Source organism: Paenibacillus nicotianae, from assembly GCF_042681745.1.
Classification (GTDB): Bacteria; Bacillota; Bacilli; order Paenibacillales; family Paenibacillaceae; genus Saccharibacillus; species Saccharibacillus nicotianae.
In genome coordinates this window covers 1-56,408 of the sequence record NZ_JBHUGF010000004.1, presented here as the reverse complement: position 1 = coordinate 56,408, position 56,408 = coordinate 1, and the positions used below count along the sequence as shown (strand labels likewise).

At 40.9% G+C, this 56,408-nt stretch carries 69 protein-coding genes and 1 other annotated feature (1 of these 70 running past the window's edge); all 69 genes read left to right on the top strand.

Annotated features, from left to right (window positions below; all coding sequences use genetic code 11):
- Positions 1–397, top strand: the 3' portion of a protein-coding gene (locus tag ACFSGI_RS02335; RefSeq protein WP_204827280.1) for a UvrB/UvrC motif-containing protein. 128 nt of this gene lie to the left of the window's left edge; only the last 397 of its 525 coding nucleotides appear in the window; its start codon lies beyond the left edge, outside the window; the stop codon is at positions 395–397.
- Positions 398–410: 13 nt separating this feature from the next.
- On the top strand, positions 411–1,484 hold the full coding sequence (locus tag ACFSGI_RS02330; RefSeq protein WP_204827245.1) for a protein arginine kinase: 1,074 nt from the start codon (positions 411–413) through the stop codon (positions 1,482–1,484).
- Between the two features lie 20 nt (positions 1,485–1,504).
- Positions 1,505–4,000, top strand: coding sequence for an ATP-dependent protease ATP-binding subunit ClpC (gene clpC, locus ACFSGI_RS02325; RefSeq protein WP_204827246.1), 2,496 nt, complete (start codon positions 1,505–1,507; stop codon positions 3,998–4,000).
- Positions 4,001–4,198: 198 nt separating this feature from the next.
- Positions 4,199–5,566, top strand: coding sequence for a DNA repair protein RadA (gene radA, locus ACFSGI_RS02320; RefSeq protein ID WP_204827247.1), 1,368 nt, complete (start codon positions 4,199–4,201; stop codon positions 5,564–5,566).
- Between the two features lie 12 nt (positions 5,567–5,578).
- Complete coding sequence (gene disA / locus ACFSGI_RS02315; protein WP_204827281.1) at positions 5,579–6,655, top strand: DNA integrity scanning diadenylate cyclase DisA; 1,077 nt, start codon at positions 5,579–5,581, stop codon at positions 6,653–6,655.
- A 55-nt stretch (positions 6,656–6,710) separates the two neighbouring features.
- Positions 6,711–7,421 carry a CDP-diacylglycerol--serine O-phosphatidyltransferase gene (gene pssA, locus ACFSGI_RS02310; protein ID WP_204827248.1) on the top strand — a complete coding sequence of 237 codons (711 nt, stop codon included), beginning with the start codon at positions 6,711–6,713 and terminating at the stop codon, positions 7,419–7,421.
- A 104-nt stretch (positions 7,422–7,525) separates the two neighbouring features.
- The gene (locus tag ACFSGI_RS02305; protein WP_204827249.1) at positions 7,526–8,518 is read left to right on the top strand and encodes a PIN/TRAM domain-containing protein; all 993 of its coding nucleotides are present in this window, start codon (positions 7,526–7,528) and stop codon (positions 8,516–8,518) included.
- Positions 8,519–8,645: 127 nt separating this feature from the next.
- Positions 8,646–9,344, top strand: coding sequence for a 2-C-methyl-D-erythritol 4-phosphate cytidylyltransferase (gene ispD / locus ACFSGI_RS02300; protein ID WP_204827250.1), 699 nt, complete (start codon positions 8,646–8,648; stop codon positions 9,342–9,344).
- A complete protein-coding gene (gene ispF, locus ACFSGI_RS02295) occupies positions 9,341–9,820 on the top strand; it encodes a 2-C-methyl-D-erythritol 2,4-cyclodiphosphate synthase (protein WP_204827251.1) in 480 nt (159 codons plus the stop codon). Before ispD ends, ispF begins: the two co-directional genes overlap by 4 nt.
- Before the next feature lie 39 nt (positions 9,821–9,859).
- Complete coding sequence (gene gltX / locus ACFSGI_RS02290; RefSeq protein ID WP_204827252.1) at positions 9,860–11,320, top strand: glutamate--tRNA ligase; 1,461 nt, start codon at positions 9,860–9,862, stop codon at positions 11,318–11,320.
- A gap of 462 nt (positions 11,321–11,782) precedes the next feature.
- Positions 11,783–12,427 (top strand): serine O-acetyltransferase, encoded by a 645-nt coding sequence (gene cysE / locus ACFSGI_RS02285; RefSeq protein ID WP_204827253.1) that lies wholly within the window; start codon positions 11,783–11,785, stop codon positions 12,425–12,427.
- A 67-nt stretch (positions 12,428–12,494) separates the two neighbouring features.
- A complete protein-coding gene (cysS, locus tag ACFSGI_RS02280) occupies positions 12,495–13,892 on the top strand; it encodes a cysteine--tRNA ligase (RefSeq protein WP_204827254.1) in 1,398 nt (465 codons plus the stop codon).
- On the top strand, positions 13,889–14,344 hold the full coding sequence (locus ACFSGI_RS02275) for a Mini-ribonuclease 3 (protein WP_204827255.1): 456 nt from the start codon (positions 13,889–13,891) through the stop codon (positions 14,342–14,344). Before cysS ends, ACFSGI_RS02275 begins: the two co-directional genes overlap by 4 nt.
- A 32-nt stretch (positions 14,345–14,376) precedes the next feature.
- Positions 14,377–15,129 (top strand): 23S rRNA (guanosine(2251)-2'-O)-methyltransferase RlmB, encoded by a 753-nt coding sequence (gene rlmB / locus ACFSGI_RS02270; RefSeq protein ID WP_204827256.1) that lies wholly within the window; start codon positions 14,377–14,379, stop codon positions 15,127–15,129.
- A 5-nt stretch (positions 15,130–15,134) separates the two neighbouring features.
- Positions 15,135–15,659 carry an NYN domain-containing protein gene (locus ACFSGI_RS02265; protein WP_204827257.1) on the top strand — a complete coding sequence of 175 codons (525 nt, stop codon included), beginning with the start codon at positions 15,135–15,137 and terminating at the stop codon, positions 15,657–15,659.
- Positions 15,660–15,844: 185 nt separating this feature from the next.
- A complete protein-coding gene (gene sigH / locus ACFSGI_RS02260; protein WP_069328338.1) occupies positions 15,845–16,489 on the top strand; it encodes an RNA polymerase sporulation sigma factor SigH in 645 nt (214 codons plus the stop codon).
- Positions 16,490–16,809: 320 nt separating this feature from the next.
- Entirely contained in the window at positions 16,810–17,001 is a 192-nt protein-coding gene (gene secE, locus ACFSGI_RS02255; RefSeq protein ID WP_069328339.1) for a preprotein translocase subunit SecE, read from the top strand.
- 22 nt (positions 17,002–17,023) lie between these two features.
- Positions 17,024–17,557 (top strand): transcription termination/antitermination protein NusG, encoded by a 534-nt coding sequence (gene nusG, locus ACFSGI_RS02250; protein WP_204827258.1) that lies wholly within the window; start codon positions 17,024–17,026, stop codon positions 17,555–17,557.
- A 174-nt stretch (positions 17,558–17,731) separates the two neighbouring features.
- Positions 17,732–18,157 (top strand): 50S ribosomal protein L11, encoded by a 426-nt coding sequence (rplK, locus tag ACFSGI_RS02245; RefSeq protein WP_069328341.1) that lies wholly within the window; start codon positions 17,732–17,734, stop codon positions 18,155–18,157.
- A 97-nt stretch (positions 18,158–18,254) separates the two neighbouring features.
- On the top strand, positions 18,255–18,947 hold the full coding sequence (gene rplA, locus ACFSGI_RS02240; RefSeq protein WP_204827259.1) for a 50S ribosomal protein L1: 693 nt from the start codon (positions 18,255–18,257) through the stop codon (positions 18,945–18,947).
- A 76-nt stretch (positions 18,948–19,023) separates the two neighbouring features.
- Positions 19,024–19,188, top strand: a sequence feature (ribosomal protein L10 leader region).
- Positions 19,189–19,260: 72 nt separating this feature from the next.
- Positions 19,261–19,764 carry a 50S ribosomal protein L10 gene (gene rplJ / locus ACFSGI_RS02235; protein WP_204827260.1) on the top strand — a complete coding sequence of 168 codons (504 nt, stop codon included), beginning with the start codon at positions 19,261–19,263 and terminating at the stop codon, positions 19,762–19,764.
- 102 nt (positions 19,765–19,866) lie between these two features.
- Positions 19,867–20,232, top strand: coding sequence for a 50S ribosomal protein L7/L12 (gene rplL / locus ACFSGI_RS02230; RefSeq protein WP_204827261.1), 366 nt, complete (start codon positions 19,867–19,869; stop codon positions 20,230–20,232).
- 87 nt (positions 20,233–20,319) lie between these two features.
- Entirely contained in the window at positions 20,320–20,916 is a 597-nt protein-coding gene (locus ACFSGI_RS02225) for a class I SAM-dependent methyltransferase (protein ID WP_204827262.1), read from the top strand.
- A gap of 367 nt (positions 20,917–21,283) precedes the next feature.
- On the top strand, positions 21,284–24,832 hold the full coding sequence (rpoB, locus tag ACFSGI_RS02220) for a DNA-directed RNA polymerase subunit beta (RefSeq protein ID WP_204827263.1): 3,549 nt from the start codon (positions 21,284–21,286) through the stop codon (positions 24,830–24,832).
- A gap of 156 nt (positions 24,833–24,988) precedes the next feature.
- Positions 24,989–28,603, top strand: a complete 3,615-nt coding sequence (gene rpoC / locus ACFSGI_RS02215) for a DNA-directed RNA polymerase subunit beta' (protein WP_204827264.1) — start codon at positions 24,989–24,991, stop codon at positions 28,601–28,603.
- 230 nt (positions 28,604–28,833) lie between these two features.
- Positions 28,834–29,082, top strand: a complete 249-nt coding sequence (locus ACFSGI_RS02210; protein WP_204827265.1) for a ribosomal L7Ae/L30e/S12e/Gadd45 family protein — start codon at positions 28,834–28,836, stop codon at positions 29,080–29,082.
- Positions 29,083–29,220: 138 nt separating this feature from the next.
- Positions 29,221–29,640, top strand: a complete 420-nt coding sequence (gene rpsL, locus ACFSGI_RS02205; protein WP_069328349.1) for a 30S ribosomal protein S12 — start codon at positions 29,221–29,223, stop codon at positions 29,638–29,640.
- Between the two features lie 49 nt (positions 29,641–29,689).
- Positions 29,690–30,160, top strand: a complete 471-nt coding sequence (gene rpsG / locus ACFSGI_RS02200; protein ID WP_069328350.1) for a 30S ribosomal protein S7 — start codon at positions 29,690–29,692, stop codon at positions 30,158–30,160.
- 51 nt (positions 30,161–30,211) lie between these two features.
- Positions 30,212–32,287, top strand: a complete 2,076-nt coding sequence (fusA, locus tag ACFSGI_RS02195; protein WP_204827266.1) for an elongation factor G — start codon at positions 30,212–30,214, stop codon at positions 32,285–32,287.
- Between the two features lie 110 nt (positions 32,288–32,397).
- Positions 32,398–33,588, top strand: coding sequence for an elongation factor Tu (gene tuf / locus ACFSGI_RS02190; protein ID WP_204827267.1), 1,191 nt, complete (start codon positions 32,398–32,400; stop codon positions 33,586–33,588).
- 329 nt (positions 33,589–33,917) lie between these two features.
- Positions 33,918–34,226 (top strand): 30S ribosomal protein S10, encoded by a 309-nt coding sequence (gene rpsJ, locus ACFSGI_RS02185; protein ID WP_028609655.1) that lies wholly within the window; start codon positions 33,918–33,920, stop codon positions 34,224–34,226.
- A 44-nt stretch (positions 34,227–34,270) separates the two neighbouring features.
- Positions 34,271–34,894, top strand: coding sequence for a 50S ribosomal protein L3 (gene rplC, locus ACFSGI_RS02180; RefSeq protein WP_069328353.1), 624 nt, complete (start codon positions 34,271–34,273; stop codon positions 34,892–34,894).
- A gap of 25 nt (positions 34,895–34,919) precedes the next feature.
- On the top strand, positions 34,920–35,543 hold the full coding sequence (rplD, locus tag ACFSGI_RS02175) for a 50S ribosomal protein L4 (RefSeq protein WP_069328354.1): 624 nt from the start codon (positions 34,920–34,922) through the stop codon (positions 35,541–35,543).
- Complete coding sequence (gene rplW / locus ACFSGI_RS02170; protein ID WP_069328355.1) at positions 35,543–35,836, top strand: 50S ribosomal protein L23; 294 nt, start codon at positions 35,543–35,545, stop codon at positions 35,834–35,836. Before rplD ends, rplW begins: the two co-directional genes overlap by 1 nt.
- A gap of 13 nt (positions 35,837–35,849) precedes the next feature.
- Entirely contained in the window at positions 35,850–36,680 is an 831-nt protein-coding gene (rplB, locus tag ACFSGI_RS02165) for a 50S ribosomal protein L2 (RefSeq protein ID WP_069328356.1), read from the top strand.
- A gap of 62 nt (positions 36,681–36,742) precedes the next feature.
- The gene (gene rpsS / locus ACFSGI_RS02160; protein ID WP_069328357.1) at positions 36,743–37,021 is read left to right on the top strand and encodes a 30S ribosomal protein S19; all 279 of its coding nucleotides are present in this window, start codon (positions 36,743–36,745) and stop codon (positions 37,019–37,021) included.
- 36 nt (positions 37,022–37,057) lie between these two features.
- Positions 37,058–37,405 carry a 50S ribosomal protein L22 gene (rplV, locus tag ACFSGI_RS02155; RefSeq protein ID WP_069328358.1) on the top strand — a complete coding sequence of 116 codons (348 nt, stop codon included), beginning with the start codon at positions 37,058–37,060 and terminating at the stop codon, positions 37,403–37,405.
- A gap of 20 nt (positions 37,406–37,425) precedes the next feature.
- Complete coding sequence (rpsC, locus tag ACFSGI_RS02150; RefSeq protein WP_069328359.1) at positions 37,426–38,091, top strand: 30S ribosomal protein S3; 666 nt, start codon at positions 37,426–37,428, stop codon at positions 38,089–38,091.
- Positions 38,092–38,093: 2 nt separating this feature from the next.
- Complete coding sequence (gene rplP, locus ACFSGI_RS02145) at positions 38,094–38,528, top strand: 50S ribosomal protein L16 (RefSeq protein ID WP_069328360.1); 435 nt, start codon at positions 38,094–38,096, stop codon at positions 38,526–38,528.
- Positions 38,518–38,718, top strand: coding sequence for a 50S ribosomal protein L29 (gene rpmC / locus ACFSGI_RS02140; protein ID WP_017815370.1), 201 nt, complete (start codon positions 38,518–38,520; stop codon positions 38,716–38,718). The genes rplP and rpmC overlap by 11 nt, the downstream gene beginning before the upstream one ends.
- 48 nt (positions 38,719–38,766) lie before the next feature.
- Positions 38,767–39,030 carry a 30S ribosomal protein S17 gene (rpsQ, locus tag ACFSGI_RS02135; RefSeq protein WP_017815371.1) on the top strand — a complete coding sequence of 88 codons (264 nt, stop codon included), beginning with the start codon at positions 38,767–38,769 and terminating at the stop codon, positions 39,028–39,030.
- A 37-nt stretch (positions 39,031–39,067) separates the two neighbouring features.
- A complete protein-coding gene (rplN, locus tag ACFSGI_RS02130; RefSeq protein WP_069328361.1) occupies positions 39,068–39,436 on the top strand; it encodes a 50S ribosomal protein L14 in 369 nt (122 codons plus the stop codon).
- 56 nt (positions 39,437–39,492) lie between these two features.
- On the top strand, positions 39,493–39,849 hold the full coding sequence (gene rplX, locus ACFSGI_RS02125) for a 50S ribosomal protein L24 (RefSeq protein ID WP_069328362.1): 357 nt from the start codon (positions 39,493–39,495) through the stop codon (positions 39,847–39,849).
- Between the two features lie 33 nt (positions 39,850–39,882).
- Positions 39,883–40,425 (top strand): 50S ribosomal protein L5, encoded by a 543-nt coding sequence (gene rplE, locus ACFSGI_RS02120; protein ID WP_204827268.1) that lies wholly within the window; start codon positions 39,883–39,885, stop codon positions 40,423–40,425.
- A 68-nt stretch (positions 40,426–40,493) separates the two neighbouring features.
- Positions 40,494–40,679, top strand: coding sequence for a type Z 30S ribosomal protein S14 (locus ACFSGI_RS02115; RefSeq protein WP_037291562.1), 186 nt, complete (start codon positions 40,494–40,496; stop codon positions 40,677–40,679).
- A gap of 32 nt (positions 40,680–40,711) precedes the next feature.
- A complete protein-coding gene (gene rpsH / locus ACFSGI_RS02110; RefSeq protein ID WP_069328364.1) occupies positions 40,712–41,110 on the top strand; it encodes a 30S ribosomal protein S8 in 399 nt (132 codons plus the stop codon).
- A gap of 31 nt (positions 41,111–41,141) precedes the next feature.
- On the top strand, positions 41,142–41,684 hold the full coding sequence (rplF, locus tag ACFSGI_RS02105; protein WP_204827269.1) for a 50S ribosomal protein L6: 543 nt from the start codon (positions 41,142–41,144) through the stop codon (positions 41,682–41,684).
- Positions 41,685–41,765: 81 nt separating this feature from the next.
- Positions 41,766–42,131 (top strand): 50S ribosomal protein L18, encoded by a 366-nt coding sequence (rplR, locus tag ACFSGI_RS02100; protein WP_204827270.1) that lies wholly within the window; start codon positions 41,766–41,768, stop codon positions 42,129–42,131.
- A gap of 26 nt (positions 42,132–42,157) precedes the next feature.
- Positions 42,158–42,655 (top strand): 30S ribosomal protein S5, encoded by a 498-nt coding sequence (gene rpsE / locus ACFSGI_RS02095; protein ID WP_069328367.1) that lies wholly within the window; start codon positions 42,158–42,160, stop codon positions 42,653–42,655.
- A gap of 12 nt (positions 42,656–42,667) precedes the next feature.
- Positions 42,668–42,853, top strand: coding sequence for a 50S ribosomal protein L30 (gene rpmD / locus ACFSGI_RS02090; protein ID WP_204827271.1), 186 nt, complete (start codon positions 42,668–42,670; stop codon positions 42,851–42,853).
- 45 nt (positions 42,854–42,898) lie between these two features.
- Positions 42,899–43,339 (top strand): 50S ribosomal protein L15, encoded by a 441-nt coding sequence (gene rplO / locus ACFSGI_RS02085; RefSeq protein WP_069328369.1) that lies wholly within the window; start codon positions 42,899–42,901, stop codon positions 43,337–43,339.
- The gene (secY, locus tag ACFSGI_RS02080) at positions 43,339–44,637 is read left to right on the top strand and encodes a preprotein translocase subunit SecY (protein WP_204827272.1); all 1,299 of its coding nucleotides are present in this window, start codon (positions 43,339–43,341) and stop codon (positions 44,635–44,637) included. The genes rplO and secY overlap by 1 nt, the downstream gene beginning before the upstream one ends.
- Before the next feature lie 94 nt (positions 44,638–44,731).
- On the top strand, positions 44,732–45,379 hold the full coding sequence (locus tag ACFSGI_RS02075) for an adenylate kinase (protein WP_204827273.1): 648 nt from the start codon (positions 44,732–44,734) through the stop codon (positions 45,377–45,379).
- A gap of 5 nt (positions 45,380–45,384) precedes the next feature.
- Positions 45,385–46,134, top strand: coding sequence for a type I methionyl aminopeptidase (gene map, locus ACFSGI_RS02070; protein ID WP_204827274.1), 750 nt, complete (start codon positions 45,385–45,387; stop codon positions 46,132–46,134).
- Positions 46,135–46,163: 29 nt separating this feature from the next.
- A complete protein-coding gene (locus ACFSGI_RS02065) occupies positions 46,164–46,460 on the top strand; it encodes a KOW domain-containing RNA-binding protein (protein WP_204827282.1) in 297 nt (98 codons plus the stop codon).
- Between the two features lie 2 nt (positions 46,461–46,462).
- Positions 46,463–46,678 (top strand): translation initiation factor IF-1, encoded by a 216-nt coding sequence (gene infA / locus ACFSGI_RS02060; RefSeq protein ID WP_017815385.1) that lies wholly within the window; start codon positions 46,463–46,465, stop codon positions 46,676–46,678.
- A 113-nt stretch (positions 46,679–46,791) separates the two neighbouring features.
- Positions 46,792–46,905: a 50S ribosomal protein L36 gene (gene rpmJ, locus ACFSGI_RS02055; protein ID WP_003333770.1), complete on the top strand. Its 114-nt coding sequence runs from the start codon at positions 46,792–46,794 to the stop codon at positions 46,903–46,905.
- Between the two features lie 23 nt (positions 46,906–46,928).
- Positions 46,929–47,294, top strand: coding sequence for a 30S ribosomal protein S13 (gene rpsM / locus ACFSGI_RS02050; protein WP_069328373.1), 366 nt, complete (start codon positions 46,929–46,931; stop codon positions 47,292–47,294).
- A 16-nt stretch (positions 47,295–47,310) separates the two neighbouring features.
- Positions 47,311–47,706 carry a 30S ribosomal protein S11 gene (gene rpsK, locus ACFSGI_RS02045; RefSeq protein ID WP_017815387.1) on the top strand — a complete coding sequence of 132 codons (396 nt, stop codon included), beginning with the start codon at positions 47,311–47,313 and terminating at the stop codon, positions 47,704–47,706.
- A 139-nt stretch (positions 47,707–47,845) separates the two neighbouring features.
- Positions 47,846–48,790, top strand: a complete 945-nt coding sequence (locus tag ACFSGI_RS02040) for a DNA-directed RNA polymerase subunit alpha (RefSeq protein WP_069328374.1) — start codon at positions 47,846–47,848, stop codon at positions 48,788–48,790.
- A 35-nt stretch (positions 48,791–48,825) separates the two neighbouring features.
- Positions 48,826–49,191 (top strand): 50S ribosomal protein L17, encoded by a 366-nt coding sequence (rplQ, locus tag ACFSGI_RS02035; RefSeq protein WP_069328375.1) that lies wholly within the window; start codon positions 48,826–48,828, stop codon positions 49,189–49,191.
- A 144-nt stretch (positions 49,192–49,335) separates the two neighbouring features.
- Positions 49,336–50,115: a tRNA pseudouridine(38-40) synthase TruA gene (gene truA / locus ACFSGI_RS02030; protein ID WP_204827275.1), complete on the top strand. Its 780-nt coding sequence runs from the start codon at positions 49,336–49,338 to the stop codon at positions 50,113–50,115.
- A gap of 268 nt (positions 50,116–50,383) precedes the next feature.
- Complete coding sequence (gene rplM, locus ACFSGI_RS02025; protein ID WP_069328377.1) at positions 50,384–50,821, top strand: 50S ribosomal protein L13; 438 nt, start codon at positions 50,384–50,386, stop codon at positions 50,819–50,821.
- Positions 50,822–50,840: 19 nt separating this feature from the next.
- Positions 50,841–51,233, top strand: coding sequence for a 30S ribosomal protein S9 (rpsI, locus tag ACFSGI_RS02020; protein ID WP_069328378.1), 393 nt, complete (start codon positions 50,841–50,843; stop codon positions 51,231–51,233).
- Positions 51,234–51,595: 362 nt separating this feature from the next.
- On the top strand, positions 51,596–52,288 hold the full coding sequence (locus ACFSGI_RS02015) for a phosphoadenylyl-sulfate reductase (RefSeq protein WP_204827276.1): 693 nt from the start codon (positions 51,596–51,598) through the stop codon (positions 52,286–52,288).
- Between the two features lie 139 nt (positions 52,289–52,427).
- Positions 52,428–53,597, top strand: a complete 1,170-nt coding sequence (sat, locus tag ACFSGI_RS02010) for a sulfate adenylyltransferase (protein WP_204827277.1) — start codon at positions 52,428–52,430, stop codon at positions 53,595–53,597.
- Between the two features lie 256 nt (positions 53,598–53,853).
- The gene (locus ACFSGI_RS02005; protein WP_204827278.1) at positions 53,854–54,963 is read left to right on the top strand and encodes an Mrp/NBP35 family ATP-binding protein; all 1,110 of its coding nucleotides are present in this window, start codon (positions 53,854–53,856) and stop codon (positions 54,961–54,963) included.
- A 114-nt stretch (positions 54,964–55,077) separates the two neighbouring features.
- A complete protein-coding gene (locus ACFSGI_RS02000) occupies positions 55,078–55,704 on the top strand; it encodes a stage II sporulation protein M (protein WP_204827279.1) in 627 nt (208 codons plus the stop codon).
- Positions 55,705–55,873: 169 nt separating this feature from the next.
- Complete coding sequence (locus ACFSGI_RS01995; RefSeq protein WP_069328383.1) at positions 55,874–56,104, top strand: hypothetical protein; 231 nt, start codon at positions 55,874–55,876, stop codon at positions 56,102–56,104.
- Positions 56,105–56,408: the final 304 nt, after the last annotated feature.

The window sequence follows — 56,408 nt, the reverse complement described above, 5'->3', positions numbered from 1 at the left end:
TTCAGGAGGCTTTTCGATTCATAGTCTACTATCAGGGTTGATGGATTTCGATTCGAGTAGTAAAGGGCAACTCGCCGGTCAATGCAGTGAAGATGTCCACTGTGAAGAATGTGGTATGACATATACTCAATTCCGCAAATTAGGAAGATTTGGGTGTAGCTCTTGTTACAAAACGTTTGATAATCAATTAGATCCTCTTTTTAAAAGAGTGCATGGTAGTACTGCTCATGCCGGTAAGCTCCCTAAACGGGGCGGGATCAAAGTGAAAATCCAACGTCAAATGACTGACTTGAAGCAAGAGTTGAAACAGCGTATTGCTGATGAGGAATTTGAAGAAGCCGCACATTTGAGAGATGAAATACGCGAGCTAGAAAAACAAATTTCACAGGAGTCATAAGGAGGAATAACTTATGCCGAATCTCCGTTTTACAGAAAAACCTTTGAGCGATTGGATGCAAAAGGGCGGAGAATATTCGGATGTTGTTATCAGTAGCAGGGTGCGTATAGCCCGTAATCTGATACATCACCCTTTCCCAATTCTGGCAAATATGGAGCAGGCGCAAGAGACACGGAACCAGCTAACAGAAGTGCTTAGTAATGAAGCGCTTCAAGCGCTTGGGCCGTTTGAGCCATTGCTTTTAGATGAATTAGAAGATGTAGATCGACAAGTCTTGATGGAAAAGCACTTGATCAGTCCGAATTTGTTGAATGACTCCAAAAGTGGAGCTGTTCTGTTAACAGATGATGAATCTGTTAGTATTATGGTAAATGAAGAAGATCATTTGCGTATTCAGTGTTTATATCCAGGCTTTCAATTGCAAGAAGCATGGGAACGTGCTACACAGATCGATGATGCTTTTGAAGATGTAGTGGACTTTGCTTTTGATGATCGTAGAGGTTATCTTACCAGTTGTCCAACAAATGTAGGTACAGGGCTTAGAGTGTCTGTTATGCTACATTTACCTGCATTAGCTATTATGAATCAGGTAGGTCGTGTATTGTCTGCTGTATCTCAAGTAGGGCTTGCTGTACGCGGTTTGTATGGAGAAGGCAGTGAAGCGATCGGAAATATTTTTCAAATTTCTAACCAGATTACATTAGGCTTATCCGAAGAAGAGATTATTGATAACTTGCATAGTGTTGTGTTGCAAATGATCGAGTATGAACATCATGCTCGTAGTCGTCTACTCAGTGAATCGAAGTTACGTGTTACAGACCGTATTATGCGCTCCTATGGAATACTATCTTATGCAACAATGATGGATTCCAAAGAAGCATTTCAACGTATTTCAGATGTCCGTCTAGGTGTAGATCTGGGTCTGATCGACAAAGCTTCGGTCACACAAATGAATGAATTAACGATAATGACACAACCGGGTTTTCTTCAGAAAACATTCGGTGTTAAAATGGGGTCAGGAGAAAGCGATATGTACCGCGCGCAATTGATCCGTAATACATTAAGTAAAGTAAACGTACAAGACTAAACCGTGGAGGTGCTTTAGATATGATGTTTGGTAGATTTACGGAACGTGCGCAAAAGGTTCTTGCGTTGGCACAAGAAGAGGCAGTTCGTTTGGGTCACAATAATATTGGTACAGAGCATATTTTGCTTGGTTTGATTCGTGAAGGTGAAGGCATTGCAGCCAAAGCACTTATCGGTCTAGGTCTTGGACTTGAAAAAATTCAAGATGAAGTTGAATCTCTTATCGGTAGAGGTCAAGAACAACCTACCAATATTGCTTATACACCACGTGCTAAAAAAGTCATTGAACTTTCTATGGATGAAGCTCGTAAATTGGGTCATACCTATGTAGGTACAGAACACATTTTATTGGGATTGATTCGTGAAGGTGAAGGCGTAGCAGCTCGTGTGCTTAATAATCTAGGTATTAGCTTAAACAAAGCACGTCAACAAGTATTGCAATTGCTTGGTAGTAACGAGGCTGTATCCAGTCATCATGGTACACCAGCTAACGTGAGTACACCTACTCTAGATAGCCTGGCACGTGATTTGACTGCTATTGCTAAAGATAGCAACTTGGACCCTGTTATTGGGCGTAGCAAAGAAATTGAGCGTGTTATTCAAGTTCTTAGTCGTCGTACCAAAAACAATCCGGTGTTGATCGGTGAACCAGGGGTTGGTAAAACAGCAATCGCTGAAGGATTAGCACAAAAAATTATCAACAATGAAATTCCTGAAACATTGCGCGACAAACGCGTAATGACACTAGATATGGGTTCTGTAGTAGCGGGAACTAAATATCGTGGTGAGTTTGAAGATCGTTTGAAAAAAATTATGGATGAGATTCGTCAAGCAGGAAATATCGTACTGTTTATTGATGAGTTGCATACGTTGATCGGTGCTGGTGGAGCTGAAGGGGCAATTGATGCTTCTAATATTCTGAAACCTGCATTGGCTCGTGGCGAACTACAATGTATCGGTGCAACAACACTTGATGAATATCGTAAATATATCGAAAAAGATGCAGCATTGGAACGTCGTTTCCAACCAATTACTGTAGATCAACCTTCTCCAGAAGAAGCTGTTCAGATCTTAATGGGATTGCGTGATCGTTATGAAGCTCATCACCGTGTAAAAATTACAGATGGAGCTATCGAACAAGCTGTTAAATTGTCTGACCGTTATATCACAGATCGTTTCTTACCGGATAAAGCAATTGATTTGATCGATGAAGCAGGATCTAAAGTAAGATTGAACTCTTATACGATCCCGCCAAATCTTAAACAATTGGAAAGTCGTTTAGAAGATATCCGTAAAGAGAAAGATGCGGCTGTACAAAGTCAAGAATTTGAAAAAGCAGCAGCTTTACGTGATACGGAACAAAAAATTCGTGAAGAATTAGATACAACCAAAAATCAGTGGAAAGAAAAACAAGGTCGTACCGATTCCGAAGTAACTCCAGAAGATATTGCTGATATCGTAGCAAGCTGGACGGGTATTCCGGTAACGAAATTGAAAGAAGAAGAAACAGATCGTCTGTTGAATATGGAAGATCTTTTACATCAACGTGTAATTGGTCAAGATGAAGCTGTTATCGCTGTGAGCCGCGCGATTCGTCGTGCTCGTGCTGGATTGAAAGATCCTAAACGTCCTATGGGTTCCTTTATCTTCTTAGGTCCTACAGGGGTTGGTAAAACAGAACTGGCTCGTGCTTTGGCAGAATCGATGTTTGGCGATGAAAATGCAATTATCCGTATTGATATGTCTGAGTACATGGAGAAACATTCTACTTCACGTCTAGTAGGGGCTCCTCCAGGATATGTAGGATATGAAGAAGGCGGTCAATTGACAGAAAAAGTACGTCGCAAACCGTATTCTGTAGTCTTATTGGATGAGATTGAAAAAGCTCACCCAGAAGTATTTAATATTTTGCTACAAGTACTAGAAGATGGACGTCTTACTGATTCTAAAGGACGTGTTGTCGATTTCCGTAATACGTTGATTATTTTGACTTCTAATGTTGGTGCAGATGCAATTCGTCGTAATTCTACACTTGGATTCACAGCTGCTGTAGATTCTGGTGCGGATTACAAAAACATGAAGGGTAAAGTAACAGATGAATTGAAACGTAGTTTCCGTCCTGAGTTCTTGAACCGGATTGATGATACAATTGTATTCCACTCCTTGGAAGAAAAACATATTGCTGAAATCGTAACATTAATGTCTGAAGAACTTCGCAAACGTCTACGCGAATATGCTGTAGATTTCACTTTGACAGATACAGCTAAAGCATTCTTGGCAAAAGAAGGATTCGATCCTGCTTATGGTGCACGTCCACTGCGTCGTGCTATCCAAAAACATATCGAAGACAAATTGTCTGAAGAATTGTTAACTGGTGGTATTGTTAAAGGTGATAAATTGATTATCGATGAAAAAGACGGTGCTTTGACTGTAGAGAAAGTAGCTAAAACAGAAGAGCCTGTTGAAAATGTTTCTATCGATTCTACAGAGTCAGATGAAGCAAAATCATCGAACTAAGTGTAACTTATTCATTCTAATTTACGTCTAATAAAAGGTTGATCCTCAAGAGCAGAAATTGCTCCGGGATCAACCTTTTTGATGTTATAATAGAGAAGATGTATCGCAAAGATGTAAAGTTTACAATATTGTTTTACGATAAAACGTATAGAATGTTAAGCTTATAATAAGTTGACATCAATATAGAGGGAGTTATCCATGGCTAAAGTCAAAACCAAGTTTTTTTGTACAGAATGTGGATATGAATCTCCAAAATGGTACGGTAAATGCCCGGGATGTCAGTCTTGGAATAGTATGGTGGAAGAAAAAGAAAGCAACGTAAAAACGCAAGGAATGAATTCTTCTTTATTTCAAACTAAGCAGAAACCTCAAGCGATTACTGAAATTGAAAGCGGGAAAGAACCTCGTATTCAGACCGGTATAGGAGAGCTTAACCGCGTGTTAGGTGGCGGTGTAGTTCCAGGTTCGCTAGTATTAGTAGGTGGAGATCCTGGTATTGGTAAGTCTACGTTGTTATTACAAACTTCACATGCACTGACACAAGCAGGACTACGCGTTCTTTACGTATCAGGAGAAGAATCGGTAAGACAGACCAAGTTACGTGCAGAGCGATTAGGAGCATTATCCGATCAGTTATTTGTGCTTTGTGAAAGTAATATGGATTTGATCGAAGAAGCAATAGATCAATTAGATCCTCATTTTCTAGTGATCGATTCGATACAGACTGTGTATCAACCAGAGGTAACAAGTGCACCGGGTAGTGTATCCCAGGTACGCGAATGTACATCACGCTTTATGAGAGTAGCGAAGATTCGTGGTGTCGCTACCGTTCTTGTTGGACATGTAACCAAAGAAGGCGCGATTGCAGGTCCAAGAATGTTAGAGCATATGGTAGACTGTGTTCTTTATTTTGAAGGAGAACGTCATCATACGTATCGGATATTACGAGCTGTCAAAAACCGCTTTGGCTCAACCAATGAAATGGGTATTTTTGAAATGCATGAAGATGGATTGATCGAAGTCTCTAATCCGTCAGAATTATTTATATCAGAACGTTCGATAGGAGTAGCAGGTTCAACAGTTGTGGCTAGCATGGAAGGAACACGACCAATGTTAGTTGAACTCCAAGCGCTTGTTGCTGCTACTCATTTTCCTTCGCCGCGCCGGATGGGGACAGGTGTAGATCATAATCGCTTGAGCTTGATTATTGCCGTATTGGAAAAAAGAATGGGGATGTTTTTACAAAATCAAGATGCTTATCTAAATGTAGCCGGTGGCGTTAAACTGGATGAACCTGCGGTAGATTTAGCGATTGCTGTAAGCTTAGCTTCAAGCTTCAAAGATGCTCCAACCAAACCGGATGATGTGATCTTTGGAGAAATTGGATTGACCGGAGAAGTTCGTGGAGTGTCTCGCGCAGAGCAACGTGTAAAAGAAGCAGCAAAATTAGGCTTTAAACGAGTGATTTTACCAGAAAAAAGTCTGAAAGGATGGAAGCATCCTAAAGGAATTCAATTAATTGGAGTTAATACAGTAGCAGAAGCATTAAAGGCTGCGTTAGATTAGGGGGACAAGATGATGAAAGAACTCGGTCAGCTTGAGAAGATGAATAATTTGTTGAAGATGGTTGCACCTGGCACTGCTTTTCGTGATGGCTTGGAAAATGTATTGCGTGCCAAAACAGGAGCATTGATTGTTGTTGGTTACAGTCCGCAAGTTAGAGAAGTTGTCGATGGAGGATTCTCAATTGACTGTGATTTTTCACCAAACTATTTGTATGAACTTGGTAAAATGGATGGAGCGATCATTCTAAGTGATGATCTCAAACGAATTTTATATGCGAATACACAGTTGATTCCTGACTCTTCGATCTCATCATCAGAAACAGGGATTCGACATCGTACAGCAGAACGTGTAGCGAAGCAAACAGGGGAACTTGTGATTTCAATTTCACAGCGTCGGAATATTATTACGCTATATCAGGGTAATCTTAGATATGCACTAAAAGAAATCGGTGTTATTTTGACAAAAGCTAACCAAGCGATTCAGACGTTAGAACGATACCGGGCTGTATTGAGTCAATCTTTTACCAATTTGACGGCTTCTGAATTTGAACAGTTAGTTACGATTACAGAAGTTGCGGGTGTAGTGCAACGTGTAGAAATGGTATTGCGTATTCAGACAGAGATTCGCCGTTATGTCAACGAATTAGGTGTTGAAGGTCGCTTGATTACGATGCAAATGGAAGAGCTGATCGGAAATACAGAAGAAGAATTTGTATTATTGTTGAAAGATTATGGTCGCGATACAAGTGAAGAACGTCTGAATGAAATTACGAACAGTCTCAAACGAACCACCGAGAATGAATTGTTAGATATTACGCAAATTATTAAGTTGTTGGGGTATCCGACAGCAGCCGCTCAATCCGAAGAAGTGATTGCTTCTAAAGGATATCGAGTTCTTAGTAAGATTCCACGTTTGCCTAATGTAATTATTCATAATTTGGTAGAACGATTTGGAGCATTGCATCATGTGATTGCAGCTAGTATTGATGATCTGGATGAAGTAGAAGGTATCGGTGAAGTACGTGCGCGGACGATTCGGGCAGGTTTGCATCGTATCCAAGATCAAGTATTCATTGACAGACAAATTTAATTTAGCTACAATCGTGAGATGAACTGGTTAATATATCCATCTTTGAGGTGAAAAAATGATAACAAAGTCAATTCCAAACATTTGTACACTATTTAACTTATGTCTTGGAATGGTAGCTATTTTAATGGCACTGAATGATAATTATAGTCTTGCAGCCATTATGATTATAATAGCGATGTTGATGGACGGTCTGGATGGTCGTATGGCACGCGCACTTAATGCGCAAAGTGAGTTTGGAAAAGAATTGGATTCATTGTCTGATCTAGTTTCTTTTGGTGTAGCACCTATCATCATTATGTACGATATAGCATTTAAAGAATTAAATCCGGTATTAGCAATAACGGCTTCTTTAATTTTTCCTATGTGTGGAGCACTTCGTTTGGCAAGATTTAATGTACGTGCTGGAGTTCCTGGCTATTTTACAGGGTTGCCTATTCCAGCAGCCGGTGGTGTTTTAGCTACCTTGTCTTTATTTCACAATGATGTAACTACACCGTATATGATTATCAGTACGATTTTATTGTCTTACTTGATGGTGAGTCGTGTACGCTATCCTAATTTCAAAAAAGCAGGTATTCCACGTAAAGCTTTATGGTTAGCTCCTTGGGTGATTATTGCTGCTGTATTTATTGCAGTGATGTTTCCTAATCAGGTATCTAAATTGATTTTTGTACCGCTGGCTTTATACGCATTGTTAGGTGTGAAGCAAAGTATAGATCGTCTTATACGTCGTCGTTCCAAAAAAGAAAAAGAATCACTTCGATAAACCGTCACAACACATGTTATGCTTAAAAGCATTTATTTCTCTACTTCCCGGGAAATGAATGCTTTTTTTCATGGGAAAAATAGATAATGTAAGGAGATTAAAGCATGTGGCAACAATTAATAGGATTTCCAAAAGGTTGGATTGAAGAGCAAGAAGGTATGAAAGAGTTATGGATTAGTGTTGCTGTTATCGTTGTTATGTTGGCTGTTGCTGTACTCAGTGTACGCAAATTAGTTCAGTTTGTAGAGTGTACCAAAAACCATTTATTAACTGTACCGATCTCGTTAATGATTACAGGAACGAGCGGACTTGCAATAGGGTTACTTCTTGGCTTACTTAGTTCATTTATTATGTTATGGCTAGGCAATATAGGCGAAATTATTCGAGCTATTTTAATGACTATTTTAGGCTATATTGGACTGCGAATAGGTATCACTAAAAGTGAAGATATTCTTTCTTTTTGGAAAAGGGAAGCTCTTGCTGAGAAAGTACCATCTGCAAAGTATAAAATGATCGATAGTAATATAGCGATAGATGGCAGAATTATAGAATTATGTCAGGATGGATTTATCGAAGGTGGATTACTTGTACCTGATTTTATATTACATGAATTGCAACTTCTTGCAGATTCTTCAGATACATTACGTCGTCATCGCGGAAAAAGAGGACTTGAAGTCATCACTCATTTACAACAATTAGAGCAAGTAGAGGTCATTATTCAAAATACAAATTACGAAGAGAATGAGCCTACAGATAACAAGCTACTTCGATTAGCTTTGGATCAATCCGCTACTCTCATTACTAACGATAGCAATCTACAACAACTGTGTCAGCTCCAACATATCCATGTGTTGAATCTCAATAATCTTGCTTCGATTATGAAGCCTATTCTGCGTGCAGGGCAAATTGTAAAAACAGCAATTATTAAATCTGGCAAAGAAGCAGGGCAAGGTATAGCTTATCTAGATGATGGAACCATGATTGTTGTAGAAGATAGCCAATCTTATATAGGACGAGAATGTGAAGTGATCGTGACCAGTGTGCTACAAACAGCCAATGGAAAAATGGTTTTTGCCAAATTACATCGTTCTGAATAAGTTCTGATTCAGAGACAATTCCTTTTAATTGTTGTGCTGTACCTATAGACGGGTATATTATTAAGGAATGGAGTTTGGCACTTTGATAGGACGAAAAGTGCAGGACAGTAGGTTAAGGATGGGGATTATGGAAAATAAAGCGGGTGTTATTGTTGTTGCAGCGGGTAAAGGTTCACGGATGGGCACAACAGAGAGCAAACAATATCTACGACTGCAAAATAAGCCGATCCTTATACATACACTGGAAGTCTTTGAACATTCATCAATTATTGATGAGATTGTTATTGTCACAGGTAAAGACGATGTACAGCGTTGTGAGGATTGGATCAAAGAGTATGAACTGACCAAAGTGAAAAAAGTTGTGGTCGGAGGTTACGATCGCCAGGAATCTGTTGCTAACGGGCTACAGTTTATACACTCTGATTGGATTATGGTGCATGATGGCGTACGACCTTTTATCACAGAAGATCAGATTATGGACTGTTATCATAGTGCAGTGACTTCAGGAGCATCTGTTTTAGCGGTACCAGTCAAAGATACGATCAAACAGGTGGATCAAGCCAAGCATATCATCAATACACCGGATCGTAGTCAGTTATGGGCGATTCAGACACCGCAAACGTTTCGCAGTACTGATCTTCAGCAAGCGCATCAACAAGCACAACATGAAAATTTTCGCGGTACAGACGATTCTATGTTGATCGAGCGAATGGGTGTGACAGTAGCTGTCGTAGCAGGCAGTTATGAAAATATCAAAATCACCACACCAGATGATCTCGATTATGCGTCTTATGTATTGCAACGCAGGGGAGAGAAAAAAGAATGATTCGTATTGGACAAGGATTCGATGTACACCAGCTTGTAGAAGGAAGAGATTGTATTATCGGTGGAGTTACCCTTCCTTATGAAAAGGGATTGTTAGGTCATTCCGATGCAGATGTATTATTACATGCTATCACCGATGCTGTATTAGGTGCTTTGGCGATGGGAGATATCGGTAAGCATTTTCCAGATACTGATCCTGAATTTAAAGATGCCGATAGCTTGAAATTGCTTAACCATGTGTGGGCACTTATTCGTGAACGAGGATATCGTTTGGGCAATATCGATGCAACCATTATTGCTCAAAAACCTAAAATGGCTCCATATATTCCGCAAATGGTAGAAATCATTGCAAAAGCTTTGGAAGCGGAACTTGATCAAGTGAATGTCAAAGCGACAACGACAGAACAACTTGGATTTGCAGGTCGTGGCGAAGGTATTGCTGCACAGGCAGTGGTATGCTTAATTAAAGAATCATAATTGATAGGCAGTGCAATAGATTGAAGGAGGAAATAACAAATGACTAACGAAATTCGAGTACGGTATGCACCAAGTCCAACAGGACATTTACACATCGGAAATGCACGTACAGCATTATTCAACTATTTATTTGCTCGCAGTCAAGGTGGCAAATTTATTATAAGAATTGAAGATACCGATATCAAACGAAATATTGAAGGTGGCGAAGAAAGCCAGCTGACGTATTTGAAATGGTTAGGGATGAACTGGGATGAAAGTATTGATGTAGGCGGCGACTATGGGCCTTATCGTCAAACCGAGCGTCTTGATATCTATCGTGAATACTGGCAAGACCTGCTAGATCGCGGTCTAGCTTATAAATGTTATTGCACCGAGGAAGAATTAGAGCAAGAACGTGAAGAACAGATTGCACGCGGTGAAAATCCTCGCTATTCAGGTAAACACCGTGATCTAACAGATGAGCAACGTGCTGCTTTTGAAGCAGAAGGTAGAGTTGCAAGTATTCGTTTCCGTGTACCGGAAAACAAAACATTTACATTCGACGATATCGTTAAAGGTGAAATTTCATTTACAACAGAAGACACAGGCGATTTCGTTATTGTTAAAAAAGACGGTATTCCTACGTATAACTTTGCTGTAGCGGTAGATGATCATTTGATGAAAATTTCTCATGTTCTACGCGGTGAAGATCATATTTCCAATACACCTCGTCAATTGATGATCTATGAAGCTTTGAATTGGGAAGCTCCTATTTTTGGACATATGACTCTAATCGTAAACGAGAACCACAAAAAATTAAGTAAACGTGATGAGTCTATTATTCAATTTATCGAGCAATATGATAATTTGGGTTATTTGCCAGAAGCGATGTTCAACTTTATTGCTTTGTTAGGTTGGTCTCCAGAAGGCGAAGAAGAAATTTTCTCTCGTGAAGAATTGACCAAAATCTTTGACGCTAAACGTCTATCGAAAAGTCCGGCTGTATTTGATACTCACAAATTATCTCATTTGAACAATTTGTATATCAAAAATGCAGATACAGATCGTATCACAGCACTGGCTATTCCTCATTTACAAAAAGCAGGACGATTGCCAGAAGAATTGAGTACAGAACAACAACAGTGGGCTCATGATCTTGTAGCACTATATCAGGAACAGATGACTTCTGCTTCGGATATCGTAGGGTTATCTGAAGTATTTTTCCGTAGCCATTTGCAAATGGATCACGAAGCGCAATTGATTATTGGTGAAGAGCATGTTAGTACAGTGCTTAGTGCTTTACTTGAAAAAATCAAAGCTTCAGACGAATTCAGTCCTACCCGCGCAGCAGCTTTGATCAAAGAAGTACAAAAAGAAACAGGATTTAAAGGCAAACAACTGTTTATGCCGATTCGCGTAGCATTAACAGGCGAAATGCATGGACGTGATCTTAACCATACGATCTACCTTTTAGGACGTGATCGTGTTATTGAACGTCTAGCTTCTCAAATAAAAGGCTAAATGGTGAACAGACTGTATTGTCTAATCGCATAGAGTTCGTTATAATGATGACCTGAGAATAATTGTTGTATACCTATAAATAGCGATGATCAGGAAAAGTAAAATGAGATTGTAAATCCCAGAGACGATGATCGGGTTAGATACATTATTATCTAATGTTGGCTGGAAATCATCTATTTACAACCATTTGAATATGCACCTGTAAGCTGTATATTTGAACCATATTTGCCATCTTTTATCCGTATTGATGAAAAGGTGGCAAACGATGAAGTAAAGTATACCGGTCGTTCCTCGTTAAGGAACATGATAAGTAGAGTTAGTCTATGTGTGTATTCGTCTTTTTACAAAAGCGGATAAAAGACAAGCTCAAGCAGAGTGGAACCGCGTCAATTCACGCCTCTGCAGCCTCTAAGGGGCTGTGGGGGCGTTTTTTAATGAAGCGCAAGTTAAAGGGGAAACGTAATGCTGAAAAATATGCGATCTGATATACAAGCTGTTTTTGACAATGATCCAGCAGCACGTAGCTGGTTTGAAGTGATTTTTACGTATTCTGGATTACATGCGATTTGGTGGCATCGGATAGCTCATGCTTTTTATCGTCGAGGTTGGTTTACAGTAGCACGCACATTATCACAATGTAGTCGTTTTATGACAGGAATTGAGATTCATCCGGGTGCTACGATCGGCAAAAGATTATTTATCGATCATGGTATGGGTGTGGTCATAGGAGAAACTTGTGAGATTGGTAATGATGTGTTGATCTATCAAGGAGTAACACTAGGCGGTACAGGCAAAGAAAAAGGCAAAAGACATCCTACAATTGGTAATAATGTGGTGATAGGATCAGGCGCTAAGATTTTGGGTTCTTTTAAAGTCGGCGATCAAAGTAATATTGGTTCCAATTCGGTCGTTCTTCGTGAAGTTCCTCCAGATAGTACTGTTGTTGGTATCCCGGGCAAAATTGTTCGCCAAAATGGTAAACCTGCTGATCGGTTAAGACATCAAATGCCCGATCCGATTACAAGTAAACTGAATGAATTACAATCCGAGATTGATCAATTGCGCAAACAATTAGCTAATTGTGAAGCAGAAATCAAAAAAGAATAAGAATCATTTTTACTTTTTCAAAAGATTCGATAAGTACTACAGCACCATATACGAAAGGGATGACAGTATGGCATTGCAAATATATAACACGATGAGCCGTATGAAAGAAGAGTTTGTGAGTATCACACCTGGAGAAATTAAAATGTATGTATGCGGCCCGACCGTATATGACTATATTCATATTGGAAATGCAAGACCAATGATCTTTTTCGATGTTGTACGTAGCTATTTAGAAAATCAACAATACAACGTGAATTATGTTGTTAACTTTACAGATGTAGATGATAAATTAATTCGCAAAGCAGAAGAATTAAACACAACAGTAGCTGATGTAGCAGAACGTTTTATTGCAGCTTACTTTGAAGATTTAGAAGGATTGGGTATTCGTCATGCTACTATGCATCCACGAGTGACCGAGAACATGGATATCATTTTAGAGTTTATTCAGAGCCTTGTGGATAAAGATTATGCTTATGCTAAAGAAGGCGATGTTTATTTCCGTACTCGCAAATTCGCAGACTATGGTAAATTGTCGCATCAGAAGCTAGATGAGTTACAATTCGGGATTCGGGTTGAAGTGGATAAACGCAAAGAAAATCCAGAAGACTTTGTCTTGTGGAAAGCTGCTAAGCCAGGTGAAGTATCCTGGGAAAGTCCTTGGGGAGCAGGTAGACCGGGCTGGCATATTGAGTGCTCTGCAATGGCGCGTCATTATTTGGGAGATACACTGGATATTCATGGTGGTGGACAAGACTTACAGTTCCCGCATCATGAGTGCGAGTGCGCTCAATCCGAAGCCGTTACAGGCAAGCCACTGTCAAATTACTGGATGCACAATGGATTTATTCGTATAGACGATGAGAAAATGTCCAAATCACTAGGTAATGGTATTTTGGTAAAAGATTTGCGTAAAGCACACAAACCAGCAGCGATTCGCTATTTTATGTTATCTACGCATTACCGTAATCCATTGAACTACAATGCAGATACGATCCAACAAGCAGAAAACAGTGTAGATCGTATTGCAAATGCTGTAAATAATGTAAAACATCGCTTGTCTGCTTCGGATCAATCTTCACCTGTAGAAGCAAGTCTAGCTGGACGCCTCACAGAGATTCGCCAGTTGTTCCATGAGAAAATGCAAGATGATTTCAATACACCGGATGCGATCACTGCTATTTTTGAATGGGTCAATGAAGCCAATCTACTATTGCAAAAAGAAGTGGTTGCCAAAGCTTCGCTTGAAGCATTGCTAGATTTGTTTAATGAAATGAATGAAGTGCTACGTATTTTTTGGCAAGAAGAAGAACTGGTAGATGCGGATATCGATCAATTAATTACAGAGCGTGTAGAAGCTCGTCAAAATAAAAATTGGGCACGTGCAGATGAGATTCGTGATCTGTTATCTGCGCAAGGGATCATGTTGGAGGATACTCCACAAGGCATGAGATGGCGCCGCAAATGAGTGAAGAATCTTTGAATCCAGCTCAACCTCAGAAAAGTAATGAAGGATGGTTCAACTTTGACCCTTCCAAACCTATAGAGCAGCTTCCCCCATTGGCACTTGCGTATATGGGGGATGCTATTCACGAAGTAGCTATAAGACAATATCTGTTATCTGGTAAAAACTTGCGTCCACATCATTTACATCGTGCTTCAACAAGCTTTGTCTCGGCAGGCGCGCAAGCCAAAATACTAGCACATCTAGAACCGTCGCTGACTGAAGCTGAAAGCAATGTAGTGCGTCAGGGACGAAATGCCAAATCAGGTACTATTCCTAAAAATGCCAGTGTGATTGATTATCGGTATGCGACAGCATGGGAGTGTCTTTTGGGTTATCTATATTATAAAGGTGAACATGCACGTATGGAGCAATTGATCACTGAAGGAATCCGTCATCTGGAAAAACAGTCCTGATACGGATGTATACAACATTAGGAGGAAATAGTATGGAAGAAGAATACATTGCCGGTAAGCATTCAGTAACAGAAGCTTTACGTGCTGGAAGAAGTATTAATAAAATTTGGATTGCAGAAGGATCTCAAAAAAATCTAACGCAACCTATTCTGACTGAAGCTAAGAAAAAAGGAATAGTCGTGCAGTTAGTAGATAAGCGCAAATTAGACACACTTGTACCTGATGTACAACATCAAGGTGTTATTGCTCAAGCGGCTCCTTATGAATATGCAGAAGTAGAAGATCTTCTTCAAGCAGCAAAAGACAAAAATGAAGCACCATTTTTGATTTTGCTAGATGAAATCGAAGATCCTCATAATCTAGGTTCTATTTTACGTACCGCAGATTGCACAGGTGTACATGGAGTGATTGTACCTAAGCGTCGTTCTGCTTCTATTACGGCAACAGTATCCAAAACATCAGCAGGTGCAGTAGAGTATGTGCCTGTAGCACGTGTTACTAATTTGGGACAAACGATCGATCGTTTGAAAGAACAAGGCGTATGGGTAGTAGGGACAGATGTAGATACAAAGAGTAGTCTGTATGATACAGATGTATTTACAGGGCCTGTCGCTGTTGTTATAGGTAACGAAGGCAAAGGTATGGGAAGATTGATTCGTGAGAAGTGCGACGTGTTGATCAAGCTACCTATGCAAGGTCAAATCAATTCACTGAATGCTTCTGTAGCAGCAGGTGTAGTGATGTATGAAGTGTTGCGTCGCAGACAATCTTTAGGGCAAGGTTAAATGCGATGACCGATTTACGGGATGTGCTTCTAGTAGATGGCTACAACATGATCGGAGCTTGGCCTGAACTGGCTCAGCTTTCCGAAATCGGTTTGGAGGAAGCTCGCGATCATTTATTAAAACGATTAGCTAACTATCAAGCTTTTTCAGATCGAAGAGTGATTGCTGTATTCGATGCGTATCGGGTGATTGGTCTGGGCAAGTCATTTAATCAAGGTAAAGTAGAAGTCTATTTTACCAAAGAAAAAGAAACAGCCGATGAAGCGATCGAACGGTTTGTTCGCGAGCTTGGACGTAAACGTAGACAAATTTATGTAGCAACTAGCGATATGACTGAACAACACGTTATTTTTGGACAAGGTGCACTGAGGGTATCGGCAAGAGAACTATTGATAGAAGTTCAACTGAGCGAACGAGAAGTAAAACAGAAAATTACCGATCATAAGCAAACTGGAGCTCGCAATACACTAGATGGCAAATTAAACTCAAAACAACGTGATCTGTTTGAAAAGTGGCGCAGAGGAGAGTAAGTTGTCAGTCAAATGACAGCTTACTTACGAACCTGCGTTCTATTTATTGTTAAATACGAGTAAATATGCGCAAATAAGCGGTAAATACCACATAAGTTGTTGACGATGTGAGGTTACATAATATATACTTGGGCTATATTTCATAGGGTAACGGAGACCTTGCGTTGCAACCGGAGGGATTGTTTGTGAGTGTCGACCTCAAAGATATGATGGTGTCACCGTACGATTACCAAAGTGATGAAGATCTTGTAGAAGCCGTCCGGCAAGGCGATTCTCAGGCACTGGAGTACTTGATCACCAAGTACAAAAATTTTGTGCGTGCGAAAGCCCGATCTTACTTTTTGATTGGTGCAGATCGCGAGGATATTGTGCAAGAAGGTATGATTGGTCTATACAAGTCGATTCGTGACTTTAAAGGCGATAAACTTTCTTCGTTCAAAGCCTTTGCTGAATTATGCATTACTCGTCAGATTATTACAGCTATTAAGACGGCAACACGGCAAAAGCATATTCCGCTCAATTCGTATGTGTCACTAGACAAACCAATCTATGATGAAGATTCTGATCGTACCCTGCTTGATGTCATTTGCGGTTCTCAGGTATCTGATCCCGAAGAGCTAGTCATTAACAAGGAAGAGTTCGTAGGATTGGAAGACAAGATGTCTGAGATTTTGAGCGATTTAGAACGAAAAGTTCTAATGCTCTATCTGGATGGTCGTTCGTATCAGGAAATTGCTGTTGATCTTTGTCGTCATGTCAAGTCTATTGATAATGCACTACAACGTGTCAAACGTAAACTGGAACGCTATCTCGAAGTACGTGATAATTGAATCCGGAAGCAATCAAGTAAAGACTCTTACTCTGGAGTCTTTTTTATTTTCTAAATGATGTATTGAAATAGTAACCCTATGAATGGAAAATATTTGTTGGTCGTTGTGCTTTATTCGTTGACAGGGTTGGGGCGCTATGATAAAGTGTTTTAGGTAGGCCTAATTTCGCCTGCTTTTAAATGTGTCAATCTTTGCTATCTAGCAAAATTAATACATTTAAAGCAAGTGTAACCACCCTGACCGCATGGGATGCGGAATGTACGAGTTCCAGAACTTGTGATTCTCATCATGTAACCAGATAGTCTTTTGGAGGTGTAGTCGTGGCACGAAGCTTCAAGTCTGTGTTTTCCTTTTTCTCCGAAAGCTGGGCTGAACTTAAAAAGGTTCGCTGGCCTAATCGTAAAGAGCTGACTAACTATACTCTTATCGTTATTGGTACGATTTTGTTTGTCGCCATTTATTTTTGGGTTCTAGACATCGGCATTTCCGCTGTGATCGAAGCGATAATTTAAGAAGGGTTCCAGGTGGCTTGATATGGAAAAAAGATGGTACGTCGTTCATACCTATTCAGGGTATGAGAACAAAGTCAAAGCCAATTTAGAAAAACGCGTTGAGTCTATGGGCATGGAAGACAAAATTTTCCGCGTTCTTGTTCCTATGGAAGAAGAAGTGGTAAACAAAGACGGTAAGAAAAAAACCGTTATGCGTAAAGTTTACCCCGGTTATGTTCTTGTCGAAATGGTTCAAACTGACGATTCTTGGTATGTAGTGCGTAATACTCCTGGTGTAACTGGCTTTGTCGGTTCAACAGGTGCTGGCTCTAAGCCAACTGCATTATTACCAGAAGAAGTAGAACAAATTCTCAAACACATGGGTATGGATGAGCCGAAGGAAACTATTGAATTCGACGTTAAAGAATCTGTACGCATTAAAGTTGGACCGTTTGCGAACTTTGTTGGCTCCGTGGAAGAAATTTTGGTTGAAAAGAGCAAGCTGAGAGTACATGTTAACATGTTCGGACGGGAAACCCCGCTTGAGCTAGATTATACTCAAGTGGAAAAGATATAGTAGGTTTCTAGGATGACACGGGGAATCGTTGTTGATCTTGTATCACAATGGCTCCTGATCAGTGCTTCCAGTTTTACCGCAGTGATATGGAAATTACGATTTTCATATGATGCGGCGTTTTGCGTGGGAGGGCAGCAATGTCCGTCTACCACTATTCGCAAGGAGGTGTTTTACATGGCTAAAAAGGTAATCAAAATGGTGAAACTGCAAATTCCAGCGGGTAAAGCGAATCCGGCTCCTCCAGTAGGTCCGGCATTGGGTCAAGCAGGTGTCAACATCATGGCATTCTGTAAAGAATTCAACGCTCGTACAGCTGATCAAGCAGGTTTGATCATTCCGGTTGAAATCACAGTGTTTGAAGATCGTTCTTTCACTTTCATCACTAAAACTCCACCGGCTGCAGTTCTTTTGAAAGTTGCTGCTAAGATCGAAAAAGGATCTGGCGAACCTAACAAGAAAAAAGTTGCAGTTGTTAAACGTTCCGCAGTTCGTGAAATTGCAGAACAAAAAATGCCTGACTTGAATGCAGCGTCCGTAGAAGCGGCGATGTTGATGGTTGAAGGTACAGCACGTAGCATGGGTATCACGATCGAAGACTAATTCACTCTTGTAGTGAATAGTCTCAGTACTGAGTTCATTTATGAACCCAGTAGTTGTGGGAGGAATATCCGCTAATACCACAAAGGAGGAATATAAAATGGCTAAACACGGTAAAAAATATTTAGAAGCTGCTAAGCTTATTGATAGCGAAGCAACTTACGAGCCTTCAGAAGCTGTTGAATTAGTGAAAAAGGCATCTACTGCAAAATTCGACGAAACTGTTGAAGCAGCAGTACGTTTGGGCGTAGACCCACGTAAACAAGACCAAGCTGTTCGTGGTGTAGTTGTATTGCCACACGGTACTGGTAAAACTCAACGTGTCTTGGTATTTGCTAAAGGAGAAAAAGCAAAAGAAGCAGAAGCTGCTGGAGCTGATTTCGTAGGCGATCAAGATATGATTAACAAAATCCAACAAGGATGGTTCGAATTTGATGTCTGCGTAGCTACGCCTGACATGATGAGCGAAGTTGGTAAATTGGGTCGTTTGCTTGGTGGTAAAGGTCTTATGCCTAACCCTAAAGCCGGCACAGTAACTTTCGACGTTACCAAAGCTGTTCAAGAAATCAAAGCTGGTAAAATCGAATACCGTCTAGACAAAGCAGGACAAATTCACGCTCCTATCGGTAAAGTATCTTTCAGTTCTGAGCAATTGAACGATAACCTTTCTGCACTTGTTGAAGCTCTTAACCGCGCTAAACCTGCTGCTGCAAAAGGTGTTTACCTTAAAAACATTGCGATTTCTTCGACAATGGGACCAAGCGCACGCATCAACGCTTCTACTTACAGATAATTAGTTGTTGACAATCGTCAATATACTTGATATCATGTAAAAGTTGTGAAAATGCTTGAACTTTGTACTTGCATTTACATTTGAATATGTTTAACCGTAGACAGTAGGTGCTGTAACAGGCTTAATTTCCTACCGAGGTGTTATGATAGAATACCGGATACTTGGGAGCGCAGATTAGTCTGCGTCTCGGTTCCGCTCAATCAAGCCTTCGTCATTCTGCGGGGGCTTTTTTTAATGTCCGTGTAGGAAAGTCTTTTCTTCTGACTTCTACGGAAACAGAGAAAAGCTAGAATACGATCAGGAGGTGTCCAATTTGGCAAACGCAAAAGTAATCCAAGCAAAACAAGAAGCGGTAGAAGTTGTAGCAACTAAATTGCGCGAAAGCACAACTACAGTTGTAGCTGACTATCGTGGTCTAAACGTAGCTCAAGTTACAGAATTACGTAAGCAATTACGTGAAGCTGGAGTTGAATTCCAAGTATTGAAAAATACATTGGTTCGTCGTGCTACTGAGTCTGCTGATCTTGCTGGTTTGAATGAAATTCTTACCGGTCCTACTGCTATTGCTTTCAGTAAAGATGATGCAATTGCTCCAGCTAAAATTTTGAATGACTTCGCTAAGAAAAACGATGCTCTTCAATTAAAAGGTGGAGTGGTTGAAGGACGTATTGTTGGAGCTGAAGAAATCAAAGCGTTGGCAGAATTGCCATCACGCGAAGGTTTGTTGTCTATGCTTCTCAGCGTGCTTCAAGCACCAATGCGCGGTTTTGCACTGGCTGTCAAAGCTGTTGCAGAAAAAGAAGAGCAAAGCGCGTAAGATTTTTGCTCAACCGTTACATCTGTTTGACAGATATAGCGATGGCTGTGTGATCAGCTAAAATCGATTTAAAAATAAAACCATTATATGGAGGGTTTACAAATGAGTAACGAACAAATCCTTGAAGCCATCAAAGGCATGACAGTTCTTGAATTAAACGATCTTGTAAAAGCAATTGAAGAAGAATTCGGCGTAACTGCTGCTGCTCCTGTAGCTGCTGCTGGTGGCGCTGGTGGCGGAGAATCTGCTGCTGAGCAAACAGAATTCGAAGTAATCTTGACTTCTGCTGGCGGATCTAAAATCAACGTAATCAAAGCAGTACGCGAAATCACTGGTCTTGGCTTGAAAGAAGCTAAAGAAGTAGTAGATAACGCTCCTAAAGCAATCAAAGAAAACGTTGCTAAAGAAGAAGCTGATTCTATCAAAGAAAAATTAGAAGCAGCTGGTGCATCTGTAGAAGTAAAATAAGAGGTTTCCTCTTATTTTCGGCAAACCCCTTGAATTCGTTCAAGGGGTTTGTTTTGTAGATCAGCTTGAAAAGAGGGAGCGGAGAATATGGGAGACCATTATTATTCCAATCAGCCAGGAGCGGCACACGATCGGCGAGTCCTGGAAGCAACCTTGCGAGGTAAAGTATTTCGTTTTACAAGCGATGCTGGTGTTTTTTCCAAAACAGGTATTGATTATGGAAGTCGCGTATTGATTGAAGCGCTGGATATTCGTGAAGATGCTCAAGTATTAGATGTAGGTTGTGGATATGGACCTATGGGGTTATCTGCTGCTTATCTTGCTTCCAAAGGTCATGTGACCATGATCGATGTTAACGAAAGAGCGGTTCAATTAGCAAAAGAAAATGCAAAATTGAATGGGATTCAAAACGTAACTATTTTGGAAAGTGATTTGTTTAGTTCTATCAAAGGAAAGATGTTTGATGTGATACTGACCAATCCACCTATTCGTGCAGGTAAATCGACAGTTCATACTATTTTTGAAGAGGCTTTAGAACATTTGAATACAAATGGTACATTGTGGATTGTTATTCAAAAGAAGCAAGGTGCACCTTCTGCCAAAGCAAAATTAGAAGAGTTGTTTGACACTGTAGAGGAAGTAACAAAGGATAAAGGCTATCGGATTTTTAAAGCGACTAAATAAAAGTTGCTTTAGAATCATTGACTCGAAGTTCTGAACATGGTATGATTACAAAATGTCAGTATTAAGATGCCCTTCTTGGCTTTAGTTTTCTGAAATAATCATGAAAATTATTCATCCACGAAGGTGTTTAATATTGTCTATAATCGTATATTGTGGGGTATTTCGGTCAATTTCAACCGTTATACAGCATTCAAATGTGTAATCACATTCGTTGATAGCTGATGCTGCTCTTTTTTCGAAAGCATTCGATAAGGGCTTTTCTCTATTTATGGATGTGAACTTCTATGTATGCACCTATTATACGTGATCCAAACAGTAGTTCGCAATGAAATTTTTAAGCGAGTAGACATTAAGGGGTGAGTTTAAGTTGGCAGGACATCTTGTTCAATATGGTCGACGCACTCGGCGAAGTTATGCACGAATTAACGAAGTTCTTGAAGTACCTAACCTGATCGAAATCCAACAAAAATCATATCAGTGGTTTTTGGAAGAAGGTTTGCGCGAAATGTTTCACGATATCTCGCCAATCCAAGATTTTACAGGCAACTTGGTTCTCGAGTTCATCGATTACAGCCTTGGTGAGCCGAAATATACAGTAGACGACGCAAAAGAGCGTGACGTTACTTATTCTGCTCCACTTCGGGTAAAAGTCCGTCTCATCAACAAAGAAACGGGTGAAGTCAAAGAGCAGGAAGTATTTATGGGTGATTTCCCGTTGATGACGGAAACCGGTACCTTTGTCATTAATGGTGCAGAACGGGTTATTGTCAGCCAGTTGGTTCGCTCTCCCAGCGTCTATTTCAGCACTAAAGTCGATAAGAATGGTAAAACATCATATACTGCTACAGTTATTCCTAACCGTGGCGCATGGCTTGAACTTGAAATGGATGCTAAGGATATCATTTATGTTCGTATTGACCGTACTCGTAAGATTCCAGTTACAGTACTACTACGCGCACTTGGATTCGGTACAGATGCTGAAATCTTAGACCTACTTGGTAATGATGAATATATCCGCAATACTTTAGATAAAGATAACACGGATTCCACTGACAAAGCGCTGATTGAAATTTATGAGCGTTTGCGTCCAGGTGAACCACCAACTCTCGACAATGCGAAAAGCTTGTTAGTAGCACGTTTCTTTGATCCAAAACGCTATGACCTTGCTAACGTAGGTCGTTACAAAATCAACAAAAAACTCCACATCAAAAACCGTCTATTCAACCAACGTTTGGCTGAGACGCTTATTGATACGGATACAGGCGAAATTATTGCTGAAGCTGGACAAATGGTAGACCGTCGTCTTTTAGACGAAATTATGCCGTATTTGGAAGGCGATTTGAATCATAAAACATATCATGTAGCTGGCGGCGTATTGGATGATAATGATATCCCAATGCAAAGCATCAATGTATTCTCTCCAATCGAAGATGGTAAAGTTGTTACTTTGATTGCGAACGGAATTATTGATAAAACAGTTAAAAATATTACTCCGGCTGATATTATCGCTTCAATCAGTTATTTCTTGAACTTGTTGAACGGTATTGGCGATACAGATGATATCGATCACTTGGGTAACCGTCGTTTGCGTTCTGTAGGTGAGCTTTTACAAAACCAATTCCGTATCGGTTTGTCCCGTATGGAACGTGTGGTTCGTGAAAGAATGTCTATTCAAGATGCTAATGTCATTACACCACAAGCTTTGATCAATATACGTCCTGTTATTGCATCGATCAAAGAGTTCTTCGGTAGTTCCCAGCTTTCACAGTTTATGGACCAAACGAACCCATTAGGTGAATTGACGCACAAACGTCGTTTATCTGCTTTGGGACCCGGCGGTTTGACTCGTGAACGCGCAGGCTTTGAAGTTCGTGACGTCCATCACAGTCACTATGGCCGTATGTGTCCGATCGAGACTCCAGAGGGACCGAATATCGGTTTGATTAACTCCTTGTCTACATTTGCACGTATTAATGAGTATGGCTTTATTGAAGCTCCATATCGTCGTGTAGATCCTAAGACAAACCGTGTTACAGATCAAATTGATTATTTGACTGCTGATGAAGAAGATAACTATGTTGTTGCTCAGGCGAATGCAGCATTGAATGAAGACGGATCTTTCGCTGAAGAAATGGTTATCGTTCGTTATAACAAACAAGCGGATAACATTTTACCAATGCCAAATGAACGTGTTGATTATATGGACGTATCTCCTAAACAGGTTGTGTCTGTAGCAACAGCATTGATTCCTTTCTTGGAAAATGATGACTCCAACCGTGCATTGATGGGTTCTAACATGCAGCGTCAGGCTGTTCCTTTGCTTATTCCTAAAGCGCCACTTGTTGGTACAGGTATGGAGCACAAAGCAGCTAAAGATTCAGGCGTTTGTATCGTAAGTAAACATGACGGAATCGTTGAACGCTCTACTGCTAACGAGATTACAGTACGTCGTATTGAAGTCGTAGATGGCAAAGAAGTAAAAGGCGATCTTATTAAACATAAATTACACAAATTTATGAGATCGAATCAGGGAACTTGTATTAATCAACGTCCAATCGTTAAAACAGGTGATTACATCAAAAAAGGAGATATCCTTGCTGATGGTCCTTCAACTGAGATGGGCGAGATTGCTTTAGGACGTAACGTAGTCGTTGCCTTCATGACTTGGGAAGGTTACAACTATGAAGATGCGATCCTATTGAGTGAAAAACTTGTTAAAGAGGATGTATACACTTCGATTCATATCGAGGAATACGAATCTGAAGCTCGTGACACTAAACTTGGACCTGAAGAAATCACACGCGATATTCCTAACGTTGGTGAAGAAGCTCTTAAAAATCTTGACGAACGCGGAATCATTCGTATCGGTGCTGAAATTGCTGCTGGTGATATTCTTGTTGGTAAAGTAACACCTAAAGGTGTAACTGAACTAACTGCTGAAGAACGCCTTCTGCATGCTATCTTTGGTGAAAAAGCTCGTGAAGTTCGCGACACCAGTCTTCGTGTACCGCATGGTACAGATGGTATTGTTGTAGACGTTAAAGTGTTCACTAGAGAAAATGGCGATGAGTTGCCACCAGGTGTTAATCACTTGGTACGTGCGTACATTGCTCAAAAACGTAAAATCTCTGAAGGCGATAAAATGGCGGGACGACATGGTAATAAAGGTGTTGTAGCACGTATTTTGCCAGAAGAAGATATGCCGTTTATGCCTGATGGTACTCCAGTACAAGTTGTATTGAACCCACTAGGTGTACCTTCCCGTATGAACATCGGTCAGATTCTTGAAGTCCATTTAGGTATGGCTTCGATGAAACTGGGTATTCATGTTGCTACACCAGTATTTGATGGAGCAAAAGAGTACGATGTATTTGATACGATGGAAGAAGCAGGTATGCAACGTAACGGTAAAACAATCCTTTACGATGGTAGAACCGGTGAAGAATTTGAACGTGAAGTAACTGTTGGTGTCATGCACATGATCAAGCTGGCACACATGGTTGATGATAAAATCCATGCTCGTTCTACAGGTCCTTACTCTTTGGTTACGCAACAGCCGCTGGGTGGTAAAGCTCAGTTTGGTGGACAGCGTTTCGGGGAGATGGAAGTATGGGCACTTGAAGCTTATGGTGCTGCATATACCCTACAAGAAATCCTTACAGTCAAATCCGATGATGTCGTTGGTCGTGTGAAAACATACGAATCCATCGTTAAAGGCGAGAATGTTCCTGAACCAGGCGTTCCTGAGTCATTCAAAGTTCTAATCAAAGAATTGCAAAGTTTGGGTATGGATGTCAAAATTCTCAACGAAAATGAGAATGAGATTGAAATGCGAGAATTGGATGATGAAGAAGAGACTAGCACGAACGATAAGCTAAGTCTTAATCTAGAAGGTTCTGAAGTCGGAGCCGAGTAACTATTGCCACTACACATTCCCTATGTGATCTAACAATGAAGGTAGACCGGAGATTTATCCCGGTCTATCCCTTATTGGTGAGATCATGTTTTGGGATTTATACAGCTTTTGATAAGAATGACAATAAACAGGATTTGGCCTTAGGAGGGGTGTCTTTTGATAGACGTTAACAATTTCGAATTTATGAAAATTGGGCTAGCTTCCCCAGACAAAATTCGTTCTTGGTCCCGCGGAGAAGTTAAAAAACCGGAGACAATCAACTATCGTACGCTTAAACCAGAGAAAGACGGGTTGTTCTGTGAACGTATTTTTGGACCAACCAAAGACTGGGAATGCCACTGCGGTAAATACAAACGTGTACGTTACAAAGGCGTAGTCTGCGATCGTTGCGGCGTTGAAGTAACACGCGCTAAAGTACGTCGCGAACGTATGGGACACATTGAGCTTGCTGCTCCTGTATCTCACATTTGGTATTTCAAAGGTATTCCAAGCCGTATGGGTCTAGCACTTGATATGTCTCCACGTTCTTTGGAAGAAGTAATTTACTTCGCATCTTATGTTGTTACTGATCCAGGTGAGACTCCACTGGAGAAAAAACAACTTTTATCTGAAAAAGAATACCGTAGCTACCGTGAAAAATACGGTCATGGTTTCCATGCAGGTATGGGTGCAGAAGCGATTAAACGATTGCTTCAAGACCTTGATATCGATAAAGAATTAGAATTTTTACGTGAAGAGCTACGTACCGCTCAAGGTCAACGTCGTAACCGTGCGATCAAACGCCTTGAAGTTATCGAAGCATTCCGTAACTCTGGTAACTTCCCTGATTGGATGATCATGGATGTATTGCCAGTTATCCCTCCAGAACTTCGTCCGATGGTACAGTTGGATGGTGGACGTTTTGCGACGTCTGACTTGAATGATTTGTATCGTCGTGTTATTAACCGTAATAACCGTCTTAAACGTTTATTGGATCTAGGTGCGCCTGACATTATCGTACAAAATGAGAAACGTATGCTTCAAGAAGCTGTCGATGCTCTTATTGATAATGGTCGTCGTGGTCGTCCAGTAACAGGACCAGGTAACCGTCCATTGAAATCTCTTAGCCATATGCTAAAAGGTAAACAAGGACGTTTCCGTCAGAACTTACTAGGTAAACGTGTCGATTATTCTGGTCGTTCGGTTATCGTTGTAGGTCCTTATCTGAAAATGTACCAATGTGGTCTTCCAAAAGAGATGGCACTAGAGTTATTCAAACCTTTCGTTATGAAAGAATTGGTTAACAAAGGCCTTGCTCATAATATCAAGAGCGCAAAACGCAAAGTAGAACGTGTAAGTCCAGAAGTATGGGATGTACTAGAAGAAGTAATCAAAGAACATCCAGTTCTTCTAAACCGTGCACCTACTCTGCATAGACTTGGTATTCAAGCATTTGAACCTATTTTGGTTGAAGGACGCGCTATTCGTCTTCACCCACTTGTATGTACAGCATATAATGCTGACTTTGATGGTGACCAAATGGCGGTTCACGTACCATTGTCTGCTGAAGCGCAAGCGGAAGCACGCATCTTGATGCTTGCATCTGGTAACATTTTGAACCCTAAAGATGGTAAACCAGTTGTTACTCCTTCACAGGATATGGTCTTGGGCTCATTCTATCTAACGATGGATAACGATGAAGCTAAAGGTTCTGGTATGATCCTGCGTACAGTAAATGAAGCAGTATCTGGTTATCAACGTGGTGTAGCTTCATTGCATGCTCGTGTAGCGATCCCTGTTAAAGCTTTGAACAAAACAAGCTTTACAGAGAAGCAACAAACAGGAATGATGGTAACAACTATCGGTCGAATTATCTTTAACGAGATTTTCCCTGAATCATTCCCGTACATCAATGAGCCAACACGTCGTAACTTGTTCCAAGGTACACCGGATCATTACTTTATCTATGATAAAGGCGTAAATATCCGTGAATTTATCAGTAGTGTTCCTCAAACAGGTGCTATCGGTAAAGAGTATTTGGGTTCAATTATCGCTCGTTGTTTTGAAATTTACCATACAACACTAACATCTATGATTTTGGATAAAATCAAGCAACTTGGATTCACTTATTCTACGCGTGCAGGTATTACTGTTGGTGTATCTGACGTTATTGTTCCTGTTGAAAAACAAGGAATTTTGGATGAGTCTGATAAAAAGGTTGCTGTTATTACGAATCAATACCGTCGTGGTTTGATTACGAATGAAGAGCGTTATGATCGTGTTATTGAGATCTGGTCTCGTACGAAGGACGATATTACAGAAGTTCTTATGAAATCAATGGATCGCTATAACTCTATTATGCTTATGGTTGACTCCAAAGCTCGTGGTAATAAATCGCAGATCACTCAGCTTGGTGGTATGCGCGGTCTGATGGCGAATCCATCCGGTCGTATCATCGAACTTCCTATCAAATCGAACTTCCGTGAAGGTCTGACAGTACTAGAGTACTTCCTTTCTACTCACGGAGCGCGTAAAGGTTTGGCGGATACAGCACTTCGTACCGCTGACTCAGGTTACCTAACTCGTCGTCTAGTTGACGTAGCACAAGATGTAATCGTACGTGAAGAAGATTGTGGAACAGATAAAGGTTTCACTGTAAGCCGTATTCAAGATGGTAAAGAAGTTATTGAAGATCTATACGATCGTTTAGAAGGTCGTTATTGCTTCGAAACTGTTCGCCATCCACAAACAGGTGAGATTCTTGCTCGTCGTAACGAATTACTGGATTCGGACAAAGCTGAAGCTATCGTTGAAGCTGGAGTTGAAAAACTTCAAATCCGTTCAGTGCTTAGTTGTCGTGCAAAACACGGAGTATGTAAAACATGTTACGGTCGTAACCTTGCTACTGGTAAACACGTTGAGATTGGTGAAGCAGTTGGTATTATTGCAGCACAATCTATCGGTGAACCAGGAACACAGCTTACAATGCGTACGTTCCATACCGGTGGTGTTGCAGGAGACGATATTACTCAAGGTTTGCCGCGTATTCAAGAGCTTTTCGAAGCGCGTAATCCTAAAGGTCAAGCAATCATCAGTGAAATTGATGGTATCGTTAAAGAAATTCGTGAAGCTAAAGACCGTCGCGAAATCGAGGTTGAAGGTGAAGCGGAAACTAAAGTTTATCCTGTCACTTACGGTTCCCGCCTAAGAGTTAAAGAAGGTATGGAAATCGAAGCTGGGGATGAATTAACAGATGGTTCGATTGACCCTAAAGAAATGCTACGCATCAAAGGTATCCGTGGCGTACAAAACTATATCCTGCAAGAAGTACAACGTGTATATCGTAACCAGGGTGTAGAAATCAATGATAAGCACGTTGAAGTTATGATCAGACAGATGCTACGTAAAATCCGTATCATTGATGCTGGTGAAACAACATTGTTGCCAGGTTCATTTGTTGATATGTACGAATACGAGAATGCGAACAGAGTAGCAATTATGGCTGACAAAGAGCCAGCAGTTGCTAAACCAGTATTGCTTGGTATTACCAAAGCATCTCTGGAAACTGATTCCTTCTTGTCTGCGGCATCTTTCCAGGAAACAACTCGTGTCCTAACTGATGCAGCAATCAAAGGTAAAGTCGATAAATTACTTGGACTTAAAGAGAATGTTATTATCGGTAAGCTAATTCCGGCTGGTACAGGGATGAATCGTTACCGTAGCGTTCAATTTGAGGATGCAGACAAGCTTGAACCAAAACAAGAAGGTCTGGAAACAGTAACTGTTGATTAATTAAAGAAGTAGCTATAATGTTATATTGCTCATTAATAAGTGGCTAAGCTGAATAATAAATTATATTATTCAGTTTTAGCTACAGTTTAATGGGTGCTACAAAGCGATATAACAATTATTTATCAAATAGAATTATAGTTATCTATTGACAGTATCCTTTAGCTAATGGTACTATAGCAAAGGTGCGTGAATAGAGTGCTGATCCCTGATCTTTTGGAGGAAATCGGAAGATGACTAATGACAAAGGATTAAAGGATGCCCGGATCAAAGTAGGCACGAAGCAGACAATGCGGATGGTCGAGACGGGTCAAGCTGAAGAAGTCTATGTTGCGCAGGATGCGGAAAATCATCTCATCTCGAAAATCGTTCAATTATGCTCGAATCATTCAGTTAAAATCACTTATGTGGATACAATGAAAGAATTGGGCAAAGCTTGCGGAATCGAAGTGGGAACTGCTATGGCCGTTGTCCTTAAATAATGCAATCAGGAATGTTTTTGCTGGTCGTGAGTGGCAGGCAAAGGCTTTTCATTTGTTCTTTTATGAACCACCTGGGTCTGTGGACTTAATATATGGTTTATATTGGAACTACAAATATGGGAAGGGGGTGGCAACACAATGCCAACTATTAATCAATTAGTCCGTAAAGGACGTCAAGCAAAAATTGAGAAATCAAAATCACCTGCACTTCAAAAAGGGTACAATGCTTTGAAACGTCAAGAGACGAACATTAGCGCTCCACAAAAACGTGGTGTATGTACTCGTGTAGGTACTATGACTCCAAAAAAACCGAACTCCGCACTTCGTAAGTATGCTCGTGTTCGTTTAACGAACCGTATCGAGGTTACTGCTTACATTCCAGGTATCGGTCATAACCTTCAAGAACACAGCGTGGTACTTATCCGCGGTGGACGGGTTAAAGATTTACCAGGGGTTCGTTATCATATCGTTCGTGGTGCTTTGGATACAGCAGGCGTAAACAATCGTATGCAATCACGTTCAAAATACGGTACAAAACGTCCAAAAGAGAAAAAATAATTCGTTAGCGCAGACCACTGCGCTGCATATCTAAGAAAGGGGGATAACCATGCCAAGAAAAGGTCCAGTAATGAAAAGAGACGTATTGCCAGATCCTATGTATAACAGCAAGTTGGTTACACGTTTGATCAACCGCATTATGGTCGACGGAAAGCGTGGGGTTGCTCAAAGCATCCTTTACAATTCTTTCAAATTGATTCAAGAACGTACAGGTAACGATCCTATGGAAGTATTTGAGGCGGCAATTAAGAACATCATGCCAGTTCTCGAAGTTAAAGCTCGCCGTGTAGGTGGCGCTAACTATCAAGTTCCGATCGAAGTTAAACCTGAAAGACGTACTACATTGGGACTTCGTTGGTTAGTGAATTATTCACGTAGCCGCGGAGAAAAAACAATGGAAGAACGTTTGGCAGCTGAAATCATTGATGCTTCTAACAATACAGGCGCAGCAGTGAAAAAACGCGAAGATACACACAAAATGGCTGAAGCGAACAAAGCATTCGCTCACTACCGCTGGTAGGATTAAAGCCTTAATTTCAAAAATTGATATTTTTGAAGGGAGCACCCGTTCATGGCAAAGAGAGAGTTCTCCTTAGAAAATACACGTAATATTGGTATCATGGCTCATATCGATGCTGGTAAAACTACCACTACAGAACGTATCTTGTTCTACACAGGCCGCACGCACAAAATCGGTGAAGTTCACGAAGGCGCTGCAACAATGGACTGGATGGAACAAGAGCAAGAGCGCGGAATCACAATCACGTCCGCAGCTACTACGGCTCAGTGGAGAGGCTACCGCGTTAATATCATTGATACTCCAGGTCACGTTGACTTCACAGTTGAAGTTGAACGTTCCCTACGTGTATTGGACGGAGCAGTAGGCGTATTTAGTGCGAAAGAGGGCGTTGAGCCACAATCAGAGACTGTTTGGAGACAAGCAGACCGTTATGGTGTTCCTCGTATAGCATATGTTAACAAAATGGATATTATTGGTGCTGACTACCTTAACGTTGTTAAAGACATGCGAGAACGTCTGCAAGCGAACGCAGTAGCGATTCAATTGCCGATTGGTGCAGAGAATGACTTCGTTGGTATTATCGATATCATCGAGCAAACAGCTATCGAATATAAAGATGATCTTGGACGCGATCCAATTTCTATCGACATTCCAGAAGATCTTAAAGCAACAGTTGAAGAACTGCGTGCTGACTTGATCGAAAGAGTTGCAGAACTAGACGAAGATTTAATGATGAAATACCTTGAAGGAGAAGAGCCAACAATCGCTGAGATCAAGGCTGCTCTACGTAAAGGTGTTTGTGAAGTTAAAATCTTCCCAGTAATCTGTGGTTCTTCTTACCGTAACAAAGGTGTTCAACCTATGTTGGATGCTGTTATCGACTACCTTCCGGCTCCTACGGATGTACCGGCAATTAAAGGTTTGCACGAAGACGGCACAGAGGCAGTTCGTCATTCTTCGGATGAAGAGCCATTCTCTGCACTAGCGTTCAAAATTATGACAGACCCTTACGTGGGTAAACTTACGTTCTTCCGCGTATATTCTGGCGTATTGCAATCCGGTTCTTACGTTCTTAATGCTACTAAAGGCAAACGCGAACGTATTGGTCGTATCCTGCAAATGCATGCTAACGCTCGTCAAGAGATCAGCGAAGTTTTCTCCGGTGATATCGCGGCAGCTGTTGGTTTGAAAGATACAGGTACAGGTGATACACTGTGTGATGAGAAAGAAACTGTTATCTTGGAGTCAATGAACTTCCCTGATCCAGTTATCGAACTCGCAGTTGAACCAAAAACAAAAGCTGACCAAGATAAAATGGGTATTGCTTTGTCCAAATTGACTGAAGAAGATCCAACTCTTCGTGCTCATACGGATGAAGAAACTGGCCAAACAATCTTGGCGGGTATGGGTGAGCTTCACCTTGAAATCATCGTTGACCGTATGCGTCGCGAATTCAAAGTGGACACTAACGTAGGTAAACCTCAGGTTGCTTATCGTGAAACATTCCGTCAACCAGCTCGCGTCGAGGGTAAATTTGTTCGTCAATCCGGTGGTCGTGGTCAATACGGTCATGTATGGGTTGAGTTCGAACCTCTTGAAGCAGGTACTGGTAGTCAGTTCGAAAGTAAAGTTGTCGGTGGTTCAGTACCAAGAGAATATATTGGTCCTGCATTACAAGGTATTGAAGAAGCTATGAAGAACGGTGTTCTTGCTGGTTTCCCACTTGTAGACGTAAAAGCTACTGTAGTGGACGGATCTTATCATGATGTCGATTCCAATGAGATGGCATTTAAAATTGCCGGATCTATGGCGCTTAAAGCTGCAAAAGACAAATGTCGTCCTGTATTGCTTGAGCCACTCATGAAAGTTGAAGTAACAGTACCTGAAGAATACATGGGTGATGTTATGGGTATGTTGAACTCTCGTCGTGGCCGTATCGAAGGTATGGATTCACGCGGTGGTACTCAAATCATTCGTGCAAAAGTACCTTTATCTGAAATGTTTGGATATTCCACAACACTTCGTTCTGGTACACAAGGTCGCGGTGTGTTCTCAATGGAACTTTCTCACTATGAAGAAGTACCTAAGAGCATCGCTGACGAAATTAGCTCCAAAGCAAACGGCTAAGATCTTAATCCGTTTTCACTTCTGGAATGTACAGGAAGTAGCATGACTGCTCTCTGTACACTCCAAACTAAAATATAAACAACTCTACCTTCAAGGAGGCAACGTTTAACATGGCAAAGGCTAAATTTGAACGTAATAAAACGCACGTTAACATCGGAACTATTGGTCACGTCGATCATGGTAAAACAACTTTGACTGCTGCAATCACAACTGTATTGTCTAAAACTTACGGTGGTGCTGCTGTAGCATTTGATCAAATCGATAAAGCTCCAGAAGAGCGCGAACGCGGTATCACAATCTCAACTGCACACGTTGAGTACGAAACACCTAACCGTCACTATGCACACGTTGACTGCCCAGGTCACGCCGATTATGTTAAAAACATGATCACTGGTGCTGCACAAATGGACGGAGCGATCTTGGTTGTATCTGCAGCTGACGGTCCTATGCCACAAACTCGCGAGCACATCTTGTTGTCTCGTCAAGTAGGCGTACCTTACATCGTTGTATTCTTGAACAAATGCGACATGGTTGAAGACGAAGAGCTTTTGGAATTGGTTGAAATGGAAGTACGCGACCTTCTTAACGAATATGAGTTCCCTGGTGACGATACTCCAATCACTCGTGGTTCTGCTCGTGAAGCATTGGCTAACCCTGATGGCGAATGGGCTAAAAAAATCGTTGAAATGTTTGAAGAAATCGATACTTACATTCCAGATCCAGAGCGCGACACTGACAAACCTTTCTTGATGCCTGTTGAGGATGTATTCTCGATCACTGGTCGTGGTACAGTTGCAACTGGTCGTGTAGAGCGTGGTACTGTTAAAGTCGGCGAAGAGATCGAAATCGTTGGTATCCATGAAGAAACTAAAAAATCCGTTGTTACAGGCGTAGAAATGTTCCGTAAATTGTTGGATTCCGCACAAGCGGGCGACAACATCGGCGCATTGTTGCGTGGTGTAGAGCGTAGCCAAATCGAACGTGGTCAAGTACTTTCTAAACCAGGTACTGTTAAACCTCATACTGAGTTCACTGCTCAAGTATACGTTTTGACTAAAGAAGAAGGTGGACGTCACAAACCTTTCTTCACTGGTTACCGTCCACAGTTCTACTTCCGTACAACTGACGTAACTGGCGTTATTTCTTTACCAGAAGGTACTGAAATGGTTATGCCTGGTGATAACATCACTGTTACTGTATCCCTAATCAATCCGATCGCGATTGAAGAAGGTACACGTTTCGCTATTCGCGAAGGTGGACGTACAGTAGGCGCTGGCGCTGTAGCATCTATCCAAAAATAATTAAATCTTCATTGTGAATCGGAAACGATTTGAAGATTTTAATATAAGCAACATTGTACTGTAACGAAGTAACATTGTACTGTAAACGAAAGACCAAATGAGGCCTGTTTCCTTATAAGGGAGACAGGTCTTATTTTTTTGTGTAAATGTTTCAAAAAAGACTTGCATAACTGTTTGTTATCATATACAATAATAAATGTTGTTCTGAGACGTTGCGATGACGTGAGAGGTTACCGACACACCCGGCTCCTTTGCCATGGACGGTATGCCGGAAAATTTTCACTGAGTATGTCCGATACCAAATTGGGCGATAGAAGGAGGGACTAAAAATGGCAAAGCAAAAAATTCGTATTCGTTTGAAAGCATACGATCATAGAATTCTTGATCAATCCGCAGAAAAAATCGTTGAAACAGCGAAACGTTCTGGCGCAGGAGTATCTGGACCAATTCCGCTTCCTACTGAAAAACAGATTATCACTGTTCTTCGTGCGGTTCATAAATACAAGGATTCTCGTGAGCAATTCGAGCAACGTACACATAAACGTTTGATCGATATTGTTAACCCAACTCCACAAACTGTGGATGCATTGATGCGTTTGGACTTACCGTCTGGCGTAGATATCGAAATTAAATTATAATCCACATAGATGTGGTAACACGTAAAATGAAAAGAGGTGTCAACATGAAAGGTATCTTAGGAAGAAAACTGGGTATGACTCAAGTCTTTACCGCGGAAGGTAACGTAATTCCTGTAACGGTTATCGAAGCTGGACCATGTGTGGTTCTGCAGAAGAAAGACCTGGAAAATGACGGATACGAAGCGGTACAAATCGGTTTTGCTGATAAAAAAGCAAGCAGATCTAACAAACCGGAAGCAGGACACGCTACTAAAGCGAATACTGTGCCTAAGCGCTACGTTCGCGAAATTCGCGGTGTTGACCTCGCTAATGTCGAGGTTGGCCAGGAACTCAAAGCAGACTTGTTTGCTCAAGGTGAGTTCGTTGACGTAACGGGTATTTCTAAAGGTAAAGGTTTTGCCGGCGTTATCAAACGTTGGGGCCAAAGCCGCGGACCAATGTCTCACGGTTCCCGTTATCATCGCAGACCAGGTTCAATGGGTTCTATCCAAGCGAACCGTGTACCGAAAGGTAAACGTCTGCCAGGTCACATGGGTCATGATACAGTAACGATCCAACGCCTCGAAGTTATCAGAGTAGATGCTGAACGTAACGTAATTCTCGTTAAAGGCTCTATCCCTGGTGCTAAAAATAGTTATGTAAAAGTAAGAGAAACGGTTAAAAAATAACCAGTCAAGAAAGGAGGAACAGGAAATGCCAAAAGTAGCACTTTACAGTATCGACGGTAGCCAAGTTGGCGAAGTTGAATTGAGTGATTCCGTATTCGGTATCGAGCCTAACACTCATGTGCTTCATGATGCAGTCATTATGCAACGTGCTTCCCTTCGTCAAGGTAATCACAAAGTAAAAGGACGCTCTGAAGTTCGTGGTGGTGGACGTAAACCATGGAAACAAAAAGGAACAGGACGTGCGCGTCAAGGTTCTATTCGTTCTCCACAATGGAAAGGCGGCGGCGTAGCATTTGGACCGACTCCACGCAGCTATGCTTACAAATTGCCTAAAAAAGTTCGTCGTTTAGCGATCAAATCTGCTTTATCTTCTAAAGTAGTAGCTAACGAAATCATCGTTTTGGATGCACTAAGCTTTAGCGCACCGAAAACAAAAGAGTTCGCAGCAATTTTGAATAACCTGAAAGTAGATCGCAAAGTATTGATCGTAACTCCTAGTTATGATGACAATGTTGCACTATCTGCTCGTAACATCCCAGGTGTTAAATTCGTTGCAGCTGACGGCGTTAATGTTCTAGACGTACTTACGTACGATAAGCTGATCCTTACTAAGGATGCAGTTCACAAGGTAGAGGAGGTGTTCGCGTAATGAAAGATCCTCGTGATATTATTAAGCGTCCGGTAATTACTGAGCGCACTGCCGAGTACATGAGTGAACTGAAATATGCTTTCGAAGTAGACATTCGTTCTAATAAAACGGAAGTTAAAAAGGCAATTGAAGAAATTTTCAAAGTGAAAGTGTCTAAAGTAAACACTCTTCGCATGCCTGCTAAACCGAAACGTTATGGACGTCATTCCGGCTACACTTCCGAGTGGAAGAAAGCTATCGTGACTTTGGCTCCAGAAAGTAAACCGCTTGAGTTTTTTGAATCTGTAGAGTAAGGAGGAATAAACAGTGCCAATTAAAAAGTACAAACCGACATCCCCGGCTCGTCGTAACATGAGTGTTTCTACATTCGAAGAGATTACAACGAACCAACCGGAGAAATCGTTGTTGGCTCCGCTTTTCAAAAGAGCAGGCCGCAACAACCAAGGTAAAATTACAGTTCGTCACCACGGCGGCGGACACAAACGTAAATACCGTATTATTGACTTCAAACGTACTAAAGATGGAATACCAGGTAACGTTGCTACAATCGAGTACGATCCAAACCGTACTTCTAACATTGCTCTGATCCACTATGCTGATGGAGAGAAACGCTACATTATCGCTCCTAAAGGATTAAAAGTTGGAGATCAAATTTTCTCTGGCGTAGGATCTGACATCAAAATCGGTAACTGCCTTCCATTGGAAAACATTCCAGTTGGTACAGTTATTCACAATATCGAATTAAAACCAGGTAAAGGTGGTCAGCTTGTTCGCGCAGCTGGTACGGAAGCTCAATTACTTGGTAAAGAAGAAAAATATGTCTCCATTCGCCTTTCTTCTGGTGAAGTACGTCGCGTACTTAAAGTATGTCGTGCTACAATCGGATCTGTTGGTAATGAAGATCATGAATTGATTAAAATCGGTAAAGCCGGTCGTAATCGCTGGTTGGGCAAACGTCCACAAGTTCGAGGCGTAGTAATGAACCCTAATGATCACCCACACGGTGGTGGTGAAGGTAAAGCTCCAATCGGACGTAAATCTCCAATGTCACCATGGGGTAAACCTACTCTTGGTTACAAAACTCGTAAAAAAGGTAAGGCTTCCGATCAATACATCATTCGCCGCCGCACGAAGTAAGATTTGTGCTTGAATGCTTGTAAAGTGTGAAGTGACGAAAAGATGAAGGGAGGATTCAACCTATGAGCCGTAGTCTTAAAAAAGGTCCTTTCGTGGACGGGTACTTGCTTAAAAAAGTAGAAGTATTGAACGAAGACGATAAAAAAGTCGTAATCAAAACTTGGTCCCGTCGCTCGACGATTTTCCCACAATTTATCGGACATACATTCGCTGTTTATGATGGTCGCAAACATGTACCGGTATATGTAACGGAAGATATGGTCGGACACAAGCTTGGTGAGTTCGCACCAACTCGTACGTACAAAGGTCATGCTAATGACGACAGAAAAACAAGACGTTAATATATAAGGATTTAAAGTAAGAGAGGAGGTCACGCAATGCAAGCGAAAGCACACGCAAAGTTTGTACGCATCGCTCCGCGTAAAGTTCAATTAGTAGTTGACTTGATCCGCGGTAAGCAAGTTGGAGAAGCGATCGCGATTCTGCGTCATACGCCGAAATCCGCATCCCCAATTGTTGAGAAGCTTCTTAACTCCGCAATTGCCAACGCTGAGTTCATTAGCTCAGAAAAAGAGTTGACTTTTGATGTTAACAACTTGGTAATTTCCCAGGTTTATGTTAACCAAGGACCAACACTGAAACGTTTCCGCCCTCGTGCAATGGGACGTGCAAGTAAAATCAACAAACGCACCAGCCATATTTCTTTGGTGGTAGCTGAAAAATAAGATAGAAGGAGGGAAAACGTGTGGGCCAAAAAGTAAATCCCGTCGGATTACGTGTAGGTATTATCCGTGATTGGGAATCTAAATGGTATGCTGGTAAAGACTTTGGCGATCTTCTTATCGAAGACGTTAAAATCCGTGAATACCTTAAAACCAAACTTAAAGAGTCTGCTGTCTCTCATATCGAAATCGAGAGAGCGGCTAATCGTGTTAACGTAACGATCCATACAGCTAAACCTGGTATGGTTATCGGACGCGGTGGTTCAGAAGTTGAAGTTCTTCGTACACAAGTAACTAAAATCGCTGGTGGTAAAAAAGTTCATATCAACATTTCTGAAATCAAAAATCAAGAACTTGATGCAATTCTAGTTGCAGAAAGTATTGCACAACAATTGGAACGTCGTGTTTCTTTCCGTCGTGCATTGAAACAAGCAATTCAAAGAACTATGCGTTCAGGCGCTAAAGGAATTAAAACAGCAGTTAGCGGACGTCTTGGCGGTGCTGAAATTGCCCGTTCTGAAGGCTACAGCGAAGGAACTGTTCCACTTCATACGCTTCGTGCCGATATTGACTATGGTACAGCAGAAGCGCATACTACTTATGGTCGTATTGGCGTAAAAGTATGGATTTATCGTGGAGAGGTTCTTCCTACGGCTAAGAAACAAGCTGCTCAGGAAGGAGGCAACTAATCATGTTGGTACCAAAACGTGTAAAACACCGTAAACAACAACGCGGAAGCATGTCAGGTCGCGCTAAAGGCGGTACTGAATTGAACTTCGGAGAATTCGGTTTGCAAGCTACTGAGCCTTCTTGGATCACTAACCGTCAAATCGAAGCTGCTCGTATTGCTATGACTCGTTATATCAAACGTGGTGGTAAAGTATGGATCAAAATTTTCCCGGACAAGCCAATCACTCAAAAACCTCTTGAGGTTCGTATGGGTAGTGGTAAAGGTAACGTAGAAAAATGGGTTGCCGTTGTTAAACCAGGTAAAATTATGTTTGAACTTGCAGGTGTTTCTGAAGAGATCGCGCGTGAAGCTATGCGTCTTGCTTCTCACAAGTTGCCTGTAAAAACTAAGTTTGTGAAACGTGAAGAATTGGGTGGTGAAGCAAATGAAAGCTAATGAATTGCGCAACCTTACCACTGCTGAAATCGAGCAAAAGATTGCTGGTTTTAAAGAGGAACTCTTTAACCTGCGCTTTCAACTTGCTACCGGTCAATTGGATAACCCTACTCGTATCAGCGCTGTGCGTAAACAAATTGCACGTGCTAAAACAGTAGTTCGTGAAAGAGAACTTGGAATCACATCGTAATCCAATATTTGAGAGCTTAAATGCTATCAGCTAGGAAGGAGATTAACTATGAGCGAACGCAATGCCCGTAAAGTACAAGTAGGCAAAGTGGTCAGTGATAAAATGGATAAAACCATCGTTGTTGCTGTAGAAACTTATAAAAAGCATGACTTGTATCACAAACGTATTAAATATACGAAAAAATTCAAGGCTCATGATGAAAATAACACTGCTAAAATTGGTGATGTTGTTAAAATCATGGAGACACGTCCATTATCTAAAGATAAAAACTGGAGATTAGTGGAAGTTGTAGAAGAAGCAATCATCATTTGATGAATGATGCTAACCTGTCTGGAAGGAGGAACTAACAATGATTCAACCATTTACACGTTTGGCTGTAGCCGATAACTCTGGCGCAAAAGAACTTATGTGTATCCGCGTACTAGGTGGTACTGGACGTCGTACAGCTGCAATCGGCGATTTGATCGTTTGTTCTGTAAAACAAGCAACACCAGGCGGCGTTGTCAAAAAGGGTGATGTTGTAAGAGCGGTAATCGTTCGTACAAAGAGTTCCGTTCGTCGTAAAGACGGATCTTACATCGCATTTGATGAGAATGCAGCAGTAGTCGTTAAAGATGACAGAGGCCCTCGTGGTACTCGTATCTTTGGACCAGTTGCTCGTGAATTGCGTGATAAAGACTTCATGAAAATCGTTTCTTTGGCTCCGGAAGTTATCTAAACGATTGTAAGATATAAAGGCTATGGCCTGAAGTGAGTTATAGGAGGTGTACACAAATGGCGAAAGTGAAAAAAGTGTTGGAATCTCACAACCACAAACTACACGTGAAAAAAGATGATACGGTTCTTGTAATCAGCGGTAAAGACAAAGGTAAAAAAGGTCGCGTTATCGCAGCGTATCCTCGTGAAAACCGCGTGTTGGTTGAAGGCGTGAATATGATCACCAAACACCAAAAACCAACTCAACTGAATCCGCAAGGAGGACGTGTTGAGCAAGAAGCGCCGATCCACGTTTCGAACGTAATGCACGTTGATCCTAAGGACGGAAAAAAAGTAACCCGTATCGGTTACAAAACATTGGATAACGGCAAAAAAGTTCGCGTAGCTAAACGCTCCGGTGAAACAATCGACTAATACTAATTGTTACGGAAAGGAGGACCTTCCAAAATGGCAACAAGAATGAAAGAGCTTTACTTGAATGAGATCTCCCCGGCTTTGGTGCAAAAATTCAACTATACAACGGTAATGCAAGTACCGAAAGTTGAAAAAGTTGTTATCAACATGGGTGTAGGTGAAGCAGTATCGAACTCCAAAGTATTGGATTCTGCTGTTAACGATCTTCAATTGATTTCTGGTCAAAAACCAGTTATCACACGTGCTAAAAAATCTATCGCTGGATTTAAGCTTCGTGAAAACATGCCTATCGGTGTTAAAGTAACACTTCGTGGCGATCGTATGTACTATTTCTTGGATAAATTGTTCAACATCACACTTCCACGTGTACGTGACTTCCGCGGTGTTTCTTCTAAAGCATTTGACGGACGCGGTAACTACACACTGGGTTTGAAAGAGCAATTGATCTTCCCGGAAATCGAGTATGATAAAGTAGACAAAGTTCGTGGTATGGACATCGTTATCGTAACGACTGCTAAAACTGACGAAGAGTCTCGCGAATTGCTTACCCAATTGGGAATGCCTTTCGTAAAATAATTATTGAAATGTACAGGGTTCGTATATAAACCCTAGTTCTCCGAAAATATTAGGAGGTGTCAGGCTAAGTGGCTAAAACTTCAATGAAAGTTAAACAACAACGCACACCGAAGTTCAAAGTACGTGCATACACACGTTGCGAACGTTGTGGTCGTCCACACTCGGTATTGCAAAAGTTCAAAATTTGCAGAATTTGCTTCCGTGAATTGGCTCATAAAGGCCAGATCCCTGGTGTGAAAAAAGCAAGCTGGTAAACATTTGATTAAGGGGAAGGAGGTTTACACACATGACTATGTCAGATCCAATTGCTGATATGCTTACTCGTATTCGTAACGCCAACGTTGTGCGTCACGAAACAGTTGAAGTTCCTGCTTCTACGATGAAGAAGCAAATCGCTGATATCCTAAAACGCGAAGGTTTCATTCGTGATGCTGAAGTTGTTGAGGATAACAAACAAGGAATTATCCGTATTTTCTTGAAATACGGTCAAAATAACGAACGTGTAATTACTGGTTTGAAACGTATCAGTAAACCAGGACTTCGTGTTTACACGAAAAGCAATGAAATCCCTCGCGTACTAGGTGGACTGGGAATCGCTATCATCTCTACTTCTAAAGGGGTAGTAACTGATAAAGAAGCTCGTCAATCGAAAAGCGGCGGCGAAGTCGTTTGCTACGTTTGGTAATTAACGTCATATAATAAGGAGGTGCAACTCTATGTCTCGTATTGGCCGCAAACCAATCGAAGTACCAAGTGGTGTTGAAATTAACTTGGACAATACTCAAATTACGGTTAAAGGACCGAAAGGTACGCTTTCCCGTGAGCTTCATAAAGATATGAAAGTAAATATCGAAGAGAACGTGATCACAATCGAACGTCCTTCTGATAATAAGACTCATCGTTCCCTGCACGGCACTACTCGTAGTGTAGTAAGTAACATGGTGAGTGGAGTTACTACAGGTTTCTCCAAATCCCTAGAGCTAGTTGGTGTCGGATACCGCGCAAGCAAATCTGGCGACAAAATTGTTCTAAACGTGGGTTACTCTCATCCAGTAGAAATTTCTCCTGAACCAGGCATCGAGTTCGATGTGCCTACAAATACGAAAATCATCGTTAATGGAATCGATAAAGAGCGCGTAGGAGCTTACGCTGCTAAAATCCGTTCTGTACGTGAACCAGAACCATATAAAGGTAAAGGTATCAAGTATGAAGGCGAGCGTATTCTTCGTAAAGAAGGTAAAGCTGGTAAGAAAAAATAAGATAAAGGAATACGTTCCTTTACCTTATGCGTGTTGAAGTGAGCCTGTGAAGGCAACGTGAAAGGAGTGAAATGTACAGTCATGATTACAAAAGCAGATAAAAATAAAGCACGTCTGAAAAGACACCTACGTGTTCGTAAGAACATCACTGGTACTTCTCAACGTCCACGTTTGAACGTATTCCGTTCTGCTAAACATATCTACGCTCAATTGATCGATGACGTAGCGGGTGTAACTTTGGTTTCCGCTTCGACTCTTGATAAAGAACTTGCAGATATTAAAAACGGCGGTAGCGTAGAAGCTGCTACTAAAGTTGGCGAACTGGTTGCAAAACGTGCATCTGAAAAAGGGCACACAGCTGTTGTATTTGATCGCGGAGGCTACTTGTATCACGGACGGATTCAAGCCTTGGCAGATGCAGCTCGTGAAGCTGGTCTTCAATTCTAAAACATTGTAAAAAGGAGGTTAACGACTTGCGTATTGATCCAAACACTTTAGAGCTAACTGAAAGAGTTGTAAACATTAATCGTGTAGCTAAAGTAGTTAAGGGTGGACGTCGTTTCAGCTTTAGCGCACTTGTAGTAGTGGGCGATGGTAATGGTTGGGTAGGCGCTGGTATCGGTAAAGCCGGTGAAGTACCTGACGCTATCCGTAAAGGCATCGAAGATGCTAAGAAAAACTTGATTCATGTTCCGATCGTTGGAACAACAATTCCTCACCTTGTTACAGGTAAATTCGGAGCAGGACGTGTATTGTTGAAACCAGCATCCGAAGGTACTGGAGTTATTGCTGGTGGACCGGTTCGTGCTGTACTAGAACTTGCTGGTGTAGGCAATATCTTGACTAAATCTCTGGGTTCTTCGAATTCCATGAACATGGTTAACGCAACGTTGGAAGGCTTGTCTCGTTTGAAACGTGCTGAAGACGTGGCTAAACTGCGTGGAAAATCTATCGAAGAGTTGCTCGGTTAAGGAGGGAACCTCATGGCTAAATTGGAAATTACCCTCGTCCGTAGCGTGATCGGTCGTTCAGAGAAACAACGTACTACTGTTAAAACACTAGGACTACGTAAACTGAACCACTCAGTAGTTCAAAACGATAATGCTGCTATGCGCGGTATGATCAAACAAGTGCAACATTTAGTATCTGTAAAAGAAATCGAAGGTTAATTTTCAAAAAATTAACCTACTATCAATAAGGAGGTGCAACGAACGATGAAATTGCATGAGCTTTCACCAAGCCCAGGTTCACGCAAGGAACGCAAACGTGTAGGTCGCGGTCCAAGTAGTGGTACTGGTAAAACATCGGGTCGTGGTCACAAAGGACAAAACTCTCGTTCAGGCGGAGGAGTTCGTCCAGGATTTGAAGGCGGACAAAATCCATTGTATCGTCGTTTGCCTAAACGTGGATTTGTTAACCCTACTCGTAAAGAATATGCACTCGTAAACATCGAAGATTTAAACAGCTTTGCTGCTGATACAGAAGTAACTCCTACGTTCTTGATGGAACAGGGAATCGTTAAAAATGCAAGAAGTGGAATTAAAATTCTTGGTAATGGCGACATCACTGTGAAATTGACTGTAAAAGCGAATAAGTTCTCTCAATCTGCGGTAGAGAAAATCGAGGCTGCCGGCGGTAAAACCGAGGTGATCTAATGTTCAAGACCCTAAAGAATATATGGCGGGTTGAGGATCTTAGAAATCGGATTATCTTTACCTTGCTGGTGCTCATTGTCTACCGTATCGGTGCGTTTGTACCGGTTCCGGGTGTAGACAAAAGTGTTTTCCAGTCTGCTAACGCTCAAGGTAAAGAACTATTCGGTCTTCTAAATACTTTCTCAGGGGGAGCTTTGGGGCATTTCTCCATTTTTGCCCTTGGGATCATGCCGTATATCACTGCATCCATTATAGTTCAGTTATTATCAATGGATGTCATTCCGAAATTTGCGGAATGGGCCAAACAAGGGGAACACGGTAAAAAGAAACTGGCACAGATTACCCGGTATGGTACTGTTATTCTGGGTCTGATCCAAGCCTTTGGTACATCGATTGGTTTCAACCGTTTATACAATGCAGAAATGATTCCTAATGCTACTGCGGTAGATTACATCATTATTGCGATCGTATTAACGGCGGGTACATCATTCTTGATGTGGCTCGGGGAACAAATCACTGAAAAAGGAATCGGTAACGGTATTTCGATCATCATCTTCGCTGGTATTGTTGCAGCTATTCCACAGCATATCCGTGATATGGTTCAATCGGATTTCCTGCAACAAGGTCAGACGTTCTTTAATGTTGCGAAGTTAGCCATTGTTGTTATTGTCGTGATTTTCATCGTTGTCGGAGTTATCTTTATCCAACAGGGTATTCGTAAAATTCCAGTACAATATGCAAAACGCGTTGTAGGTAACAAAATGTATGGTGGACAGAATACACATATTCCGTTGAAAGTTAACTCAGCGGGTGTTATACCTGTTATCTTTGCCGTTTCATTGCTACAATTTCCGATTATTATAGCAAGCTTCTGGTCTACTCATCTCTGGGCGAAATGGATTACTCAGAATTTGTGGTATGACAAACCGCTTGGTATGGTGCTGTATGTTATAATGATCATAGGTTTTACTTTCTTCTATACATTTGTGCAAATGAATCCTACGCAAATGGCCGATAATATGAAAAAGAATGGTGGATATATCCCGGGTGTTCGTCCAGGTAAGCCAACGGCTACGTATTTGACTCGTGTTATGACTCGTTTGACCATGACAGGATCATTATTCCTTGCGGTTATCTCGGTATTGCCAGTATTCTTAGGAGCTATTTCAGGTTTGCCACAATCTGTGCAAATCGGTGGTACATCGCTTCTTATCGTTATTGGGGTTGCCCTTGACACGATGAAAACGATCGAAAGCCAGCTCATTAAACGCCATTACAAAGGTTTTATCAATAAATAGACGGCAGGTTCCGGCTGGAATAAGTCATGCTTGTTCACAACCGGCGCCTTTCGTGCTGTTCTTGCAGCATTAGTCTTAGGGGGAGTGACATTACGTGAACATCATATTCATGGGGCCTCCGGGAGCAGGAAAAGGAACACAAGCAGCTGTGATTGTGAAAGAGCTAGGTATTCCTCATATTTCTACAGGCGATGCATTTCGTCTAGCGATCAAACAGGAAACTCCAATTGGAGTAAAAGCCAAAGAATTCATAGATCAAGGTTTACTTGTACCGGATGACGTAACGAACGGAATCGTGGAAGAGCGTCTTGCTCAGCCCGATTGTAAAAAAGGTTTCTTGCTTGACGGTTTTCCAAGAACTTTAGCTCAAGCTGAAGCACTGGATAAAATGCTGGCAGCAATGGAGCGTAAGCTGGACCACGTGATCAATTTAAAAGTAGATCTCAACAAATTGCTTGTTCGGATTACCGGACGACGTATTTGCAAGACTTGTGGAGCTACTTACCATATTCAATTCAATCCGCCGAAGCAAGAAGGCGTATGTGACATTGATGGTGGTGAACTTTATCAACGTGCTGATGATAACGAAGAAAGTGTAGGAACGCGTCTGAATGAGTATCATACGAAAACAGAAGCGCCTCTTATTACTTACTACGGTGATCAAAAGTTGTTGAGAGAGATTGATGGCGATCAAAGTATTGATGCAGTATCTAAGGATATTGTTTCATTGCTAAGAGGTTAGGCAGAATGATCATTTGCAAATCCGAAACAGAACTAGGCTTTATGCGGGAAGCAGGGCGAATTGTAGCTGAGACGCATCGTCTAATCAAGCAAGCGATCGAGCCAGGTATTACGACCGAACACCTTGATCAGATTGCAGACCGTTATATTCGCAGTCAAAATGCCTTACCGTCATTCAAAGGATACAATGGTTTTCCTGCCAGCATTTGTGCTTCGGTTAATGAGCAATTAGTTCATGGATTCCCGAATAAACGCAAATTGCAAGAAGGCGACATCGTTACACTTGATATTGGAGCTGAGTACCGTGGTTATCATGGAGATTCTGCATGGACATATCCGGTAGGTCAGATCTCTGATGATGCAAAAAAACTTTTGGAAGTAACTGAAGGTTCTTTGTATGCAGGACTTGAACTGGTCAAGCCAGATGTACGCTTGTTTACAATATCGCATGCGATACAGCGTTTTATTGAAGATGCCGGTATGTCTGTTGTACGTGAATACGTAGGACATGGTATCGGAACGAAGCTGCACGAAGCACCTCAAATTCCTAATTATGGAGTTAAGGATCGCGGACCGAGGCTGAAGCCGGGAATGGTTCTGGCAATCGAGCCGATGGTAAATGCCGGCACGCAACATGTCAAAACGCTTGAAGACAAATGGACAGTAGTTACTGTTGATGGCTCATTATGTGCCCATTTTGAACATACAGTTGCGGTTACACCGGACGGTATGGAGATTTTCACAAAACTAAACTAAATGCGTAGGTGATTCTTGTGAAAACAACAATGAACCCGCAGGTCGGTCAAATTGTGAAAGTGTTAAAAGGTCAAGGAGCTCCTCAACCTGCTGTTATCATTGCAATACCGGATGAGAAGTTTGTTTATATCGCCGACGGGAACAAACGAAAGTTTGACCAGCCGAAGAAGAAGAATCTGCTTCATCTGGAGCTAATGCCGGTGATTAGCAGCGAAGTAGTAAACAGTTTGCAAGAAAGCGGTCGGGTCACGAACGGGAAATTGCGTTATGCAGTTACCAAGTTCTTGGAATCTGCCGAAAACAGTGTTGAACAGAAAGGAGACTGACTGTGGCCAAGGAAGATGTTATTGAGGTAGAAGGCGTGGTTCTTGAACCCTTGCCGAATGCAACGTTCAAAGTTGAATTAGAGAATGGTCATCAGATTCTCGCTCATGTTTCTGGAAAGCTACGGATGCACTTTATCCGTATTCTGACTGGAGATAAAGTAGTTGTACAATTGTCACCTTATGATTTGACAAAAGGTCGTATAACTTACCGCAAATAGACACTTTAACACTAATCTATGTTATAATAGATGTTTATGAAATCATTGCTTGTCAGCAGATACAATGATTACAAGTAAGTTTTACGGACGTAAAACTTGAGGAGGTAATTAGCATGAAGGTAAGACCTTCTGTAAAACCCATCTGCGAAAAATGCAAAGTCATTCGCCGCAAAGGGAATGTAATGGTTATTTGTGAGAATCCTAAACACAAACAAAAACAGGGATAATTATCTAGGGGGTGTAGCGTAAAATGGCACGTATAGCTGGCGTGGATTTACCACGTGATAAACGCGTTGAGATCGCCTTGACATATATTTTCGGAATCGGTAAAACGACTTCCCAGAAAATTCTGAGTGATACTGGTATTGACCTGAACACTCGTGTCCGCGATCTTACAGAAGATGAAGTAGGAAAATTGCGTGAAGTAATTGGTAGTACTAAAGTTGAAGGTGATCTTCGTCGTGAGATCTCTCTAAACATTAAACGTCTAATCGAAATCGGATGTTACCGTGGTGTTCGTCACCGTCGTGGATTGCCGGTTCGTGGACAACGTACTAAAACTAATGCTCGTACACGTAAAGGTCCTCGTCGTACAGTAGCGAACAAGAAGAAGTAAGGGAGGTTAAAGCACAATGGCTAAAGCTAAAAAAGTCGTACGTACAAAACGTCGTGACCGTAAAAATATTGAATCTGGCGTGGCGCACATCCGTTCCACGTTTAATAATACAATCGTTACAATTACGGATCCTCACGGTAACGCGATTTCCTGGGCTAGCTCAGGCGGTCTAGGTTTCAGAGGTTCTCGTAAGTCTACTCCATTCGCAGCGCAATTAGCAGCAGAAACAGCAGCTAAAGCAGCAATGGAACACGGTATGAAAGCCGTTGAGGTTATGGTTAAAGGTCCAGGAGCTGGACGCGAAGCAGCAATTCGTTCTTTGCAAGCAGCTGGTCTTGAAGTTAACCTAATCAAAGATGTAACGCCAATCCCGCATAACGGATGCCGTCCACCAAAACGTCGCCGCGTATAATTGAAGCATGTCTCTTTATTTTGTAGTATAATCCCCGGCAAAGGTAAAGATACATTTACCGGGTATACTACTGCATGTCTATTTGTAAGTATTCAGCGACAGTTTCACAGGAGCGACGTTTTGAAGGAGGGATATTGCAGTGATAGAAATCGAAAAGCCGAAAATTGAGACCGTAGATGTAAATGATGAAGGTAACTACGGTAAATTCATCATTGAACCGCTCGAACGTGGTTATGGCACAACACTTGGCAACTCACTTCGTAGAATTTTGTTATCTTCTCTTCCGGGAGCAGCAGTAACATCTGTTCAAATCGATGGTGTATTGCATGAGTTCTCAACGGTTCAAGGTGTGATGGAAGACGTTACAGAAATCATTCTGAACCTCAAGGCCCTTTCGCTTAAGATCCACTCTGATGAAGAAAAAGTGTTGGAGATTGATGCGGAAGGAGAAGGGGCGATCACTGCAGGAGATATCCGTGCAGACAGTGATGTTGAAATCCTGAATCCGGATCTTCATATCGCCACTTTAGCTCCAGGTTCTAGACTTCACATGCGTATTTTTGCAAATCGTGGTCGTGGCTATGTTGCTGCAGATAAGAATAAACGTGATGATCAACCAATTGGTGTCATTCCTGTAGATTCTATCTATACTCCGATTTCCCGCGTTAACTATGGCGTGGAAAATACTCGTGTAGGTCAAGTAACGAACTATGACAAGCTAACTATTGAAATTTGGACGGATGGCAGCATTCGACCAGAAGAAGCAGTTAGTCTGGGCGCTAAAATTTTGACTGAGCATTTGATGTTGTTTGTTGGTCTGACTGACGAAGCAAAAGATGCTGAAATCATGGTCGAAAAAGAGGAAGATAAAAAAGAGAAAGTGCTCGAGATGACTATTGAAGAGCTTGATCTCTCTGTACGTTCTTACAACTGCTTGAAACGTGCTGGTATTAATACCGTACAAGAGCTAACTACGAAATCCGAAGACGATATGATGAAAGTCCGTAACTTGGGCCGCAAATCGCTTGAGGAAGTTCAAGAGAAGCTTGAAGAATTGGGATTAGGACTTCGTCAAGAAGACTAATCATTTAATAGTGTAATGAAGGAGGGAAAAACAACATGGCATACCAAAAATTGGGTCGTAACTCCAGCGCTCGTAAAGCTTTGTTTCGTGACCTGGTAACTGACCTGTTCTTGTATGAGCGTATTCAAACGACTGAAGCTAAAGCGAAAGAAGTTCGTTCTATCGCTGAAAAATTGATCACCCTTTCTAAACGTGGAGATCTTCATGCTCGTCGTCAAGTAGCTGCTTATGTTCGTCGCGAGTCTCTCGATGGTGGACAAGATGCTATCCAAAAATTGTTTTCTGATTTAGCAACTCGCTATGCAGAGCGTCCAGGTGGATACACTCGTATTCTTAAATTAGGACCTCGTCGCGGCGATGCTGCACCTATGGTTTATCTTGAATTGGTAGACCGCGCGTAACACGCAGATGAGGAAAGGGTGGACAGGGTCAACAGATTCTGACAAAACCCTTTTTTTCTCTGTTTGGAACATGCAGTGTTTGAGGATAATGAGGGAGGGAGCTCCATTAGGGGCTCCCTTGCTTTGTATAAAAGGTGAGGATATATGAGGAATCTTTGTATGACTGTCAATTACGATGGAACGAGATATAACGGATTTCAGACCCAACCAGACGGAAATACGATTCAGGATCATTTAGAAAAAGCAATTGCTTCGATCATTGGAGAAAAACCAAAGATTCATGGCTCAGGTCGTACCGATGCGGGTGTACATGCGATCGGACAAGTATTTCATTTCTTGACTGAATCCACTGTCCCAGCAGAACGTTGGCCACTTGCTTTAAATGGTCGTTTGCCCAAAGATATTATTGTTACAAATGCGCGCGAGGTTCATTTGGACTTCCACTCACGGCGCTCAGCTAAACGAAAAACGTATCGATATACGATTAACGCTAATCAATATCCAGATGTTTTTCTAAGGCATATGCAATTACATCATCCAGGCAAACTGAATATTGGAGCAATGTGTGAAGCTCTTTCCTACTTTATTGGCACTTATGACTTCACAACGTTTGCTTCAAAACATTCCGAAAAGCAAAGTCATATCCGTACAATCTATGAGGCACGTTTGGAAGTAGATTATTCTATGACCCGTCCCAACACAAGAGACCAAGGTATTTTACACTTTTATATCACAGGCAGTGGATTTTTACAGCATATGGTACGTATTATTATAGGGACTCTGGTACAAGTGGGAGAAGGTAAACACGAACCGGAGGCTATTCCTAATATGATTGCTGCAGAGGATCGCAGTATGGCAGGACCTACGGCAGTTAGCAAAGCGCTAACGATGTGGGGGGTTCACTATAAGGAGTTTGATACATAGTAAAATTTCAAAGCAAATGCCTACGAAAATTTTTCTAGAAAAACTTCAAATAGTTCTTGCTTAACATGTTTTTATGCTGTAAAATAAAGTTTGTGTTTTCTTAAGGCTATCCCACAGCCCCATTAAGAATAACACCACCAAAAATTTTTAATCCATCACTTAATGACTATGTAACACTGTGTACTAACAACACTAATTCAAGAACGAAGATATATGAGAATATATTACAATGATATATTTTCAAAAGCACACTAAGGAGGAACTTTTCATGCGTACGACGTACATTGCGAAGCCAAGTGAAGTAGAACGCAATTGGCACATTATCGATGCTGAAGGCAAAACGCTTGGTCGTTTGGCTAGTGAAGCAGCTGCACTTATTCGCGGCAAACACAAACCACAATTTACCCCTCATGTAGACGGTGGAGATTTCGTTATCGTTATCAATGCTGACAAAATCCACTTGACTGGTAAAAAATTGCAAGACAAAAAATACTACCGTCACTCTATGCATCCAGGTGGTCTTAAAGTTACCACTGCTGATGAAATGCTTAAAAACAAACCTGAACGTGTAATCGAATTTGCAGTTCATGGTATGCTTCCAAAAACTCGTATGGGTAACCAAATGAAGTTAAGATTGAAAGCATATGCTGGCGTAGAACACCCACATGCAGCACAAAAACCGGAAGTTTACGAACTTCGCGGCTAATTAAAAGGAGGACAGTTTCATGGCACAAGTACAATACTATGGGACAGGTCGTCGTAAACATTCGGTAGCACGTGTTCGCCTTGTACCGGGTGAAGGACGCATTGTCATCAATAAACGCGACATCAATGAATATTTCGGTTTAGATACACTTAAACTGATCGTAAAACAACCACTTAACTTGACAGAAACAATCGGAAGCTACGATGTAATCGTATTGGCTCACGGTGGCGGTATTTCTGGTCAAGCAGGAGCAATCCGTCACGGTATTTCCCGTGCATTGCTTAAAGCTGATCCTGAACTTCGTGGATCTTTGAAAAAAGCTGGATTCCTGACTCGTGACCCTCGTATGAAAGAACGTAAAAAATACGGTCTTAAAGCAGCACGTCGCGCACCTCAGTTCTCCAAACGTTAATATTCCTTGTATATCAAGGATTGCAAAAGCCTCTTGCCAGAAATGGTGGGAGGCTTTTTTGTGTTTATATTTCAATGGAGGAGCATTTGACCACATGTTGACCAAAGATAATTTGTGTATAACCCTGTGCATAATGTAAATCGATGATAACAATGTAAACAAAGTTATTCTAGTTATAAAATATTGTGAATAACTTGTGATTAACTTTTAAAATCCTATTGAATCCTTACCCATTAAGTACTATAATATACATAATTCTTAGTTGTTTAGTCGGTTTTAAATTGTGAATAATAAATAGTAACTTGTCGAATGTACTTAAAACCAAAATGGGAAAATGAATTCCAAAGATGGGGGAATTAAATATGAATCTATTGGAAAAAGAAGAATTGGCTAGAGTGAAAGCGGAAGAATTAGAACATGCTACAGCAGAACAAGTCATTCGTTGGGCAGTAGATAATTTTGAGAGTCTTACTTTTGCTTGTAGTTTTGGAGCAGAAGACGTAGTTATTGTTGATATGTTACAAAATATCAGCCCGTCCACTGATATTTTCTATTTAGATACCGATTTTCATTTTAAAGAAACATACGAAACTCGTGATCGTATGATTGAACGGTATGGTTTGGAGTTTGTAAAAGTAGATCCTAAGCTAACACCGGAAGAACAAGCTGCTGCTCATGGAGAAGCTTTATGGACTGTCGATCCTAATGCTTGCTGCAATATTCGTAAAGTAGAACCTTTAACCCGGATATTATCTCAATACGATTCATGGATCACTGGTATTCGTCGAGATCAAGCTCCAACTCGTGCCAATGCTAAAAAAATAGAGTACGATTCCAAATTTGGGTTAATGAAGTTTAATCCGATTGCAGATTGGACTTCTGAAGATGTATGGAAGTATATTCGTGATAATGATATTATCTATAACCCTCTTCATGATCAACATTATCCTAGTATAGGGTGCGAACAGTGTACACGTCAGGTAATGCCTGGTGAAGACCCTCGTGCAGGACGCTGGGCCAATTCAGATAAAACAGAATGTGGATTGCACAAATAAACAAATTCACTTCATGATAAATATAAATAACATAAGCCGACCAAGTGATTTGCCTAACCATCTGGTCGGCTTCATGTATACTTAGCACAGATTGACAATACAACATACACATTTATGATAAGACAGGAGCGATTACAGAATGACAACAATTTTGCCACATGGTGGTCAATTGATTCAACGTATTATAAAAGAGGAAGATCGCGATCAGTTGTTAGCTCAAGCTCAGCAATGGAAACACATTCCTATCAATACATGGACTATATCTGATCTAGATCTTATAGGGGTAGGTGCTTTTTCTCCACTAGAAGGATTTATGGAAGAAAAGGATTACCACTCTGTTTTGGAAAATATGAGATTGTCTAATGGCACTGTATGGAGTATTCCTATTACTCTAGCTTTAGACGAATCTATAACATCCACGTTGCAAATTGGCGAACAGGTGGCTTTGGTAGGAGAACAAGATGGAGTGATCTACGGTACATTAGAAGTACGTAGTATATACAATGTAGATCAACAGCAAGAAGCTGTAAAAGTCTTTAAAACTGATGATCCCGAGCATCCAGGTGTGCAAAAATTGCTTAGTCGTTCTTCTATTTATGTTGGAGGACCTATTCAAGTATTAAAACGTCCTCAACCTGAAAAGTTTGGAGAATTTTATTTTGATCCAGAACAAACAAGACAAATTTTTGCAGATAAAGGGTGGAAAACAGTAGTAGGATTCCAAACACGTAATCCTGTTCATCGTGCTCATGAGTATATTCAAAAAAGCGCAATGGAAATTGTAGATGCTTTATTTCTAAATCCATTAGTAGGTGAAACCAAATCAGATGATGTTCCTGCGAATGTACGGATGCGAAGTTATTTAGTACTTTTGGAAAACTACTATCCAAAAGATCGAGCATTTTTAGGAGTATTTCCAGCAGCGATGCGTTATGCAGGCCCAAGAGAAGCGATATTCCATGCAATGGTTCGCAAAAATTATGGTTGTACACACTTTATTGTTGGTCGTGATCATGCCGGTGTAGGCGATTATTATGGAACATATGAAGCTCAAGAAATTTTTAATCATTTTACAGCAGAAGAATTAGGGATTACACCATTATTTTTTGAACATAGCTTTTTCTGTACCAAATGCGGTAATATGGCTTCTAGCAAAACCTGCCCGCATCCTAAAGAAAATCATTTAACTCTTTCAGGAACAAAAGTAAGAGCATTGTTAAGAGACGGTCAATGTCCTCCACCAGAATTCACACGTCCAGAAGTAGCAGAAGTGTTGATCGAAGGTATGGCAGAACATATCAACTCATAAATGTGAGAACGACAAAACCGTTTTACTTGGGTCATGTTATGATGATCTAGAGTAAAACGGTTTTTTAGTATATAGATAATTCAATCGGTATATAGAACGGTTGGAATAGATGCAGAAATATTTTATTTGTATTTTTACAGCGTACGATTCGCGAATCAATATTATAAAATGGTATAATACAACGGATTGCGTTATGATCTCATGGTTATCTTTATAACGGTATATTCAATCTAATCACATAAGGAGTGCACCTCATATGTTATCAAGAGACTATGTTTTGGAATTATTAAGTACTGTTACAGATCCACAGTATGATTTTCCTCTAGTAGAAATGCAATTTATTCGCGATATTATGATCAAAGATTCCAGAATTTCACTCACAGTAGTAGGAATTGAGTTAGGTCAAGAATATAAAGACGCTTTAGAGCAGTCGATTCGTTCAGCTCTCAAAATTGTAGAGCCTATTGATCTACATATTCGTTTCAGAGCGCCTTCTGAGCTTGAAATGGCTACAGTACGTCAATTACTCTCTCCAGACACAAAAGAAGCATTACCGCCTGAATCTGAGACTCACAAAGGTCATGCAGCAGGACTGGAGCAGCTCCCTATTATTCATGCTAACTCTGGTGTGCGTTTTATAGCTGTAGCGAGTGGTAAAGGCGGAGTAGGTAAATCTACTGTTACTGTCAATCTAGCAACTGCATTAGTGCGTCAAGGAAAAAGAGTAGGAATTATTGATGCTGATATCTACGGATTCAGTATTCCAGATATGATGGGAATAGAAGAAGGCCCTACGGTAGAAGAAGGGCGTATTCAACCGGTAGAGCGATTTGGAGTTCAAGTCATGTCGATGGGATTCTTTATAAGAGAAAACAACCCAGTGATATGGCGCGGACCGATGCTTGGCAAAATGCTTCGTCAGTTTTTTGCAGATGTAGATTGGGATCAGTTGGATTACATGTTGTTAGATCTTCCACCAGGAACAGGGGATGTAGCCCTGGATGTTCATCAAATTTTGCCACAAAGTAAAGAAATACTGGTAACCACTCCTCATGCAACAGCAGCATTTGTAGCAGCTCGCGCAGGTACTATGGCATTACAGACTGATCATGAAATTTTAGGCGTTGTCGAAAATATGTCTTATTACCAGGCAAGAGATGGACAAAGAGATTATGTATTTGGTAGAGGTGGCGGTGGACAACTTGCAGAAACTTTGCATACAGAACTACTTGCTCAAATTCCATTAGGTGCACCTGATAACTTACCAACAGATCCAGATTTCTCACCTTCTGTATACAAAGATGATAGTGAAATCGGGCAACTCTATAATGAGTTAGCTTTGAAAATTATCGAGAAACACAACTAGATCTTATATTAGATTACAATGAATATATAAAGAATAGATAGAGAGGAAGGAGCAGTATACCTTTCTCTTTATTTTTTATCTTTTTATCAAATGATATTACAAAGGAGTAAACTTATGGGTTCATTATTTTCGATTCGTACCTTTTGGCGTGACCTCAAATCCAACCGATCTATGCTTTTGGTTTCAACTGTTTTATTCGCAGTAGGAATTATAGCCGGTATCCTATTAGTTGAACCATTAGGTAATTATCTAAAAGAGCAATTACAACAATTGCAAATAGTTAAGCAACAACTTGATCAAGGACAACACGTAGAACTTAACTACTTTGTGTTTATCTTTTTAAACAATGCAATCAAAAGTATCCTTATCATTTATTTAGGATTCTTTATTGGTATTGTCCCTGTATTCTTTTTAGTTATGAATGGAATGATTATAGGATTTCTATTACGGACTTATGATATGCAAGGACAGGATGTTGTCACTTTAATAGTGAAAGGATTATTACCACATGGCATATTTGAAATTCCAGCTATTCTTATCGCAGCAGCTTATAGCTTAAAATTGGGCAAGTTAGTATTAGATAGTCTGACTACTTGGAATCCAGCAGGAAGATATCAACTCAAAATAGCCTGGAAACAATTTATGAGATCTACCATTACAGCTTCATTTTGGATTGTAATTATCCTTTTTATAGCAGCAATCATCGAGAGTACAATAACATTTTGGTTGATGCAAGCTTAGTTATTTACAAAAAACCACATACAAACAGTTACAAGTATGCCTAATTAGGTTAATTCATCACTATCCAGAAGGCTGTTATGTATTATAGTTCTAACAAGATTTATGAATCGATAGATAACAGCCGGATAGATATAAAAGTGAAGAGTTACAATTTAGGGAGGATATTTATATGCTTGGAATGTTATTAAACGATAAAGAATGTAAAGAGATGGCGTATGTATTACGGAAAGAGCTAGACGAAATGTTATTTGACCTGAGTGATCAACGGTTAAATCAAGATATACGTAAATCAATCGATAAAAGATATAAAACTATTTTTCAAATGTATGCACGCTTTGCACCGCAAAAAGAACTATCCAAATACGTACGAAATGGCCGTTACAAAGAGACGAATAATTAAATTATAAAAAACTATTGACGTAATCTATAAATATATGATAAATTAATTCTCGCACTGTTTTTAATGTTTTAAAGTGATGAACGCAATGAAAGAGATTAAACAATTTCAACATTGAATATCGCTTGAAAAAAAGATTGAAAAAAAGTGTTGACGAAATGAAATGAGCATGATATATTATAAGAGTTGCTGATGCGATAACGCGTCGGTGCACAAAAGCAAAATAACGAAATGTTTGATCTTTGAAAACTGAACAACGAGTGAGTAAATTAAAGGTCTTAGCCGACCTTTACAAAATAGAGAACTT

What these genes read in the sequence shown, in the direction of transcription:
- ACFSGI_RS02065 (WP_204827282.1), top strand. Translation starts at nt 46,164, where the DNA reads ATGAACCCGCAGGTCGGTCAAATTGTGAAAGTGTTAAAAGGTCAAGGA.
- rpsJ (WP_028609655.1), top strand. Translation starts at nt 33,918, where the DNA reads ATGGCAAAGCAAAAAATTCGTATTCGTTTGAAAGCATACGATCATAGA.
- cysS (WP_204827254.1), top strand. Translation starts at nt 12,495, where the DNA reads ATGGCATTGCAAATATATAACACGATGAGCCGTATGAAAGAAGAGTTT.
- rplN (WP_069328361.1), top strand. Translation starts at nt 39,068, where the DNA reads ATGATTCAACCATTTACACGTTTGGCTGTAGCCGATAACTCTGGCGCA.
- ACFSGI_RS01995 (WP_069328383.1), top strand. Translation starts at nt 55,874, where the DNA reads ATGCTTGGAATGTTATTAAACGATAAAGAATGTAAAGAGATGGCGTAT.
- rpsL (WP_069328349.1), top strand. Translation starts at nt 29,221, where the DNA reads ATGCCAACTATTAATCAATTAGTCCGTAAAGGACGTCAAGCAAAAATT.
- nusG (WP_204827258.1), top strand. Translation starts at nt 17,024, where the DNA reads ATGGAAAAAAGATGGTACGTCGTTCATACCTATTCAGGGTATGAGAAC.
- secY (WP_204827272.1), top strand. Translation starts at nt 43,339, where the DNA reads ATGTTCAAGACCCTAAAGAATATATGGCGGGTTGAGGATCTTAGAAAT.
- sat (WP_204827277.1), top strand. Translation starts at nt 52,428, where the DNA reads ATGACAACAATTTTGCCACATGGTGGTCAATTGATTCAACGTATTATA.
- rplO (WP_069328369.1), top strand. Translation starts at nt 42,899, where the DNA reads ATGAAATTGCATGAGCTTTCACCAAGCCCAGGTTCACGCAAGGAACGC.
- rplD (WP_069328354.1), top strand. Translation starts at nt 34,920, where the DNA reads ATGCCAAAAGTAGCACTTTACAGTATCGACGGTAGCCAAGTTGGCGAA.
- rplX (WP_069328362.1), top strand. Translation starts at nt 39,493, where the DNA reads ATGGCGAAAGTGAAAAAAGTGTTGGAATCTCACAACCACAAACTACAC.
- rplA (WP_204827259.1), top strand. Translation starts at nt 18,255, where the DNA reads ATGGCTAAACACGGTAAAAAATATTTAGAAGCTGCTAAGCTTATTGAT.
- rpmJ (WP_003333770.1), top strand. Translation starts at nt 46,792, where the DNA reads ATGAAGGTAAGACCTTCTGTAAAACCCATCTGCGAAAAATGCAAAGTC.
- clpC (WP_204827246.1), top strand. Translation starts at nt 1,505, where the DNA reads ATGATGTTTGGTAGATTTACGGAACGTGCGCAAAAGGTTCTTGCGTTG.
- ACFSGI_RS02000 (WP_204827279.1), top strand. Translation starts at nt 55,078, where the DNA reads ATGGGTTCATTATTTTCGATTCGTACCTTTTGGCGTGACCTCAAATCC.
- rpsQ (WP_017815371.1), top strand. Translation starts at nt 38,767, where the DNA reads ATGAGCGAACGCAATGCCCGTAAAGTACAAGTAGGCAAAGTGGTCAGT.
- ACFSGI_RS02015 (WP_204827276.1), top strand. Translation starts at nt 51,596, where the DNA reads ATGAATCTATTGGAAAAAGAAGAATTGGCTAGAGTGAAAGCGGAAGAA.
- ispD (WP_204827250.1), top strand. Translation starts at nt 8,646, where the DNA reads ATGGAAAATAAAGCGGGTGTTATTGTTGTTGCAGCGGGTAAAGGTTCA.
- gltX (WP_204827252.1), top strand. Translation starts at nt 9,860, where the DNA reads ATGACTAACGAAATTCGAGTACGGTATGCACCAAGTCCAACAGGACAT.
- rlmB (WP_204827256.1), top strand. Translation starts at nt 14,377, where the DNA reads ATGGAAGAAGAATACATTGCCGGTAAGCATTCAGTAACAGAAGCTTTA.
- rpsM (WP_069328373.1), top strand. Translation starts at nt 46,929, where the DNA reads ATGGCACGTATAGCTGGCGTGGATTTACCACGTGATAAACGCGTTGAG.
- radA (WP_204827247.1), top strand. Translation starts at nt 4,199, where the DNA reads ATGGCTAAAGTCAAAACCAAGTTTTTTTGTACAGAATGTGGATATGAA.
- rplC (WP_069328353.1), top strand. Translation starts at nt 34,271, where the DNA reads ATGAAAGGTATCTTAGGAAGAAAACTGGGTATGACTCAAGTCTTTACC.
- ACFSGI_RS02210 (WP_204827265.1), top strand. Translation starts at nt 28,834, where the DNA reads ATGACTAATGACAAAGGATTAAAGGATGCCCGGATCAAAGTAGGCACG.
- ACFSGI_RS02275 (WP_204827255.1), top strand. Translation starts at nt 13,889, where the DNA reads ATGAGTGAAGAATCTTTGAATCCAGCTCAACCTCAGAAAAGTAATGAA.
- rplV (WP_069328358.1), top strand. Translation starts at nt 37,058, where the DNA reads ATGCAAGCGAAAGCACACGCAAAGTTTGTACGCATCGCTCCGCGTAAA.
- ACFSGI_RS02265 (WP_204827257.1), top strand. Translation starts at nt 15,135, where the DNA reads ATGACCGATTTACGGGATGTGCTTCTAGTAGATGGCTACAACATGATC.
- rpmC (WP_017815370.1), top strand. Translation starts at nt 38,518, where the DNA reads ATGAAAGCTAATGAATTGCGCAACCTTACCACTGCTGAAATCGAGCAA.
- rpsK (WP_017815387.1), top strand. Translation starts at nt 47,311, where the DNA reads ATGGCTAAAGCTAAAAAAGTCGTACGTACAAAACGTCGTGACCGTAAA.
- rplE (WP_204827268.1), top strand. Translation starts at nt 39,883, where the DNA reads ATGGCAACAAGAATGAAAGAGCTTTACTTGAATGAGATCTCCCCGGCT.
- rplF (WP_204827269.1), top strand. Translation starts at nt 41,142, where the DNA reads ATGTCTCGTATTGGCCGCAAACCAATCGAAGTACCAAGTGGTGTTGAA.
- rplW (WP_069328355.1), top strand. Translation starts at nt 35,543, where the DNA reads ATGAAAGATCCTCGTGATATTATTAAGCGTCCGGTAATTACTGAGCGC.
- truA (WP_204827275.1), top strand. Translation starts at nt 49,336, where the DNA reads ATGAGGAATCTTTGTATGACTGTCAATTACGATGGAACGAGATATAAC.
- ACFSGI_RS02225 (WP_204827262.1), top strand. Translation starts at nt 20,320, where the DNA reads ATGGGAGACCATTATTATTCCAATCAGCCAGGAGCGGCACACGATCGG.
- ACFSGI_RS02330 (WP_204827245.1), top strand. Translation starts at nt 411, where the DNA reads ATGCCGAATCTCCGTTTTACAGAAAAACCTTTGAGCGATTGGATGCAA.
- rplP (WP_069328360.1), top strand. Translation starts at nt 38,094, where the DNA reads ATGTTGGTACCAAAACGTGTAAAACACCGTAAACAACAACGCGGAAGC.
- rpsS (WP_069328357.1), top strand. Translation starts at nt 36,743, where the DNA reads ATGAGCCGTAGTCTTAAAAAAGGTCCTTTCGTGGACGGGTACTTGCTT.
- rpsG (WP_069328350.1), top strand. Translation starts at nt 29,690, where the DNA reads ATGCCAAGAAAAGGTCCAGTAATGAAAAGAGACGTATTGCCAGATCCT.
- pssA (WP_204827248.1), top strand. Translation starts at nt 6,711, where the DNA reads ATGATAACAAAGTCAATTCCAAACATTTGTACACTATTTAACTTATGT.
- rplM (WP_069328377.1), top strand. Translation starts at nt 50,384, where the DNA reads ATGCGTACGACGTACATTGCGAAGCCAAGTGAAGTAGAACGCAATTGG.
- disA (WP_204827281.1), top strand. Translation starts at nt 5,579, where the DNA reads ATGAAAGAACTCGGTCAGCTTGAGAAGATGAATAATTTGTTGAAGATG.
- rplK (WP_069328341.1), top strand. Translation starts at nt 17,732, where the DNA reads ATGGCTAAAAAGGTAATCAAAATGGTGAAACTGCAAATTCCAGCGGGT.
- rpmD (WP_204827271.1), top strand. Translation starts at nt 42,668, where the DNA reads ATGGCTAAATTGGAAATTACCCTCGTCCGTAGCGTGATCGGTCGTTCA.
- ACFSGI_RS02005 (WP_204827278.1), top strand. Translation starts at nt 53,854, where the DNA reads ATGTTATCAAGAGACTATGTTTTGGAATTATTAAGTACTGTTACAGAT.
- rpsH (WP_069328364.1), top strand. Translation starts at nt 40,712, where the DNA reads ATGACTATGTCAGATCCAATTGCTGATATGCTTACTCGTATTCGTAAC.
- cysE (WP_204827253.1), top strand. Translation starts at nt 11,783, where the DNA reads ATGCTGAAAAATATGCGATCTGATATACAAGCTGTTTTTGACAATGAT.
- rplL (WP_204827261.1), top strand. Translation starts at nt 19,867, where the DNA reads ATGAGTAACGAACAAATCCTTGAAGCCATCAAAGGCATGACAGTTCTT.
- fusA (WP_204827266.1), top strand. Translation starts at nt 30,212, where the DNA reads ATGGCAAAGAGAGAGTTCTCCTTAGAAAATACACGTAATATTGGTATC.
- rplR (WP_204827270.1), top strand. Translation starts at nt 41,766, where the DNA reads ATGATTACAAAAGCAGATAAAAATAAAGCACGTCTGAAAAGACACCTA.
- rplQ (WP_069328375.1), top strand. Translation starts at nt 48,826, where the DNA reads ATGGCATACCAAAAATTGGGTCGTAACTCCAGCGCTCGTAAAGCTTTG.
- ispF (WP_204827251.1), top strand. Translation starts at nt 9,341, where the DNA reads ATGATTCGTATTGGACAAGGATTCGATGTACACCAGCTTGTAGAAGGA.
- rpsI (WP_069328378.1), top strand. Translation starts at nt 50,841, where the DNA reads ATGGCACAAGTACAATACTATGGGACAGGTCGTCGTAAACATTCGGTA.
- map (WP_204827274.1), top strand. Translation starts at nt 45,385, where the DNA reads ATGATCATTTGCAAATCCGAAACAGAACTAGGCTTTATGCGGGAAGCA.
- ACFSGI_RS02305 (WP_204827249.1), top strand. Translation starts at nt 7,526, where the DNA reads ATGTGGCAACAATTAATAGGATTTCCAAAAGGTTGGATTGAAGAGCAA.
- tuf (WP_204827267.1), top strand. Translation starts at nt 32,398, where the DNA reads ATGGCAAAGGCTAAATTTGAACGTAATAAAACGCACGTTAACATCGGA.